Source organism: Cellulomonas sp. PhB143 (assembly GCF_003752595.1).
GTDB lineage: Bacteria > Actinomycetota > Actinomycetes > Actinomycetales > Cellulomonadaceae > Paraoerskovia.
Genome location: NZ_RKIJ01000009.1, coordinates 402,323 through 459,993 on the forward strand (window position 1 = coordinate 402,323; position 57,671 = coordinate 459,993).

General features: G+C 75.0%; 46 protein-coding genes, 1 tRNA gene and 1 pseudogene (2 of these 48 running past the window's edge). 16 read left to right on the top strand and 32 right to left on the bottom strand.

What is annotated here, in order from left to right; all coding sequences use genetic code 11:
- Positions 1 to 461, bottom strand: partial view of a metal-dependent transcriptional regulator gene (locus tag EDF32_RS03230; protein ID WP_123307061.1) — the 5' portion only. 262 nt of this gene lie to the left of the window's left edge; 461 of the gene's 723 nt are visible here — the first part of the coding sequence; it begins with the start codon at positions 459 to 461; its stop codon lies off the left edge, out of view.
- A gap of 112 nt (positions 462 to 573) precedes the next feature.
- Here EDF32_RS03230 and serC point away from each other — a divergent pair, with 112 nt between their 5' ends.
- The gene (serC, locus tag EDF32_RS03235) at positions 574 to 1,689 is read left to right on the top strand and encodes a phosphoserine transaminase (protein ID WP_123307254.1); all 1,116 of its coding nucleotides are present in this window, start codon (positions 574 to 576) and stop codon (positions 1,687 to 1,689) included.
- 7 nt (positions 1,690 to 1,696) lie between these two features.
- Here the strand turns inward: serC and EDF32_RS03240 are convergent, their stop codons facing one another.
- The 6 genes from EDF32_RS03240 to EDF32_RS03265 form a co-directional block, all read right to left on the bottom strand.
- Positions 1,697 to 3,022 carry an MFS transporter gene (locus EDF32_RS03240; RefSeq protein WP_123307062.1) on the bottom strand — a complete coding sequence of 442 codons (1,326 nt, stop codon included), beginning with the start codon at positions 3,020 to 3,022 and terminating at the stop codon, positions 1,697 to 1,699.
- Positions 3,019 to 3,492 (bottom strand): MarR family winged helix-turn-helix transcriptional regulator, encoded by a 474-nt coding sequence (locus EDF32_RS03245; RefSeq protein ID WP_123307063.1) that lies wholly within the window; start codon positions 3,490 to 3,492, stop codon positions 3,019 to 3,021. Before EDF32_RS03245 ends, EDF32_RS03240 begins: the two co-directional genes overlap by 4 nt.
- A gap of 176 nt (positions 3,493 to 3,668) precedes the next feature.
- Complete coding sequence (gene manA, locus EDF32_RS03250) at positions 3,669 to 4,859, bottom strand: mannose-6-phosphate isomerase, class I (RefSeq protein ID WP_123307064.1); 1,191 nt, start codon at positions 4,857 to 4,859, stop codon at positions 3,669 to 3,671.
- A gap of 10 nt (positions 4,860 to 4,869) precedes the next feature.
- Positions 4,870 to 6,342 carry an NCS2 family permease gene (locus tag EDF32_RS03255; RefSeq protein WP_123307065.1) on the bottom strand — a complete coding sequence of 491 codons (1,473 nt, stop codon included), beginning with the start codon at positions 6,340 to 6,342 and terminating at the stop codon, positions 4,870 to 4,872.
- A gap of 63 nt (positions 6,343 to 6,405) precedes the next feature.
- The gene (locus EDF32_RS03260) at positions 6,406 to 7,926 is read right to left on the bottom strand and encodes a sugar transferase (RefSeq protein ID WP_233565659.1); all 1,521 of its coding nucleotides are present in this window, start codon (positions 7,924 to 7,926) and stop codon (positions 6,406 to 6,408) included.
- A 283-nt stretch (positions 7,927 to 8,209) separates the two neighbouring features.
- Positions 8,210 to 9,133, bottom strand: a complete 924-nt coding sequence (locus EDF32_RS03265; protein WP_123307066.1) for a cation diffusion facilitator family transporter — start codon at positions 9,131 to 9,133, stop codon at positions 8,210 to 8,212.
- Between the two features lie 11 nt (positions 9,134 to 9,144).
- Between EDF32_RS03265 and EDF32_RS03270 the strand changes: the two genes are divergently transcribed.
- Entirely contained in the window at positions 9,145 to 9,402 is a 258-nt protein-coding gene (locus EDF32_RS03270; protein WP_123307067.1) for a DUF2530 domain-containing protein, read from the top strand.
- On the opposite strand, the gene EDF32_RS03275 is transcribed toward EDF32_RS03270, so the two are convergent.
- Genes EDF32_RS03275 through EDF32_RS03285 form a run of 3 tightly spaced genes read right to left on the bottom strand, consistent with a single transcriptional unit; the run spans position 9,384 to position 13,838 of the window.
- Positions 9,384 to 12,599, bottom strand: coding sequence for a sacsin N-terminal ATP-binding-like domain-containing protein (locus EDF32_RS03275; RefSeq protein WP_123307068.1), 3,216 nt, complete (start codon positions 12,597 to 12,599; stop codon positions 9,384 to 9,386). The two genes, EDF32_RS03270 and EDF32_RS03275, sit on opposite strands and share 19 nt — an antisense overlap.
- On the bottom strand, positions 12,596 to 13,453 hold the full coding sequence (locus tag EDF32_RS03280; RefSeq protein ID WP_123307069.1) for a DUF3027 domain-containing protein: 858 nt from the start codon (positions 13,451 to 13,453) through the stop codon (positions 12,596 to 12,598). Before EDF32_RS03280 ends, EDF32_RS03275 begins: the two co-directional genes overlap by 4 nt.
- 1 nt (position 13,454) lies before the next feature.
- Positions 13,455 to 13,838, bottom strand: coding sequence for a cold-shock protein (locus EDF32_RS03285; protein WP_123307070.1), 384 nt, complete (start codon positions 13,836 to 13,838; stop codon positions 13,455 to 13,457).
- A gap of 117 nt (positions 13,839 to 13,955) precedes the next feature.
- Between EDF32_RS03285 and EDF32_RS03290 the strand changes: the two genes are divergently transcribed.
- Positions 13,956 to 16,448, top strand: a complete 2,493-nt coding sequence (locus tag EDF32_RS03290) for a helicase-associated domain-containing protein (RefSeq protein ID WP_123307071.1) — start codon at positions 13,956 to 13,958, stop codon at positions 16,446 to 16,448.
- A 72-nt stretch (positions 16,449 to 16,520) separates the two neighbouring features.
- Positions 16,521 to 18,212, top strand: a complete 1,692-nt coding sequence (locus EDF32_RS03295) for a DNA repair helicase XPB (RefSeq protein ID WP_123307072.1) — start codon at positions 16,521 to 16,523, stop codon at positions 18,210 to 18,212.
- 41 nt (positions 18,213 to 18,253) lie between these two features.
- On the opposite strand, the gene EDF32_RS03300 is transcribed toward EDF32_RS03295, so the two are convergent.
- Together EDF32_RS03300 and EDF32_RS03305 are read right to left on the bottom strand one after the other, a co-directional pair.
- A complete protein-coding gene (locus EDF32_RS03300) occupies positions 18,254 to 22,399 on the bottom strand; it encodes a VWA domain-containing protein (protein ID WP_123307073.1) in 4,146 nt (1,381 codons plus the stop codon).
- Between the two features lie 135 nt (positions 22,400 to 22,534).
- Positions 22,535 to 23,281, bottom strand: a complete 747-nt coding sequence (locus EDF32_RS03305; protein ID WP_158614047.1) for a type 1 glutamine amidotransferase — start codon at positions 23,279 to 23,281, stop codon at positions 22,535 to 22,537.
- Between the two features lie 63 nt (positions 23,282 to 23,344).
- Here EDF32_RS03305 and EDF32_RS03310 point away from each other — a divergent pair, with 63 nt between their 5' ends.
- From EDF32_RS03310 to EDF32_RS03330, 5 genes are all read left to right on the top strand, one after another.
- Positions 23,345 to 23,968 carry an NYN domain-containing protein gene (locus EDF32_RS03310; RefSeq protein ID WP_123307075.1) on the top strand — a complete coding sequence of 208 codons (624 nt, stop codon included), beginning with the start codon at positions 23,345 to 23,347 and terminating at the stop codon, positions 23,966 to 23,968.
- A 66-nt stretch (positions 23,969 to 24,034) separates the two neighbouring features.
- Positions 24,035 to 24,772, top strand: a complete 738-nt coding sequence (locus EDF32_RS03315; protein ID WP_123307076.1) for a response regulator transcription factor — start codon at positions 24,035 to 24,037, stop codon at positions 24,770 to 24,772.
- Positions 24,773 to 24,774: 2 nt separating this feature from the next.
- Entirely contained in the window at positions 24,775 to 26,400 is a 1,626-nt protein-coding gene (locus tag EDF32_RS03320; RefSeq protein WP_123307077.1) for a cell wall metabolism sensor histidine kinase WalK, read from the top strand.
- Positions 26,401 to 26,474: 74 nt separating this feature from the next.
- The gene (locus tag EDF32_RS03325) at positions 26,475 to 27,188 is read left to right on the top strand and encodes a hypothetical protein (protein ID WP_123307078.1); all 714 of its coding nucleotides are present in this window, start codon (positions 26,475 to 26,477) and stop codon (positions 27,186 to 27,188) included.
- A gap of 142 nt (positions 27,189 to 27,330) precedes the next feature.
- Positions 27,331 to 27,624, top strand: a complete 294-nt coding sequence (locus EDF32_RS03330; protein ID WP_123307079.1) for a WXG100 family type VII secretion target — start codon at positions 27,331 to 27,333, stop codon at positions 27,622 to 27,624.
- A gap of 31 nt (positions 27,625 to 27,655) precedes the next feature.
- Here EDF32_RS03330 and urtE read toward each other — a convergent pair whose 3' ends face one another.
- The 11 genes from urtE to EDF32_RS03385 all read right to left on the bottom strand — a co-directional run bounded on the left by urtE (position 27,656) and on the right by EDF32_RS03385 (position 37,873).
- Positions 27,656 to 28,348 (bottom strand): urea ABC transporter ATP-binding subunit UrtE, encoded by a 693-nt coding sequence (gene urtE, locus EDF32_RS03335; protein ID WP_123307080.1) that lies wholly within the window; start codon positions 28,346 to 28,348, stop codon positions 27,656 to 27,658.
- Positions 28,348 to 29,208: an urea ABC transporter ATP-binding protein UrtD gene (gene urtD, locus EDF32_RS03340; RefSeq protein WP_123307081.1), complete on the bottom strand. Its 861-nt coding sequence runs from the start codon at positions 29,206 to 29,208 to the stop codon at positions 28,348 to 28,350. The genes urtE and urtD overlap by 1 nt, the downstream gene beginning before the upstream one ends.
- On the bottom strand, positions 29,195 to 30,424 hold the full coding sequence (gene urtC / locus EDF32_RS03345) for an urea ABC transporter permease subunit UrtC (protein ID WP_233565661.1): 1,230 nt from the start codon (positions 30,422 to 30,424) through the stop codon (positions 29,195 to 29,197). Before urtC ends, urtD begins: the two co-directional genes overlap by 14 nt.
- Positions 30,421 to 31,305: an urea ABC transporter permease subunit UrtB gene (gene urtB, locus EDF32_RS03350; protein ID WP_123307082.1), complete on the bottom strand. Its 885-nt coding sequence runs from the start codon at positions 31,303 to 31,305 to the stop codon at positions 30,421 to 30,423. The genes urtC and urtB overlap by 4 nt, the downstream gene beginning before the upstream one ends.
- A gap of 88 nt (positions 31,306 to 31,393) precedes the next feature.
- A complete protein-coding gene (gene urtA, locus EDF32_RS03355) occupies positions 31,394 to 32,653 on the bottom strand; it encodes an urea ABC transporter substrate-binding protein (protein ID WP_123307083.1) in 1,260 nt (419 codons plus the stop codon).
- Between the two features lie 238 nt (positions 32,654 to 32,891).
- Complete coding sequence (locus EDF32_RS03360) at positions 32,892 to 33,677, bottom strand: urease accessory protein UreD (protein WP_123307084.1); 786 nt, start codon at positions 33,675 to 33,677, stop codon at positions 32,892 to 32,894.
- Between the two features lie 3 nt (positions 33,678 to 33,680).
- Positions 33,681 to 34,466: an urease accessory protein UreG gene (gene ureG / locus EDF32_RS03365; protein WP_123307085.1), complete on the bottom strand. Its 786-nt coding sequence runs from the start codon at positions 34,464 to 34,466 to the stop codon at positions 33,681 to 33,683.
- Positions 34,467 to 34,536: 70 nt separating this feature from the next.
- Entirely contained in the window at positions 34,537 to 35,400 is an 864-nt protein-coding gene (locus EDF32_RS03370; protein ID WP_233565663.1) for an urease accessory UreF family protein, read from the bottom strand.
- A gap of 11 nt (positions 35,401 to 35,411) precedes the next feature.
- Entirely contained in the window at positions 35,412 to 37,115 is a 1,704-nt protein-coding gene (locus tag EDF32_RS03375) for an urease subunit alpha (protein ID WP_123307086.1), read from the bottom strand.
- On the bottom strand, positions 37,108 to 37,524 hold the full coding sequence (locus EDF32_RS03380; RefSeq protein ID WP_123307087.1) for an urease subunit beta: 417 nt from the start codon (positions 37,522 to 37,524) through the stop codon (positions 37,108 to 37,110). The genes EDF32_RS03375 and EDF32_RS03380 overlap by 8 nt, the downstream gene beginning before the upstream one ends.
- 46 nt (positions 37,525 to 37,570) lie before the next feature.
- Entirely contained in the window at positions 37,571 to 37,873 is a 303-nt protein-coding gene (locus tag EDF32_RS03385; protein ID WP_123307088.1) for an urease subunit gamma, read from the bottom strand.
- Between the two features lie 295 nt (positions 37,874 to 38,168).
- Here EDF32_RS03385 and EDF32_RS03390 point away from each other — a divergent pair, with 295 nt between their 5' ends.
- Positions 38,169 to 38,444 carry a DUF4031 domain-containing protein gene (locus EDF32_RS03390; protein WP_123307089.1) on the top strand — a complete coding sequence of 92 codons (276 nt, stop codon included), beginning with the start codon at positions 38,169 to 38,171 and terminating at the stop codon, positions 38,442 to 38,444.
- Between the two features lie 142 nt (positions 38,445 to 38,586).
- Here EDF32_RS03390 and groL read toward each other — a convergent pair whose 3' ends face one another.
- Positions 38,587 to 40,215, bottom strand: a complete 1,629-nt coding sequence (gene groL, locus EDF32_RS03395; RefSeq protein WP_123307090.1) for a chaperonin GroEL — start codon at positions 40,213 to 40,215, stop codon at positions 38,587 to 38,589.
- A 189-nt stretch (positions 40,216 to 40,404) separates the two neighbouring features.
- The gene (locus EDF32_RS03400; RefSeq protein WP_123307091.1) at positions 40,405 to 40,860 is read right to left on the bottom strand and encodes an SRPBCC family protein; all 456 of its coding nucleotides are present in this window, start codon (positions 40,858 to 40,860) and stop codon (positions 40,405 to 40,407) included.
- A 45-nt stretch (positions 40,861 to 40,905) separates the two neighbouring features.
- On the opposite strand from EDF32_RS03400, the gene EDF32_RS15075 reads away from it, so the two are divergent.
- Complete coding sequence (locus tag EDF32_RS15075; RefSeq protein ID WP_370449900.1) at positions 40,906 to 42,570, top strand: glycoside hydrolase family 15; 1,665 nt, start codon at positions 40,906 to 40,908, stop codon at positions 42,568 to 42,570.
- Here the strand turns inward: EDF32_RS15075 and EDF32_RS03410 are convergent.
- Both EDF32_RS03410 and EDF32_RS03415 read right to left on the bottom strand, forming a co-directional pair.
- Positions 42,477 to 43,031: pseudogene (locus EDF32_RS03410) on the bottom strand (LytR C-terminal domain-containing protein); the annotation flags it as partial. The gene EDF32_RS15075 and the pseudogene EDF32_RS03410 sit on opposite strands and share 94 nt — an antisense overlap.
- 31 nt (positions 43,032 to 43,062) lie before the next feature.
- The gene (locus EDF32_RS03415) at positions 43,063 to 43,383 is read right to left on the bottom strand and encodes a DUF3263 domain-containing protein (RefSeq protein WP_123307093.1); all 321 of its coding nucleotides are present in this window, start codon (positions 43,381 to 43,383) and stop codon (positions 43,063 to 43,065) included.
- A gap of 78 nt (positions 43,384 to 43,461) precedes the next feature.
- Between EDF32_RS03415 and EDF32_RS03420 the strand changes: the two genes are divergently transcribed.
- Positions 43,462 to 44,154, top strand: coding sequence for a uracil-DNA glycosylase (locus EDF32_RS03420; RefSeq protein WP_123307094.1), 693 nt, complete (start codon positions 43,462 to 43,464; stop codon positions 44,152 to 44,154).
- A gap of 49 nt (positions 44,155 to 44,203) precedes the next feature.
- Positions 44,204 to 45,049 (top strand): SGNH/GDSL hydrolase family protein, encoded by an 846-nt coding sequence (locus EDF32_RS03425; protein ID WP_123307095.1) that lies wholly within the window; start codon positions 44,204 to 44,206, stop codon positions 45,047 to 45,049.
- Between the two features lie 71 nt (positions 45,050 to 45,120).
- On the opposite strand, the gene EDF32_RS03430 is transcribed toward EDF32_RS03425, so the two are convergent.
- The 5 genes from EDF32_RS03430 to EDF32_RS03450 form a co-directional block, all read right to left on the bottom strand.
- The gene (locus EDF32_RS03430) at positions 45,121 to 51,330 is read right to left on the bottom strand and encodes a GH92 family glycosyl hydrolase (RefSeq protein WP_148061557.1); all 6,210 of its coding nucleotides are present in this window, start codon (positions 51,328 to 51,330) and stop codon (positions 45,121 to 45,123) included.
- Positions 51,331 to 51,428: 98 nt separating this feature from the next.
- Positions 51,429 to 51,501: transfer RNA gene (locus EDF32_RS03435), tRNA-Thr, on the bottom strand.
- A gap of 71 nt (positions 51,502 to 51,572) precedes the next feature.
- Positions 51,573 to 52,388: a thioredoxin domain-containing protein gene (locus EDF32_RS03440; protein WP_123307097.1), complete on the bottom strand. Its 816-nt coding sequence runs from the start codon at positions 52,386 to 52,388 to the stop codon at positions 51,573 to 51,575.
- A 47-nt stretch (positions 52,389 to 52,435) separates the two neighbouring features.
- The gene (locus EDF32_RS03445) at positions 52,436 to 52,990 is read right to left on the bottom strand and encodes a hypothetical protein (protein WP_123307098.1); all 555 of its coding nucleotides are present in this window, start codon (positions 52,988 to 52,990) and stop codon (positions 52,436 to 52,438) included.
- Between the two features lie 49 nt (positions 52,991 to 53,039).
- Positions 53,040 to 54,860 (bottom strand): serine/threonine-protein kinase, encoded by a 1,821-nt coding sequence (locus EDF32_RS03450; RefSeq protein ID WP_123307099.1) that lies wholly within the window; start codon positions 54,858 to 54,860, stop codon positions 53,040 to 53,042.
- 108 nt (positions 54,861 to 54,968) lie between these two features.
- On the opposite strand from EDF32_RS03450, the gene otsA reads away from it, so the two are divergent.
- The 3 genes from otsA to EDF32_RS03465 all read left to right on the top strand — a co-directional run.
- The gene (gene otsA / locus EDF32_RS03455; protein WP_123307100.1) at positions 54,969 to 56,402 is read left to right on the top strand and encodes an alpha,alpha-trehalose-phosphate synthase (UDP-forming); all 1,434 of its coding nucleotides are present in this window, start codon (positions 54,969 to 54,971) and stop codon (positions 56,400 to 56,402) included.
- 8 nt (positions 56,403 to 56,410) lie between these two features.
- The gene (gene otsB / locus EDF32_RS03460; protein WP_123307101.1) at positions 56,411 to 57,310 is read left to right on the top strand and encodes a trehalose-phosphatase; all 900 of its coding nucleotides are present in this window, start codon (positions 56,411 to 56,413) and stop codon (positions 57,308 to 57,310) included.
- 138 nt (positions 57,311 to 57,448) lie between these two features.
- Positions 57,449 to 57,671 carry the start of an ABC transporter ATP-binding protein gene (locus EDF32_RS03465; protein WP_123307102.1) on the top strand. 902 nt of this gene lie beyond the right edge of the window, so 223 of the gene's 1,125 nt are visible here — the first part of the coding sequence; its start codon is at positions 57,449 to 57,451; the stop codon falls past the right edge of the window.

The following is a 57,671-nucleotide window of genomic DNA, read 5'->3' on the forward strand; positions in this document are numbered from 1 at the left end:
AGCGACACCACGCCGTCGAGGAACGGGACGTCCTGGAGGTCCTCGCCGAGCTCCGCGAGCCCCGGGATCGGGTTGCCGTACGGGTCGTGCTGCGGGTGGTCCAGGAGCCCGATGAGGCGTCGCTCGACGAGCTCGCTCATCACGTGCTCCCACCGGCAGGCCTCGACGTGGACGTACTCCCAGTCGAGCTTGATGACGTCCGTGAGCAGCCGCTCCGCGAGGCGGTGCTTGCGCATCACGCGGCGCGCCTTGGACCAGCCCGCCTCGGTGAGCTCGAGGTGCCGGTCCCCGGTGACGACGACGAGACCGTCCCGCTCCATGCGCGCGACGGTCTGCGAGACCGTCGGCCCGGAGTGGCCGAGACGCTCCGCGATCCGGGCCCGCAGAGGCGTGATGCCCTCCTCGTCGAGCTCGTAGATCGTCTTGAGGTACATCTCGGTCGTGTCGATCAGGTCGGTCACGCGGGCGCTCCTGTCGCATCGTCGAACTCGTGGCCCTGCCGGGCCGTCGACCAGTCTATTGCCCGCCGCCGACGGCCCGCCGCGCGGCCGCTATCGTGGGCGCGTGCCCGAGATCACCATCCCCCAGGACCTGCTGCCGAGCGACGGACGGTTCGGCTCCGGCCCGTCCAAGGTCCGCACGGCCCAGATGGACGCGCTGCACGCCGCGGGCGCCCGGCTCATGGGCACCTCCCACCGCCAGGAGCCGGTGCGCGCCGTCGTCCGCCGGGTCCGCCGCGGGCTCGCCGAGCTGTTCTCCCTGCCCGACGGGTACGAGGTCGCGCTGGGCAACGGCGGGTCGACGACGTTCTGGGACGTCGCGACGCTGTGCCTCGTGCGAGAGAAGGCCCAGCACGCCGCGTTCGGCGAGTTCGGGGCGAAGTTCGCGGCCGCGACCTCCGCCGCGCCGTTCCTGCGCGACTCGCAGGTGATCGCCGCCCCGCCCGGGACCGTCGCCCGCCCCGAGCCCGCGGACGACGTCGACGTCTACGCGTGGCCGCACAACGAGACCTCCACGGGTGCCGCCGCGCCGGTCGTGCGCGTCCCCGGCTCGCGGGAGGCCGGCGCCCTGACCGTCGTGGACGCGACCTCGGGCGCGGGCGGCCTGCCCGTGGACGTCGCCGAGACGGACGTCTACTACTTCGCCCCGCAGAAGAGCTTCGCCTCGGACGGCGGCCTGTGGCTCGCGCTGCTGTCGCCCGACGCCGTGGCCCGCGCGGCGGAGATCGAGGCGGGCGACCGCTGGGTGCCCGAGTCGCTGTCGCTGACCGCGGCGGTCGCCGCCTCGCGCCAGGACCAGACGCTCAACACCCCCGCGATCGCGACGCTGGTGCTGCTCGCCGAGCAGGTGGAGTGGATGCTCGCCCAGGGCGGGCTCGCGTGGACGACGGCCCGGTGCGCGGAGTCCGCCGCGCACCTGTACGGGTGGGCCGGCTCGCGCGCGTGGGCGACGCCGTTCGTCGCCGACCCGGCGGAGCGGTCGGCCGTCGTCGGCACGATCGACCTGGACGACGCGATCGACGCGGCGCGGGTCGTGACCGCCCTGCGCGAGAACGGCGTCGTCGACGTCTTCCCCTACCGCAAGCTGGGGCGCAACCAGCTGCGCATCGCGATGTTCCCCGCCATCGAGCCCGACGACGTCCGCGCGCTCACCGCCTGCGTCGACCACGTCGTCGACCGGCTCGGCTGACCGCCGGCTACGCCGCGGAGCTCGACTGCGTCGCCTCGTCGGCGTCGAGCCGCGCGGCGACCTCCGCGCGGCGGTCCGCCGGGGAGGCGACCACCAGGTGGGGGCGCACCCGCAGCCGGTAGCGCACGTCCACGTGCCAGTGCTTCTTCGCCCACAGGGACGCGACGACCGCCACGAGCAGCGAGGCGAGGCCGCCGATGCCGACCGCCCAGCGCGGGCCGGCGACGTCGGCCACCCAGCCGATGACCGGTGACCCGATCGGGGTCGCGCCCTGCAGGACCATCATGTACAGCGCCATCACCCGGCCGCGGACGGCGGGATCGGTGGAGACCTGGATGGTCGAGTTCGCGGCGGTGAGCATCGTCAGGGACGAGAAGCCGACGAGCACGCTCAGCAGGGCGTAGACGAGGTACGACGGTGCGACGGCCTGGACCAGCATCAGCACGCCGAACGCGGCGGCGGCGCCGAGCACCAGGCGGACCCGCGGCCGCTCGCGCCGCGCGGCGAGCAGCGCGCCGCCGAGCGAGCCGATCGCGAGGACCGACCCGAGCGCGCCGTACCCGCCGGCGTCCTTGCCGAACACCTCGCTGGCCATCAGCGCGGAGGTCAGCTGGAAGTTCAGGCCGAACGTCGACACGACCCCCATGACGACCATGATCACGAGGATGTCCGTGCGCCCCCGCACGTACGCGACGCCCTCGCGCACCGACCCGCGGCCGCGGGCCGAGCTCGGCATCGGGTAGAGCGCGGCGGCGCTCATCGCGGCGAGCGCGGCGATCGTCGCGCCGAACGAGACCGCGTTGATGACGAACACCCAGCCGGTCCCGACCGCCGCGATCAGCACGCCGGCGAGCGCCGGGCCGATCATCCGGGCCGCGTTGAAGGACGCGGAGTTCAGCCCGACGGCGTTCGGCAGGTTGCCGGCGGGCACCATCTCCGCGACGAACGTCTGCCGCACGGGGGCGTCGATCGCCGTGACGCACCCGAGGGCGAAGGCGAAGAGGTAGACCTGCCAGAGCTGGGCGTTCCCCGCCAGGACGATGATCCCGAGGCCGAGGGCGAGCACGCCCTGGGCGCCCTGGGTGATCATCAGCAGCCGACGGCGCGGCACCCGGTCCGCGAGCGACCCGGCCCAGGCGGAGAACAGCAGCACGGGCAGGAACTGCAGCGCGGTGGTGATGCCGACCGCGGCGCCCGAGCCGTTCGACAGGGTAGTCAGCACGAGCCAGTCCTGCGCCACGCGCTGCATCCAGGTGCCGATGTTGGCCACGAGGGCGGCGCCGAACCAGAGCCGGTAGTTGGGGAACCTCAGCGAGGCGAACGTCCGGCTCACGAGCGCGCCACCCGGGTCATCAGCTCGCTCGCCGCGGCCAGCGTGCGGCGCTCGTCCGCGGTGAGCTCGGCCAGCCGCCGGGTGAGCCAGGCGTCGCGGCGCCGGCGCGTCTCGTGCACCTCGCGGCGGCCGGCGTCCGTCAGCTCGACGACGACCTGGCGGCCGTCCGTGGGGTGCTCGATCTTGCTGACGAAGCCGAGGTCGACGAGCGCGTTGACGCTGCGGGTCATCGACGGCGGCCGGATGCACTCGTGCTCGGCGAGGGCGCCCGGGGTCGACGGGCCCTCGCGGAAGAGCAGGGCGAGGACGGTGAACAGGTGGTCGGGCAGCTCGGCCTCGCCGCGCTGGGCCCGCATCCGCCGGGTCAGGCGTGCGGTCGCGATGCGCAGGTCGCTGCCGAGGGCCTCGCGGGCGCGGCCGGCGTGGGGTCCGGCGTGGGGGGCGTCGGTGACAGGGGTCGACTCGGGCATGATGCTTAGCCTAAGTCATTACCTCACGTAACGACCAGTGAGACCGGTCACGCGGGGCGCCGCGCCGCTCCCGGCCGCGAGGTCGATGCAGCGGCGCGAGGTCGACCCCCGCGGCATCGAACTCGCGCGCCCGCATCGACCTCGGCGCTCTCGGCGCACTCGGCGGCGGCGACCGCTCAGGGCACGCGGGCGAGCACGAGCAGGCCGCCGCCCCGGGCGCCGAGCCGGCCCGCGGCGTGCGGCACGAACACCGGCTCGCCCGGGGCCAGCGTCACCCGGTCGCCGTCGGCGTCGAGCTCGACCTCCCCCTCGACGACCACCGCCACCCGCGGCCCGTCGCCGGGCAGCGCCACCCGCTCCGCGCCGGGCCGGCCCACGACGAGGGCGAACTCGCGCACGGGCGCGCGGAGCTCGACGAGGCCGCCGGTGCGGTGCGTCTCGGGCCGCGCGGCCGGTCCCGGCACGAACGTGGCGCACTCGAGCAGCGAGGCGACGTCGACGTGCTTGGAGGTCAGCCCGGCCCGCAGGACGTTGTCCGAGCTCGCCATGATCTCGACCGCGCAGCCCGACAGGTACGCGTGCACGTGCCCGGCGGGCACGAAGAACGACTCCCCCGGCTCGAGGGTGACGCGGTTGAGCATGAGGGACGCGACGACGCCCGGGTCGCCGGGGTGCTGGGCGTCGAGCTGGGCGACCGCCGCGTCGGCGCGGCGCGAGGGCCCGCCCGCGGCCCGCCGCTCGGCGACCGCCGCGACCGTGACTGCCAGGTCCGCCGCGAGCCCCGGCTCGTCGCGCGCGTGCACGGCGAGCGTGAAGGCGTCCCGGACCCCCGCCGACGTCGGCCGCGCCCGCAGCGCCTCGCGCATCCGGCCCACGAGGTCGCCCGGCAGCCCGTCCAGCAGCTGGAGCGTGCGCCGGGGCCGGCGGAAACCGGACAGCCCCTCGAAGCGCGTGAGGGCGACGACCATCTCCGGCTTGTGCTGGTCGTCGCGGAAGCTGCGCTCCGGCGCGCCCGGCGCGACGCCGTCGCGGTTCTCCCGGTTGAACCCGGCCCGCGCGCGGTGCGGCTGCGGGTGCACCTGCAGGGACAGCGCCCGCTCGGCCGCGAGCAGCTTGAGCAGGTACGGCAGGCGCGGGCCGTAGGTCTCCAGCACCCGGCGCCCGACGGCGTCCTGCGCCCGCTCGCGCAGGAGGGCGTCCAGCGGGGCCCCGCCGGCGACGTGCGACGGGTGCTGCGGGTGCGCGCCCATCCACAGCTCCGCCAGCGGCTCGCCGTCGACCGGCAGCCCGAGCAGCTGCTGGAGCGCCGTCGTCGACCCCCAGTCGTAGCGCTGGAGGACGCGGTCGAGCCGGTAGAACGCCGTCATGGGTGCAGGGTCAGATCCCGAGCGCGTTCTCGATCGGGCCGAGCAGGAAGTACACGACGAACATCGCCGCGGCCAGCCACATCAGCGGCCGGATCTCCCGGATCTTGCCCAGCGCGATCTTGATCACGACGAACGCGATGAACCCGACCCCGATGCCGTCGCTGATCGAGTAGGTGAAGGGCATGACGACGATGGTCAGGAACGCGGGGATGCCGATCTCGACGTCCGTCCACCGGATCCCGGCGACCTGCATCATCATCAGGAACCCGACGAAGACGAGCGCGGGCGCCGCGGCCTCGTAGGGCACGAGCGCGACCAGCGGCGACAGGAACGTCGCGAGCAGGAACGCGATCCCGGTCACGACCGAGGCGAGGCCGGTCCGGGCGCCCTCGCCGACGCCCGTCGTCGACTCCACGTAGCTGGTGTTGGACGAGACGCTCGCGGCGCCTCCCGCGGCGGCGGCGATCGAGTCGACGACGAGGATCGCGCGCGAGCGGGGCGGGTTGCCCTCGGCGTCGAGCAGCTTGGCCTCCGCGCCGACGGCGACCATGGTGCCCATCGTGTCGAAGAAGTCGGCGAGCAGGAGGGAGAAGACGAGCAGCAGGACGGTGACCGCGGAGATCTTGTCGAACGATCCCAGGAGGGAGAAGTGGCCGAGCAGGCCGAAGTCGGGCATCGAGACGACGCCGTCGAACGAGGGGGCGTTGAGGTTCCAGCCGAGCGGGTTCGAGCCGTCCGTTCCCTTGGCACCGACGTGCACGACGTTCTCGATCACCACGGCGAGCGCCGTCGCCGTGAGGATCGCGATGAGCAGCGCGCCGCGCACCTTGCGGACCCACAGGACGATGGTCAGGAGGAGCCCGACGACGAAGACGAGGATCGGCCAGCCCGCGAGCGAGCCGTCCGTGCCCAGCTGCAGCGGCGTGCCGGCGCCCGGCGTGACGAACCCGGCGTTGACGAACCCGACGAGGGCGATGAAGAGCCCGATCCCGACGCTGATCGCGGTCTTCAGCTCGACGGGGACCGCCTTGAACACGGCCTCGCGGAACCCGGTCAGCACGAGCACGAGGATGATCAGGCCCTCGATGACCACCAGGCCCATCGCGTCGGCCCACGTCATGTCGGGCAGCCCGGCGATCGAGTACGCCACGACCGCGTTGAGCCCGAGCCCCGCCGCGAGCGCGAGCGGGAAGTTCGCGAAGACGCCCATCGCGAGCGTGAGCACGCCGGCGACCAGGGCCGTCGTCGCGGAGACCATCGCGATGTTCGGCGCGTCGCCGCCGCCGAGGAACGTGCCCGTCCCGTCGGGGACCGTCCCGATGATCAGGGGGTTGAGCACGATGATGTAGGCCATCGCGAAGAACGTGACGAGCCCGCCCCGCACCTCGCGGCCGACGGTCGAGCCACGCTCGGTGATCTTGAAGAACTGGTCCAGGCGGCTCGCGGGCGGCGTGACCTCGCGCGTGGCGGTGCTCTGCGTCATGGGCGCAATCGTGCCAGACGCCGGGGCCCGCTCACGCCTGCAACCGCACCGCCCGCGCGCGGGTCAGTACGCACCGGACCCCGACACGATCGCCCGGGCCGTCTTGGCGATGAGCATGAGGTCGAGGAAGATCGTCCAGTTCTCGACGTAGTACACGTCCAGGCGCACGCTCTCGTCCCAGCTCAGGTCGGAGCGCCCGCCCACCTGCCACAGACCCGTCAGACCCGGCTTGACGAGCAGCCGGCGGTGCGCCTTGTCCTCGTAGGCCGAGACCTCGGCGGGCAGCGGCGGCCGCGGGCCCACGAGGCTCATCTCGCCGCGCAGCACGTTGAACAGCTGGGGCAGCTCGTCCAGCGAGTAGCGCCGCAGGTGGCGGCCGATGCGGGTCACGCGGGGGTCGTCGCGCATCTTGAACAGCGGCCCGGCGCCCTCGTTCGCGGCGATCAGCGCGGCGAGCTGGGAGTCCGACCCGCGTCGCATGGAGCGGAACTTGAGCATCGGGAAGGTGGCGCCGTTGCGCCCGACGCGCGTCTGGCGGTAGAGCACGGGGCCGCGGCTGGAGAGCGCGACCGTGAGCGCGATGGCGAGCAGCACCGGCGAGAGCACCGTCACGAGCAGCGCCGCGAGGACCCAGTCGATGGTCGACTTCACCAGGTAGCGCGGACCGCTGAACCGCGGGGCGTCGACGTGCACCAGCGAGATGCCCTCGGCCGGGGTCACGGTGATCCGCGGGCCCGCGACGTCCGTCAGCTCGGCCGTGAGCATGAGGTCCACGCCGTTGGGCTCGAGCGTCCAGCCGAGGCGCCGGACGTCGTCGGCCGTCATCAGGTCGGAGCCCACGACGACCACGCACTCGGCGTCGATCGCCGCGACCGTCGCGGCGGCGTCGTCGAGACCCCCGAGCACGGGGACGCCGGCGACGACCTCGCCACGGCCGGTCACGCCCGGCAGGCAGGCCCCCACGACGCGGTAGCCCGACTGGGGGCGCCCGTTGAACTCGTGCACGAGCCGCGCGACCTGCTCGCGGCCGCCGACGGCGACGACGGGCCGGGTGCACTCCCCGGCCTCCCGCCGCCCGTGCAGCCACTGGCGCCAGACGAACCGGCCGGCCAGCAGCGTCCCGAGCCCGAGCACCATGACGGTGACGACGAACCCGCGCGAGCCGTCGAACCCGGTCACGTACGCGGCGAGCGCCACCGTCGCGAACAGCCACCACGAGGCGAGGAAGACCCGCTGGTACTCCGTGGGCCCCTGGCCCAGCACGCGGGTGTCGCGGGTGCGCATGAGGCTCAGGCCGGCGAGCCAGGCCGCGACGACGCCCGCCGCGAGCAGCAGGACCTGCCCCCAGGTGGCGGTGCTGCCGAGGATCCCGGTCTGCTCGACGACGACGGCGGCCCCCGCGCTGAGCGCGATCGCGGCCGCGTCCGTCACGGCGAGGCGGCGGTGGTGCGTGCGGGCCCAGGACCCGTTGGCCACCACCCGGCGCACCCGGCGCACCGCGCCGGTGTCGAGCGTCGGGGCGCCCGGGCGCTCGGAGGGACTGTCCGCGCTGCTCCGCGGAGCGTCGACCACGATCTCGCTCACTGTGCCTCCACCCCGGTACGCGCCGATGCGAGCATAGGTTCGACGGGGGGCCCAGGACGACGATCTCGGGCGGATTTCACCCGGGCGAGAACGGTCGCGGCGGTCTCGGCCGCCCCGCCGCCCCCGGTCCTCGGTCCCGTCGCCGCACCGCTGCGTCCGTGCTGTGCTCGGTCGCCCGTCATCGTCGCCACCTCGTCGGCTCGTCGGCTCGTACGTCCTGTGAGTGGGAGACGCGTGCCCGTGGCGGTCGTGACGCGGTCGAGCGGGTGAACTGTCGGGGTCGCTACCCGTGGCTGCCCGGCTCGTGGGCGGCGTGCCCCGCGGGCTCGAGCTGGAACGTGGAGTGCTCCACGGGCACGGCGAAGCGCTCGGCGACGCACCGCTGCAGGGCGTCGAGGATCTGTGGGGCGTGCCCGTCGCGGAAGCAGCCGTCGGTGACCACGACGTGCGCGGACAGCGTCGGCAGGCCGCTGGCGATCAGCGACGCGTGCATGTCGTGCACCGCCTCGACGTGCTCGACGGCGAGCAGGGCGGCCCGGACCTCGCCGAGGTCCAGCCCGGGCGGCGTCGACTCGAGCAGGACGTTCGTCGTCTCCGCGAGGATCCGCAGGGCGCGCGGCAGGATCAGGACGCCGATGACCAGGCCGGCCACGGCGTCGGCCCGCTGCCAGCCGGTGGTCGCGACGACGACCGCCGCGACGATCACGCCGACCGAGCCGAGGGCGTCGTTGACGACCTCGAGGAACGCCGCCCGCAGGTTGAGGCTGTCCGCGCGCCGCCCGACGAGCACCAGCAGCGACGCGACGTTCCCCACGAGGCCGACGATCCCGAACACGAGCAGCGCCGTGGACGGGACCTGGGGCGGCTCGAGCAGCCGGCGCACGCCCTCGACGAGCACGTAGACGCCGACGACGAGCAGCACGGCGGACTGGGCGAGGGCGGCGAGCACCTCGGCGCGCCGGAATCCCCAGGTCCGGCGCGCGGACGGCGGCCGGAGCGTCAGGGACGCGGCGACGAGCGCCAGCAGGAGGCCGCCGGCGTCGGTGAGCATGTGCGCCGTGTCGACGAGCAGGGCGAGGCTGCCGGTCAGGACCGCGCCGAGGGCCTCCGCCACCAGCACCGCGGTCGTGATCGCGAACGCGACCGCGAGCCGGCGCCGGTGGTCCGGGCCGGTGTGCGCGGCGTGGTCGTGGCTCACGGTAGCCATAGGATCGCAGGGTGCCCTCGTTCGTCCAGCTCCTCGTCCATCCCGAGCGCCGGCGTCCGGCCCCGCCGGCGCTGCGCGTGGACCTGCGCCCGCTGATCCTGCTGGGGATCGCGGCGTTCGCCGTCGGGGGCGTCGTCTGCGCCGTGCTGATGGCGCTCGACGTCGCGGCGCTGCGCCACGTCGGGATCTGCGTCGCGGGCGTGCTGCTCGGCGGCGTCGGCCTGGTCTGGGAGCGCGGTCACCGTCGCTCCTACCGCGGCGAGGACTGAGCGTCCCAGGCGCCGAGCGGCGCCTGCCGCTCGGCCCCCTGCGGGTCGAGGAGCGCCGCGAGCACCGCGTGCCGGTCCTCGAAGCGTCCGGCCGCGGCGGCCAGGGCGTGCGCGAGCCCCTCCGTCGTCGTCGCGTGCACCGTCCCGTCGGCGCCGGGCCACCACGTGACGTCGACCCCGTCGACCCGCAGGTCCTCGTGCTCCACCCAGCTCCCGGGCAGGCCGGCGACCACCCCGCGCACCCGGGGGTCGACGTCGACGCGCCGCCCGCCCGCGACCTCGTCGGGGTCGCGGTCCGCGAGGACCGGGAGGTCGAGCAGGTCGGCGAGCTCCTCCGCGGCGCCGGCCGGCGCCGGGACCACGGCCCGCACCTGCGACCAGCACGCGCCCGGCGCGACCGCCGCGTCGTCCGCGTCCACCATCACGCAGCCCGCGGCGCCCAGCGCCGGGACCCGGTCGGGCAGCTCGGCCAGGCCAGCGGCACCGCGCTCCGCGGCGAGCGCCGCGAGCCCCCGCCACACCGCCAGCGCCACCTGCGGGTCGACGGCGTACCCCACCCCGGGCAGGGCGTCGAGGACGCCGGCCCACGCGTCCGGCCCGAGCTCCGCGAGCGACGCGACGCCGCCCACCGCGCGCAGCACCGGCTCGTCGAGCGCCGGGTAGGGCGACCCCCGCAGGAGCGGCACGTCCGCGCCGGGCAGCGCGAACGCCCCCTCGCGGTCCCGGAACCACCACGCGCCGTAGGACGGGGCGCTGCGGCCCGACGGCGCCCGCACCGGCGCGAGCAGCGCCTGCCGGGTCCCGTCGGTGGCGGCGACCCGCTCCAGGAGCGGACCGGCCGCGGCCCCCGCGTCGAGGTCGGCGACCGCGGCGACGTCACCGAGGTAGACGCCCGCGCCGACGCACCCGGCCACGTGGTCCAGGTAGTCCGACCACCCGTCGAGCCACGGCGCGGGGTCGCCCGGCGCGTCGTCCGACGCCGCCAGGTCGGCGGAGCCGTCCGGCGTCACCACGTCCGGCACCCGGTACACCTCGAGGTCGGTGCGCACGCCCAGCGCGCGCAGCACCGGTGCGCCCCACCGGTCCACGACGTCGTCGGCCACCAGGTCGAGCTCGGTGAGCTCCTCGGCGGCCCAGGACCCGGGCAGGGCCAGCTCGCGCGCGGCGCGCGGCCCGCCCTCGTCCGACGCGAGCTCGATCTCGCCCAGCCAGAACGGGAAGCGGTCCGGCTCCAGCCCCGGACGCTCGTCCAGCGCCGCCGCGACCAGGCGCGCGACGGCGTCCGTGACCTCCTCGTCGCCCGGCTCGTCCACCGCGCCGGTCTCGCCGGCGAGCACCTCGGCGGCGCGCCCGCTCAGGTCGGTGAGCAGCTCGAAGGCGTCGCGGGGCCTCGCCCCGAGGCGCTCCAGCAGCGGGTGCGCCGCGTCCGGGTGCACCGCGCGCACGCCGAGCGCCTCGAGCGCCGGCGCGAGGGCCCCTCCCGACGCCGCCGCCCCGCCCGGCACGACGAGGCCGCGTGCGCCGCGGGCGCGGCGGCCGTCGGCCGTGGGCACGACGACGTCGGCGAGGGACTCCAGCGCACCCGGCTCGCCGGCCCAGGGGGCCAGCAGCCCGTACGTCTCCCGCCAGACCTCGGGCGGCGCGCCGGCGGGCAGCGCCTCCACCGCCTCGTCGAGGTCGACGGGCGAGGCGCCGCACGCCACGGCGCGCGGGGCCAGGTCCTCCGGGACCGGCACGAGTCCCGCGGTACCGGTCGCCAGGCGCTCGATCAGCGCGGTGTCCTGCCCGAGGGGCCCGCGCAGGAAGCGCGCGTCGGCCGGCGCCACGTCCCCCGGGAGCAGGGGCGTGCGGGCGAGCGCCTCGACGGCGCTCTCCCGCACGAGGGCGTCGAGCGCCGAGGCCGGCATCCCGAGCGGGACGAGGTCGAGCGGGCGCAGGCCCGCCTCGGCGGCCCGCAGCGCCAGGCGCGCGTAGGCGTCGCCGGCGCGCGCCGCGACGAACCGCGCCGCCGGCCCCTCGACCACCCGGCGCCGGGTCGGGTCGAGCGGGAACGACGCGACGAGCAGCGCGGGCAGGCTCGAGCGCTCGTCGGTCGCGGTGGGCGCGTGCACGGTGCGCAGCGCCTCGCGCGCGCCGGGCGGCCCGGGGCGCGCGCCCGCCCGGGGCAGCGCCCACGTCACGCTCCACGTCGCGGTGCCGTCCCCGGCGGGGTCCTCCCCGAGCCGCGCGGGCACCGGGCCGGCGTCCCGGACCACGACCCAGCGCTCGGCCACGTCCGCCCAGCGGCGCACGGGGGCGTCCGCGGCCGTGCCGTGCCCAGCCGTGCCGTGCCCAGCCGTGTCGACGACCTCGATCTCGGCCAGGGCGGGCAGCGCCAGCAGGAGCGCGTCGTCGACGGCCGCGAGCTGGCGGCGCACCTCCTCGAGGGCCGCCGCGTCGCGCAGCAGGAGCCGGACGACCGTCTCGCCCGCGGGCACCGGTCCGGTCCCGGCGGCGTCCGCGGCGTCCGCGCCGTCGGCGCCCTCGGCGGGGAAAGGCAGCCGCAGCACGGGCAGCGACGACGCGGGGGCGGCGCGCGCGGCCTCGACGGCGGCCGCACCCGGGCCGTGGTCGGTGCCCCCTCCCGCGACCCCGGTGCCGTGGACGGGCTCCGTGAGACCCCTGAGGAACGCCGCCGTCCGCGCGGCCGAGAAAAGCACGCCGCCGCTCGCGCCGGAGACGATCTCGATCTCGTCGGAGACCGAGCGCACCGCGCGGAAGCCGACCCCGAACCGGCCCACGGTCCCGGCGGGCGCACCGGGTCCGTCCAGTGCCGCGCCGTCCGCCGACTTGGCGGACGCGCGCAGCGCCGCCAGCGCGGCGACGCCGTCGGCGTCCAGGGGCGCGCCGACGTTGCGGGCGACCAGCACGACGGGGGCGCCGGGCGTCCCGGGTGCGCCCGCTCCCCCGGCGGCGCCTGCTGCGTGCTCGCCCGGGACGGCGTCCAGCAGCTCGAGGCGCAGGCGGCCCGGGACCCCCGCGCGCAGCGCCGCGTCGGCGGCGTTCTGCGCGAGCTCGACGACGACGCGGTCCCGGTAGTGCCCGCGCCCGTAGTCCTGCTCGGTGCGCAGGTCCTCGCGGAACCGCGTCGGGGAGTCCAGCCAGGCCCGTCCGACGGCGGCGCGCAGCCGCTGCGTGCCGAACGGGTCGCCCGTCACTCGGGCGTCGACCCGCCCTGCCGCGCGGACCCGGCCGAGGGCTCGACGACGACGTCGACCGTGGTCTCGTCGATGAGCGGGGCCGGCTCGGGCCAGTCGCTCGCGTGCGGCTCGACGTCCGTCTCGGAGTGCGCGCCGCAGCCGTGGTCGAGGCTGACGACCGTGCCGTCGGCGGGCGACCACGCGTTGGCGCAGACGCCGAACACCTGCCCGAGCGCCCCCTGCAGCGGCACCAGGAACGCGCACGTCGCGCAGCCCTCGGCGCTGGCGACGGCGGACGGGGCGCCCGGACCGCGGGCGCCGTCGTACCAGCGCTGCGCGGCCTCGTCGCGGCCCTGCGGCGACAGCACGCGGGCGCGGGCGAGCGCGAGCTCGTCGATCGCGACGGCGTCGACCGCGGGGTCGCCGTCCGAGACGTACCCGGGCTCGAGGCGCGGGTCGTCGGCGCGGAACGGCAGGACGTCGCCGGGGCGGACGTCGCCCGGGCGCAGCCGCTCCGACCACGGCAGCCAGTCCGGGGCGAGCAGCGCCTCGTCGCCGGGCAGCAGCTCGACCTCGCACACCGTGGCCGTGCGCCCGCGCGGCACCCGGGCGAGCGTGACGGTCCAGTGCCACCCGCGGTACCCGCGCAGCGTGCACGCGAAGTGGTGGGAGATCAGCCGGTCCGCCTGCGCCGTCGTGCCCAGGTGCTCACCGACGTCGTCGGGGCGGTCGGCGGCGGCGACCGCCGCCGCGCGGGCCTCGTCCACCGCGCCGTTGAGCACGGCGTCGCGGGCGGCGCGCGCGGAGACGCCCGCGCCGCGACGGGCGGTCACCGAGGTCTCGGCGGTGGGTTCAGCGACGGCTGCGTTCATCTCAGGCCTCGAGGTCGTCGGCGACGGCCCGCAGGAGCGTGCCGTACTGCTTGGCGCGCGCGGGCTCGGGGTAGCGCCCGCGGCGCAGGTCGTTGCCCACCCGGTCGAGGACCTTGATCAGGTCCTCGATGATGACCGCCATGTCGTCCGCGGGCTTGCGGCGGGCCTTCGCGACGGACGCGACCGGGTCGAGCAGCTTGACGGACAGCGCCTGCGGGCCGCGACGGCCGTCCGCGACCCCGAACTCGACCTTGCTGCCCGGCTTCGGGGCCGCGGCGTCCGCGGGCAGGGCGGACGCGTGCAGGAACACCTCGTGACCGTCGTCGCCCGCGATGAAGCCGAACCCTCGTTCGGTGTCGAACCACTTGACCTTGCCGGTGGGCACGTGAACCTCGCTACGTCAGGGGGGAGCACCACGACCGGCTCCCGGGATACGCGACCAGGCTACCGGTCGGTGCGGACACCCGCGGCATCCGCCCGCCCGCGGCGTAACCTGGTGCGGATGCCCACCTCACGCCCGCAGCCCGCCACGTTCGGCGAGACGCTGCGCGCCCGCGGTGCCGGCGACCTGCTCACCCTCCTCGACGCCCGGCCGGACCTCGCGACGCCCGCCCCGTCCACGATCCGCTCCCTCGGTGCGCGCGCCACGAGCCGCACGAGCGTCGAGCGCGCCGTCGCGCACCTCGACCGCTGCACCCTCGACGTGCTCGAGGCGGTGCTCGTGCTGGGCGGCACCCGCCCGGAGGACGCCGGGACGTCGCCCGACGCCGTCGTCGCCGCGGTCCTCGGGACGCGCCCGGCGCCCGACGACGCGGCCGCCGTGCGCTCGGCCGTCGCCGACGCGGGGGCCCGCCTGCTCGTCTGGGAGTCCGCCGCGGACGGCGCCGTGCGCGGCGCCCCGGGCCTGGAGGAGGTGCTCGGGCCGCACCCCGCGGGGCTCGGGCCGACGGGCCCCGCGCCCACCGGGCCCGTGGGCGACCTGCTCGCCGACGCCCCGCCCGGCGCCCGCGAGATCCTCGCCGCGCTGACGTGGGGGCCGCCGGTGGGCGTGACGCCGCGCGCCGACCCGGGCCTGCGCGCGGCGTCCGACTGGCTCGTCGCGCACCGCCTGCTCGTCCCGACGGACGCGCGCTACGTCGTCCTGCCCCGCGGGGTCGGCCTCGCGCTGCGCGAGGGACGCACCCACCGCGACGCCCGGCCGCGGCCGCCGCGGGCGGGCGGCGCCACCGTCTCCTCCGAGACGCGCGACGCCGAGGCCGCGGGCGCCGCCCTGGAGTCCGTCCGCCTCGTCGGGGCGCTGCTCGCGCTCTGGGGCGAGAGCCCGACGCCCGTGCTGCGCTCCGGGGGGCTGGGCGTGCGCGACCTGCGCCGCCTCGCCCGCGAGCTCGGCACGGACGAGGGGGCAGCCGCCTCCGTCGCGGAGCTCGCGCTCGCCGCCGGGCTCGTGGCCGACGACGGCGACGACCCGCCGTCCTTCGCCCCCACGACCGCGGCCGACGACTGGCTCGACCTGGACACGACCGCCCGGTGGGCGGCGCTCGCCGCCTCGTGGGCCACCAGCGCGCGCACGCCGTGGAGCGTGGGCGGGCGCGACGAGCGCGGCACGCTGCGTGCCGCGCTCGACCCCGAGCTCTCCCGACCCTGGGTCCCGCGCCTGCGGGCGGCCGTGCTCGCGGTCCTCGCCGAGCAGCCCGAGACCGCGCCCGACGACGAGGGCGTCCTCGACGTGCTGCGCTGGCGCACGCCGCGCACCCCGCCGCCCACCGCGGCCGTCGCCGGGCTGCTCGCCGAGGCCGCCCTGCTCGGCGTCACCGGCGCGGGCGCCCTCGCCCCGACCGGCCGCGCGCTCCTGGACGACGGCTCCCGCGAGCCCGCGCACGAGGCGGTCCTCGCGCCCGCCGGGCCGGGCCGCGTGCGGGCGCTCGCCGAGGAGCTCGGGCGGATCCTGCCGCCCGCCGTCGACGAGGTGCTGCTCCAGGGCGACCTGACCGGCATCGTCCCCGGGCGCCCGAGCGACGCGCTCGCCACGCTCCTCGACGCGTGCGCCGACGTCGAGTCGCGCGGCTCCGCCCTGACGGTGCGGTTCGGCGCGCCGTCGGTCACCCGCGCGCTCGGCGCCGGGCGGAGCGCGGACGAGCTGCTGGCCGCGCTCGGCGCGCACTCGCCGGTGGGGGTCCCCCAGCCGCTGGAGTACCTCGTGCGCGACGCGGCGCGGCGCCACGGCAGCCTGCGCGTCGGCAGCGCGTCGAGCTACCTGCGCACGGAGGACCCGGCGCTCGTGGCGGGCCTCGCCCAGGACCCGGCCCTGCACCACCTGGGGCTGTTCGCCGTCGCGCCCACCGTGCTCGCGGCGCACGCCCCCGCGGCCGAGCTGCGGGCGGCGCTGCGCGCCCGAGGGCTCGAGCCGACCGTCGAGGGCCCGGGCGGCCAGGTGCTGCACGCCGAGCAGAGCGCCACCCGCCTGGCCGGGCGCCCGCGGCCGGCGTGGCTCGGCGGCGGCCCGGTGCGCCGCACCCGGTCGCTGCGACCGGACCCCCGCGCCGCGTCCGTCACCGCCGGGCCGTCCGAGGACCCCGAGCGCCGGCGCGCGCGGCTCGCGGAGCTCGCGGACCGCCTGGTCGCGGCCGACGCCGGAGCCCCCGCGGAGCCCGCGGAACGTCCGGCCGGCACCCGCGCCCTGGCCCCGGGGAGCACTGGTTCCTCCGCGGCCGGCTCGCCGCCGCGCCGTCCCGCCGCGACGCACGGCGACGGCGCGGGCTGGGACCTGCCCCCCGGGGGAACAACGGAGCCCGCCGACTCGTTGGCCCTGCTGCGCGAGGCGATCGACGGCCAGCGGCACGTCCTGCTCGAGATCGTCGGCGCCCGCGGCACCCCGGAGACCCGCCGCGTGCGCCCGCTGCGGCTCGACGCCGGACGGCTGCGCGCGCTCGACACCGCCCGCGACGCCGAGCTGACCGTGGCCGTCCACCGGATCGCCTCGGTCCGCCCCGCCTGAGCCTCACCTGCCTCACCTGCCCCCACCCGCACTCATCTGCCACCGCCCGACCCGCCCGACGGAAGGATCCCGATGCCCGACGGCCCCCTGATCGTGCAGAGCGACAAGACCCTGCTCCTCGAGGTCGACCACCCGCGCGCCGCCGAGGCCCGCCGGGCGATCGCCCCGTTCGCGGAGCTCGAGCGCGCGCCCGAGCACGTGCATACCTACCGGCTGACGCCGCTGGGTCTGTGGAACGCCCGCGCCGCGGGACACGACGCAGAGCAGGTCGTCGCCGCGCTGATGGACTTCAGCCGCTACCCCGTGCCGCACGCCCTGCTCGTCGACGTCGCCGAGACCATGGCCCGCTACGGCCGCCTGCAGCTCGTCCAGGACCCGGCGCACGGACTCGTGCTGCACGCCCTGGACCGCGCGGTGCTGGCCGAGGTGCTCAAGTCGCGCCGGACGGCGGGACTCGTCGGCGAGCGGATCGGCGGACCGGGCGGGGACTCCGTCGTCGTCCACCCCAGCGAGCGCGGCCACCTCAAGCAGGTGCTCGTCAAGCTCGGCTGGCCGGCCGAGGACCTCGCCGGGTACGTGGACGGCGAGAAGCACGCCATCGCCCTGTCGAGCGAGACGGTCTCGACCACGCCCGACGGCGGCGAGGTCCGCAAGCCCTGGTCGATGCGCCCCTACCAGGAGCAGGCGGTCGAGGGGTTCTGGCACGGGGGCTCGGGCGTCGTGGTGCTGCCCTGCGGCGCCGGCAAGACGATCGTCGGTGCCGGGGCGATGGCGCGCTCCGGGACGACGACGCTGATCCTCGTCACGAACACCGTCAGCGCCCGGCAGTGGCGCGACGAGCTGCTGCGGCGCACGGACCTCTCCGAGGACGAGATCGGCGAGTACTCGGGCTCGCGCAAGGAGATCCGGCCGGTCACGATCGCGACCTACCAGGTGCTCACGACCCGCCGCAAGGGCGTCTACACCCACCTCGAGCTGCTCGACGCGCGCGACTGGGGACTGGTGCTCTACGACGAGGTGCACCTGCTGCCGGCCCCGATCTTCCGCATGACGGCGGACCTGCAGGCGCGCCGCCGCCTCGGCCTGACCGCGACGCTCGTGCGCGAGGACGGCCGCGAGGACGAGGTGTTCTCGCTCATCGGCCCCAAGCGGTTCGACGCGCCCTGGAAGGACATCGAGGCCCAGGGGTACATCGCCCCGGCGGACTGCGTCGAGGTGCGGCTCACGCTCACCGAGGGCGACCGCATGACCTACGCGACCGCGGAGCCCGAGGACAAGTACCGCCTCGCCGCGAGCGCCACCGGCAAGAACCGCGTGGTCGAGCGGCTCGTCGCCCAGCACCCGGACGACCAGGTGCTCGTCATCGGCCAGTACATCGACCAGCTCGAGGAGCTCTCCGCCCACCTCGACGCGCCCCTGATCACGGGCGCGACGACGGTGCGCGAGCGCCAGCGGCTGTTCGACGCGTTCCGGTCCGGCGAGATCAACCACCTCGTGGTCAGCAAGGTCGCCAACTTCTCGATCGACCTGCCGGAGGCCTCGGTCGCGATCCAGGTCTCGGGCTCGTTCGGCTCACGCCAGGAGGAGGCCCAGCGCCTCGGGCGGATCATGCGGCCCAAGGCCGACGGGCGCACGGCGCACTTCTACGCCGTCGTCGCGCGCGACACCGTGGACCAGGACTTCGCGGCGCACCGCCAGCGGTTCCTCGCCGAGCAGGGGTACGCCTACCGCATCGTCGACGCCGAGGACCTCGAGCCGGCCTGAGCGACGGGCGCGCGGGCGACCGTGGCGCTCGGCGCAGCGCGTCAGGCCGCTCCGCCCCTCCGGCGCGCGGCGAGGACGAGCGCCGCGCCGAGCGAGAGCAGGGCGAGGGCCAGGACCGCGGGGGCGGCGCCCGGACCGCCGGTCGTCGCCAGGCCTCCGGGCGTTGCCGGAGGGGCGGGCGGCGCGCCGCTGGGCGACGACGTCGGTGACGCAGGGGACGGAGCGGGCGACGACGTCGGTGACGGCGCGGGCGACGGACCGGGGCCCGGGGTCACGTGCGTCGTCGAGCAGACGTCGTCGGCGACCGCCGCGGGAGCGGCCAGCACCACGGGAGCAGCGAGAGCCGCGGCGGCGAGGTCCGAGGCGGGCGGCGCGCACGTCTCGCTCCCGGGGCTGGTGATCACGTTGGTGAGGGTCACGTCGTCGGCGTCGGACGCCACGACCGCCTGGTAGGTGAGCGTCTGCGTGCCCTGCAGGCCGGGGATCGTCCAGCGCAGCGTCGTGCCGTCGAGCTCCGCGGCGCCGACGCTCGCGCTGATGCTGCCCGGCACCAGCGCCGCGTGGGTCAGCACGCCCGACAGGTCGTCGTCGACCACCACGTCCTGCGGGTCGACGCCGGCGAGCTTGCGCGCGGTGACGGTGTAGGTGATGGTGTCGCCCGGCGCCACGGTGGAGCCGGACGGCGGGTCGCTGGTCTTGGCGACGTCGAACGTGCCCGGCAGGGTGTTGGTGATCGTGCAGGTCACGTCGGCGCCGAGCGCCACGGTCACCGTGGAGCCCTCGATCGGGCCGCCGTCGCACCGCCAGGCCCCCGCCTCGTAGCCCGCCGGGCCGCTCGACTCCGACAGGTCGTAGGACCCGACGGCGACGTCGACGGCGGTGACCGCTGCCGAGCCGGACGCGCCCGAGAGCGGCGTCGGGCCGTCCGCGGCGAGCGTCCACGCCGTGGGCGCCGCGGCGTCGTCGCCGGCGACCTCCTTCACGAGCGTCAGGGTGGGAGAGACCGCCTCGTTGGTGATGGTGCACACGACGTTCCCGCCGCTCGGCACCGTGACGGTGCTGCCGTCGCCGTCGAGCACGCCGCCCTGGCAGACCCAGTCGCTCGCGTCGAACCCGGCGGGCCCGTCCTCGCTCAGCGCGTAGCTCCCGGCGAAGACGCTGACCCCGTCGACGCCGCCCGGCGCGGTGGGGTCGCCCGTCCCGCTCACGGGCTCCTGCCCGGAGATCCCCGACGGGCTCGCGGTGAGGGTCCAGTCCGACGGCGTGGCGTCGGACCCGGTCTCGCCCGTGTCCACCACCTTGACCAGCGTGAGGGTGGCGGGCTGGTCGTCGTTGTCGATCGTGCACGTCGCGGCCTGCCCGACGCCGAGGTCGAGGCTGGACCCGGTCAGCGCGCCGTCGCCCGTGCACGACCAGGCGCCCGCGGTGTACCCGGCGGGGCCGCCGGACTCCGCCAGCGTGTAGGTCCCCGCGTTCACCTCGGCCCCGGTCACGGCGTCGTCCCCGGTGGCGCCGGAGACCGGGGTGGGTCCGGCGGCCGACAGCGTCCAGTCCGTCGGCTCCGCGGTCCCGCCCTCGTCGTTGGTCACCGTCTTGACGAGGGTGAGCTCGGCGGGCGTGTCCACGTTGGTGTAGGCGCAGGTACCGGTGTCGAGGGCGTCGAGCGTGATCGTCGCCGTGCCCGTCCCGCCGGGGACGACGGCGCACCGGATCGAGTCGAGCGCGTATCCCGGCGGCCCGCCGGACTCGGTGAGCGTGTACGTCACGCCGGGCCGCACGGTGAACGAGGCCCCGTCCGTCGAGCCCGGGACGGTCTGCGCCGTGAGCCCCGGCGGGACGTCGCCGGTGGGCGTCGCGGTCAGGCTCCAGTCGCCGGGGACCGCGGTGCCGCCGTGGGTGTTCTCGACCGACTTGGCCAGCACGAGCGTCGCCGTGCGGTTCAGCGCGTCGCAGCGCACGTTCGTGCCGAACGGCACGGTGACGCCGCCGTTGAGCCCGTCCTGGAAGCCCGGGATGACGGTGGTGCCGTCGGCCTCGACCTCCTGGCAGTTCCAGCTGCCGGACGACCCCGGGACCAGCGTCGCGTTCGGGTCGGTGAACTGGAGGTACTCCGGGTGCGGCTGGTCCTCGCTGAGGACGTAGGCCACCGCCGGCGTCACCGGCGCGCTGACCCCGGACGTGCCGCTCGGGCCGGCGTCGGCTCCCGCCGGTGCGGCGGCGGTGAGCGTCCAGTCGTCGGGGTCCGCGTCGCCGCCCTGCACCGTCTTGGTGAGGGCCAGCCGGGTCTCGCACGTCAGGGTGTTGGTGAGGGTGAAGCTGTTGACCCCCGCCGCCAGCGTCTGCTGGTCAGGCAGCGCCTCGTCCGCCGCCGAGCCGTTCGCCTCGGTGAGCCGCGCGCTGTCCTGGGTGCACAGGGGGAGCCCGCTGAGGTCGGTGGTCTCGTCGATCTCGACGGTGTCGCCCTCGAGGAAGCCGGTCTGCCGCTGCTCCCAGGGCGCGAGGACGCCGTCGACGGTGCCGCTCGCGACGAGGATCGGCGGCTGCTCGCCGTCGGCGTACGTGGTGCCGTTGATCACCCACTCCTTGTGCAGCACCACGGACGCCAGCGGGGTCGGGGCGCGGTTGTAGACCACGCAGCTCACCGGATAGGTCGACGACGCCGGGACCGTGAAACCGGTCGTGCCCTCGTTCGTCACCGGCACCGAGGCCCCCGTGTCGACGCGCGAGCACACGGCGTTGCCGCCGTTCACCTGCTGCAGGGTGTAGCCGTCCTGCTGCGTCTCGGTGAGCGTGACCGGTCCGGCGGTGGTGCCGCCGCTGAAGGTCAGGGGGAAGTTGGCGGCGCCGGTGCCGTCCGCCGTGACGCGGGAGGCGGGGGCGTCGACGGCGACGTCGGCCGAGCCTGCGCCCGCGAAGGTCCACCCGCCCTGGGGCACCGCGCCGACCGTGCTCCCGACGGGCGCTCGCGAGGGGACGACCTGCTTGACGACGGTGATGGACCCCGCGCAGCTGCCGAGGGCGAGCTCGCGCAGCTGCTCGCCCGCCTCCGCGTAGTCGCTCGACTGGTAGTAGTCCGAGCCCAGCGTCGGGCCCGAGAGAGAGCGCAGGTTGAGCCCGCTGGCCGCGTTGCTGGCACCGTCCCCGACCCCGAACGCGACGACACGGGTGCCCTGGGCCTTGAGGGCGTTGGACGAGAAGATGCCGTTCTCCGTCTCGCGGAAGCGCGTGCGGTTCCCGGGGCCCTCGCCGTTGCCGTAGAACGTCGGGTTGCCGTCGGTGATGACGACGGCGACGTCGAACGGCGACGTGGAGAGGGCGACCTGGCCGATGCCGCGGTCCCAGTTGGTGCCGCCCGCGTTCCCGCCCGGCTTGGCGTAGCCGGTGATCGCTGCCCGGACCCTCGCCGCGCCTCCCGCCGTCGACACCGAGGTCGGTGCCAGCGTGTCCCCTGCCGTGGCGGGTGCCGAGGTCGCGAAGGTGAAGGTGCCGATCTGCGACGGCGTCCCGGTCAGCGCGTCGACGAAGCCGTTGGCGGCGGCCTTGAGGTCGACGAGCTGGGCGTCCGTGACCGAGTTGCTGAGGTCCAGCACGAGCCCGACCGTCAGGCCGCACTGCGCGGGCAGGACGGGGTTGTCCCGGGAGCTCTGCCAGATGCCGCCGGACGCCGCGTCGTTCGTGCCGCCGGTCCCGACCATGAAGTCGGCCGTGGAGCGGTAGGTCGTCCCGGCCCGCAGCTGGGCCGAGGTCTGGATCGCGTAGCCCCGCGCGGTGACGGGCGAGCCGGTGCCGAGGCTGGGGTTGGCGTAGAACCCCGGCGCCGTGCCGATCTGCCTGACGTAGAGCTGGCGGTCCCGGTTCCCACCACCCTGCTGCGTGCTCGGCACCGTGAACGAGCAGTCGCCGTCGGCGTCGGAGACGCAGGTGCCGAAGCCGGCGACCGGCGTCGTCGCGGCGGCGCTCGTGAAGAGCCCGAGCGTGACGCCCGCGAGGTTCCCGACGGCGGCGGCGCTCGTCCGGTCCCCGCCGACCTTCACCGTGATCACGGCGTCGTTGCCGGTCGCCGGCGGGACCGCGAGCGGCGCCACCGCGGCGGAGGCGCCGCTCGCCGGTACCGGCACGGCGACGGCGACCGGCACCATCGAGAGGGACGCCGCGAGCAGCATCGCCATCGATGCCGACAGCACCACGGAACGAGACCGTCCTCGCACGCGTCCCCCAGGTGTTTCGTGCCCGCCGGACCGCTTCCGGTGCCGCAGCCGCGCCCGGGTGCGCCGCTCCTGGCAGTGTGGGGGTTTCCCCGCGGCACTGCCACCGGTGGGCGATCAGGCCGGGACGCGCTCCCCGCCCGCCGCGCGGGCGCGCCGCACGGCGGCCTGGGCGAGGAACGCCTCCGCGATGCGCCGGCCGTCGCCGAGCACCCGCTCCGCGTGCTCGTCGAACGCGGCGAGCGCCGCGGCCGCCGCCTGCTCCTCGAGGCCCTGGGTCCAGCCCTGCACGAGCTCGCGCGTGGCCTCGGGCTGGAACTGCAGCCCCAGGCCGGAGCCGCTGCGGAACGCCTGGAACGGGTACAGCGCGGAGGACCCGAGCCACACGCCGTCGGCCGGCAGGTCGACGACCGCGTCGCGGTGGTGCGTCGCGACCGGGACGGTACGGTCCTCGACGGCCACGACGTGCGCGAGCACCGGGTCGTCGCAGGCGCCGCGGCGCCAGTAGACCTGGGTGGTGCCGTCCTCCTGCCCCGGCGGCGGGGAGACCTCGACGTGGCCCCCGCGCGCGACGGCGAGGAGCTGGGCGCCGAGCCCGGTGCCCAGCACGGGGACCCCCGCGGCCACGGCGTCGGCCACCAGGGTGCGCAACGGCGAGAGCCAGGGGTGCCCGACGACGTCGTGCACGGACGGTGTCCCGCCGAGCACGACCAGGGCGTCGCCGAGGTCGGCGAGCGAGGGGACCTCGTCGCCGTCGTGCAGGCGGACGACGACGGCGTGGTCGCCGAACGTCTCGGCGAAGGCACCGAGGGGGAAGCGCGGGTCGCTCTGCACGACTGTCACGGTCACGTCGGACTGGTTCACGGCGAGGAGATTACCGCCTGGGCCCGGGCGTGTGAATCCGCGCCCCGACGATAGGGTGACGCCATGTCCGAGACGCGTACGACGCCCGCCACCGGCACGCAGGTCACCGCACCGGACGGGTCACCGGCACCGCCGCGCCGCACCTACCTGCTCGTCGACGGCGAGAACATCGACGCCACGCTCGGCATGAGCGTCCTCAACCGCCGCCCGGCGCCCGAGGAGCGCCCGCGCTGGGACCGCATCGCGGACTTCGCGACCCGCCTCTGGGGCCAGCCCGTCACTCCCCTGTTCTTCCTCAACGCGACGTCGGGCCAGATGCCGATGCCGTTCGTGCAGGCGCTCCTCGCGATGGGCTACCGGCCGATCCCCGTCGCCGCGGAGGGCAACGAGAAGGTCGTCGACGTCGCGATCCAGCGCACCCTGGCCGCGATCGAGCCGCTCGACGGCGACGTCCTGCTCGCCAGCCACGACGGCGACTTCCTCCCCCAGATCGACTCCCTCGTCGGCGGCGACCGGCGCGTGGGCGTCGTGTGCTTCCGCGAGTTCGTCAACTCGCGGTTCGCCGAGCTCGCGAACCGGGGCCTGGAGTTCTTCGACCTGGAGAGCGACATCGGCGCCTTCCAGGTGCCGCTGCCGCGCGTGCGGATCATCCCGATCGGCGAGTTCGACCCGACCCTCTACCTGTAGCCGACGCCCGGCGCGCCGCCAGTCGACGTCCAGGAGGTTCCCAGGCTCGCGTCCCAGACTGGACGCATGTCCAACCCCGAGGCACGGCTCGTCGTCGTCGACGACGAGCCCAACATCCGTGAGCTCCTCTCGACCTCGCTCCGTTTCGCCGGCTTCGAGGTCTTCGCCGCGGCCGACGGCGCCAGCGCGACGTCCCTGATCGAGGACACCTCCCCGGACCTGGTCGTCATGGACGTGATGCTGCCCGACATGGACGGGTTCACCGTCACGCGACGCCTGCGGGAGAAGGGCCGGCACACCCCGGTCCTGTTCCTCACCGCGCGCGACGACACCCAGGACAAGATCGCGGGGCTCACCGTCGGCGGCGACGACTACGTCACCAAGCCGTTCAGCCTCGAAGAGGTCGTCGCCCGCATCCGCGCGGTGCTGCGCCGCACGCACGTCGAGCCCGTCGACGAGGCCGTCCTGCGCGTCGGCGACCTGGAGATGGACGAGGACTCCTACGAGGTGCGCCGCGCCGGCCAGCCCGTCGACCTCTCCCCGACCGAGTTCAAGCTGCTGCGCTACCTGATGCTCAACGCCGGCCGGGTCCTGTCCAAGTCGCAGATCCTCGACCACGTGTGGCAGTACGACTGGGGCGGCGACGCGAACATCGTCGAGTCCTACATCTCCTACCTGCGGCGCAAGATCGACTCGGTCACGGTCACGGCCGACGACGGCTCCGTCACGCCCGTGACCCCGCTCATCCAGACCAAGCGGGGCGTCGGCTACCTGCTGCGCAAGCCGGCGGGCGGCCAGGGCTGAAGATGTCCGTCGTGCTGGGGCGCGCCGTGCCCACGCGCTGGTCGTGGCTCGCCCGCCTGCCCCTGCGCACGCGGCTGGTCGCGATCATCACGCTGCTCCTCGCCGCCGGGCTGGGCGCCGCGGCGCTGCTGACCACCACCGTCGTCAGCGGCTACCTCGTCGACCAGGTGGACCGCCAGCTCGACTCGACGGCGAGCGTCGTCGCGAACGGCGCCGAGGGGGCCGGGACGAGCGCCGACGCCCAGGACGTGCTGCCGAGCGACTACTTCGTGCTGTACCGGCTCACGGACGGCCAGGTCGTCCCGGTCTACCGCGAGGAGACGGTCGCGCGGTACGGCGCGCCGCGCATCCCCTCCTACTCCTACCCGGAGCTCGAGGCGATGCACAACCAGCCGTTCACCGTCCCGGCCGTCGCTCCCCCGGGCACGACGCCGCCCGACCTCACCGAGTGGCGCGTCATGCCGCTGGTCAAGCGCAGCGCCGACGGCCAGTACCTCGGCAGCGCCTACGTCGCGCTCCCGCTGACGGGGATCCACCGGACGGTCAAGATCCTCGGCACCACCCTGGCGCTCAGCGGCCTGGCGATCGCCCTGCTGGGCGGCCTCGTGGCGCACCTGCTGGTCAAGCGCGAGCTGCGCCCGCTGCGCGAGATCGAGGTCACCGCGGCGGGCATCGCCGCCGGCGACCTCGCCCGCCGCGTGCGGCCCGCGCCCCCCAGCACGGAGGTGGGCTCGCTCGCCGAGTCGCTCAACGCGATGCTCACCCACATCGAGCAGGCCTTCGCGGCGTCCGAGGCGTCCGAGGCGCGCATGCGCCGCTTCGTCGCCGACGCCAGCCACGAGCTGCGCACCCCCGTCGCGACGATCCGCGGCTACGGCGAGCTGTACCGGATGGGTGCCCTGACCGAGCGGGACCAGCTCGACGACACCATGGCACGCATCGAGGACTCCGCCACGCGCATGGGCCGGCTCGTCGGCGACCTGCTCTCGCTCGCCCGCCTCGACGAGGGCCGCCCGGTGCGGTCGGAGCCCGTCGACGTGGTGCGCCTCGCGCGGGACGCCGCGCAGGACCTGCACGCCCTCGACCCCACCCGCGCGGTGCGGGTGATCACCCCGGGCGGGGACGCGTCGTCGGGCACGTCGTCGGGCACCTCGTCGGGCACGGAGCCCGTCCTCGTGACGGGCGACGAGGACCGGCTGCGCCAGGTGTTCGCGAACCTCATCGGCAACGTCGCGCGGCACACGCCGGCGGGGACGCCCGCGGAGATCCTCGTCGAGCCCGGGGTCGCGCCGGTCGGGGCGATGCCGGGCCAGGTGCCCGGCGCGGAGGCGGCGGACGCCGCGACCGGGACCGCGGTGCGGGTCTCGGTGCGCGACCACGGCCCCGGCGTCGCGCCCGAGCACGCGGCCCGCATCTTCGAACGGTTCTACCGCGCGGACTCCTCCCGCACCCGCGAGTCGGGCGGGTCGGGGCTCGGCATGGCGATCGTCGCCGCCATCGTCGGGGCCCACCACGGGCACGTCGAGGTCGCCGAGACGCCCGTGCACGGCCTGACCGTGCACGTGACCCTGCCCGCGGCCCGTTACGATTCGGGTTCGTCGCACCAGAGCACCGCGCCGCGGACGTAGGCTCGGGAACGACGGGACGCGCGTCACACCGGCCGCGTCGCCACAGGGAAAGTCACCGCGAAGAAGGCTGATTCATGGGCGTCGACACGTCGGACGCACCGCAGTGGTTCCTCTCGTCCTGGACGCGCAGCGTCCTCGACGCCGGGGCGACCGCGCCGGAGGACGAGATCCGCGACGCCGGGTGCCGGCTCCTGCGCTCGTGGACCGGCCCGGAGCGCCACTTCCACAACGTCAAGCACCTCGGTGACGTGCTGCGCCGCGTGGACGAGCTGTCCCAGGAGACCCACGACCCCGACCTCGTGCGCCTGGCCGCGTGGTACCACGGGGTCGTGTTCGACGCCGCGGACAAGGCCGCGTACGCGAACAAGGGCGGCGAGGACGCGTCGGCGAGCGCCGTGCGGGCCTTCGCCGAGCTGCACGAGCTGGGGGTGCCCGAGGCCTCCGCCCGCCGGGTCGCCGCCCTCGTCAACGCCCTCGTGCGGCACGCCCCCGACCCGGCCGACTTCGACTGCGCCGTGCTCTGCGACGCCGACCTGGCCGTGCTCGCCGCCGAGCCCCAGCGGTACAAGGCCTACCTGCAGGACGTGCGCGACGAGTACGCGCACATCCCGCGCGCCGACTACGTGCAGGCGCGCATCGCGATCCTCAGCAAGCTGCTCGGGCGCCCGAGCCTGTTCAGCAGCCCGCTCGGCGCCGCGTGGGAGGAGCCGGCCCGGCAGAACCTCGGCGCCGAGCTGCAGCGGCTGCGCAAGGAGGAGCGGACGCTGCACGCGCCCGCGGCGCACTGACGGCGCGGGCCGCGGCCGCCCACAGCCGGCCCGGACCGCACCCCGCCCCACAGGTGGCGCACACCGCTGCCCGACGGCGCGGCCGCGCCCCTAGCGTCCTTCCTGCCCCGAGAGCCGGGGCCGTCGCACGGAAGGACACCCCATGAGCACGTACGAGGTCGACAGCGCCCGCATCGCCCAGGCCGGGGGCGCGGTGAGCGGCTCCGTCGCCGCGATCCGCTCCGAGGTCGCCGCCATGATGCGTCACCTGCAGGACCTGCAGACGGTCTGGCGCGGCGGCGCCGCGACCGCGTTCGGCGGGGTGATGGCGCAGTGGCAGGCGACGCAGGTCCAGGTCGAGGCCTCGCTCGACGACATCACCGCCGCGCTCGCGAGCGCCGCCCAGACCTACGAGGACGCCGAGGCGCAGACCGCGCGGATGTTCTCCGCGCGGTAGCGGGCGGCCACCACGTGGCCGGGCGGCCGGGTCAGACGGCCATGGCCGCCCGGACCCCCGCCTCGGCCCTCTCGCCCCCGGCGCCGCTGCTCGCGACGCGTCCCGACTCGAGCACCACGTACCGGTCAGCGGCGCCGAGCGCGAACCCGACGTGCTGCTCGACCAGGAGCACGGAGAGGTCTCCCGCGTCGGTCAGCGCCACGATCGCGTCCTCGATCTCGGTGACCACCGAGGGCTGGATGCCCTCGGTGGGCTCGTCGAGGATCAGCAGCCGCGGGCCGGTGACCAGGGCGCGGGCGATCGCGAGCTGCTGGCGCTGGCCGCCCGAGAGCAGGCCGGCACGGCGCCCGAGCAGCCCGCGCAACGCCGGGAAGAGGTCGAGCGCCTCGTCCGTGCGTGCGGCCCCGTCGCGCCGCGTGTCCGCGACGAGCCGCAGGTTCTCCCGCGCGGTCAGGTCGCCGAACGCCTGCTGCCCCTGCGGGACGTACGCCAGCCCGGCGGCGACCCGGCGGAAGGTCGGCATCCGCGTGATGTCCTCGCCGTCGAGCAGGACCGCGCCACGGCGCGGGCGCAGCAGACCGACGACGGTGCGCAGCAGCGTCGTCTTGCCCGCGCCGTTGTGCCCGAGGACCGCCGCGACGCCGCCGGTCGGCACCGACACGTCCACCCCGTGCAGCACGCTCGACCGGTCGTACCCGGCGTGCACCCCCTGGACCTCGAGCATCACTCCTCCTCCGTCCCGCGCGACGCGCGTCGTCCGGCCCGGCGCGCTCCGCGGGTCGCGCCCGCCGCGCCGAGATACACCTCTTGCACGCGCGGGTCGGCCTGGACCTGCGCGTACGTCCCCTCCGAGAGCACCCTGCCCAGGTGCAGCACCGTCACCGAGCTGGCGAACGCGCGCAGGAACTCCATGTCGTGCTCGACGACCACGACGGTCCGCTGCGCCCCGACGGCCTGCAGGAGCCGGCCCGTCTGCTCGCGCTCCGCCTGGCTCATCCCGGCGACCGGCTCGTCGAGGAGCAGGAGCCTCGAGTCCTGGACGAGGAGCATGCCGATCTCGAGCCACTGCTTCTGACCGTGCGCGAGCACGCCCGCGAGGACGTCCCGCGCGGCGGTGAGGCCGATCGTCTCGAGCGCCTGCTCCACGACCTCCGGCACGGACCGGCGCCGGCGCAGCCGTTCGACGGGTCCGCGCCGGGCGCCGGCCGCGATGTCGAGGTTCTCGAGGACGCTGAGCTCCTCGAACACGCTCGCGGTCTGGAACGTGCGCCCGACGCCCGCGCGGGCGATCCGGTGCTCGCGCCGGCCGAGCAGCTCGGTCCGCCCGAACTGCACGGACCCGCTCGCCCGGGCGAGCCCGGTGATCGCGTCGACGATCGTGGTCTTGCCCGCTCCGTTGGGTCCGATGAGGAAGCGCAGGTCGCCCTGCGTGACCGTCAGGTCCACGCCGTCGACCGCGACGAACCCGTCGAACTCGACCCGCAGGCCGCGGACCTCCAGGTAGTCGTGGCGGAACCGTTCGTCGTCGGTGCCGAGGACCTCCTCGGCGGCGGACAGGTCGATCGTGGCGTCACCGGTCGTCATGGCGCGCTCCTTCCGTGGCGAGGGCGGGCTCGTGGGGCGCAGCGGTCTCGGCCGGTTCGGCAGGGTCGCCGGACGGCGCCCCGGGATCGTCGGACCGGTCGGGAGCGGCCGCGTCACCGGGGGCGTCGTCGGTCGCCGAACGCCGGCGGCGCCGGACGCGCAGCGACGCGAGACCGCCCGGGAGGAAGGCGACGACCACGATGAACAGCGCCCCCTGGAGGTAGATCCACCCGGAGGGGAAGCTCTCCGACAGGCTGGTCTGCGCCCAGCTGACCGCGACGGCCCCGAGCACCGGGCCGAGCAGGGTGGCCCGGCCGCCGATGGCGACGCCGACGAGGAAGCCGATCGACGGGACGACGCCGATGTCCGCCGGGGAGATGATGCCGACGATCGGCACGAACAGCGCCCCGCCGACCGCCGCCATGACGGCCGCCACCACGTACGCGACGACCTTCACGCGCGCCGGGTCGTAGCCGAGGAAGCGCACGCGGTTCTCCTGGTCGCGCACGGCGACCAGGAGCTGCCCGTACCGGGAGACCATGAGCTGGCGCGCGACGAGCACCATGACGAGCAGCGTCGCGGCGGCGACGTAGTAGAGCATCAGCTTGTTCGCGGGGTCGTTCAGGTCGTAGCCGAAGAACCCGCGGAAGCCGTTGAGCCCGTTGGTGCCGCCCGTCGTCTGCTGCTGGCCGACGAGGAGGATCGCGAACGCCGCGGCGAGCGCCTGCGACAGGATCGCGAAGTACGCCCCGCGCACGCGCCGCGTGAACACGGCGAGGCCGAGCACGGCCGAGACGAGGGCCGGGACCGCGACGATCAGCACGACCGTCAGCACGGGCGAGCGCAGCGGCTCCCACCACGCCGGCACCGTGCCGTCGCCGTAGAGCGACATGAAGTCGGGCACGCCGCCCGGCCCGGCGTCGGCGAGCTTGAGGTGCATCGCCATGAGGTAGCCGCCGATGCCGAAGTAGACGCCCTGGCCGAGCGTGAGCATCCCGCCGCGCCCCCATGCGAGCCCGATGCCGACCGCGACCATCGCGAGGCACAGGAACTTGGCGAGCAGGTCGAGCCGGAACACGGACAGGGTGGCGGGGGCGACGAGGAACAGGAGCACCGCCGCGACGGCGACGCCGGCGAGCAGGCGGGCACGCGGCGAGGCCGTGACCCGGCCGACCATCCCCTGGACGCCCGTGGCGCGGGCGGTCCGGGCGCTCATGCGAGGCTCCTCGTGCGGACCGAGACGAGCCCCTGCGGGCGCACCTGCAGGAACGCGACGACCACGACGAAGACCAGCACCTTGGCGATGCTCGCCGTCGTCGAGTACTCGAACGTCGCCTGCAGCAGGCCGAGGGCGAACGCCGCGACGACGGTGCCCTTGATCTGCCCGATGCCGCCGGCGACGACCACGAGGAACGCGTCGACGATGTAGCCGGTCCCGAGCGTCGGGCCGATCGAGCCCAGCAGCGTCAGGGCGACGCCCGCGACCCCGGCGACGCCCGAGCCGATGAAGAACGTGAGCCGGTCGGTGCGGCGCGAGGAGATGCCGCTGGACTCGGCGAGGTCGCGGTTCTGCACGACGGCGCGGATCCGGCGCCCGAGCGGGGTCAGGCGCAGCGTCATGGCCAGCGCCGCCACGCAGGCGAGCGCCAGCACGAGGATGAACACGCGGCTGCGGGGCACGTCGGCCCCCAGGATGCTGACCGCGCCGCCGAGCCAGGACGGCGCCCGGACGTCGACGTTCGGTGCGCCGAAGATGTCGCGCGCCGCCTGCTGCAGGACCAGCGCGACGCCCCAGGTCACCAGCAGCGTGTCGAGGGGCCTGCGGTACATGCGCGAGATCAGGGTCGTCTCGAGGACCAGGCCCATGAGGCCACCCACGAGGAATCCGACGACGAGGGAGACGAGGAGCGAGACACCCACGTTCGAGATGATGCCCTGGACGACGTAGGCGGTGTACGCCCCGGCCATCATGAACTCGCCGTGGGCCATGTTGATGACCCCCATCTGGCCGAACGTGAGCGACAGCCCGAGGGCTGCGAGCAGCAGGACCGAGCCGAGGCTGGCTCCTGCGAAGAGCTGGGAGAAGAGCACGTCCATCGGGTGCGCCTTTCGGGAGACGGGGACCTGCCTGCGGCACCGGGCCGCGCTCCCGCGCCGGGCGTTCGCCCGGCGCGGGAGGATGGGGTCAGGACAGGCCGTCGGCCCAGTCGTAGCCCTTGAGGAACGGGTCCGGGGCGATGGGGCCGTCGGAGCTCCACTCGGTGTGGATGAGGCCGTCGGCGCCGATCTTGCCGACCAGAGCGGTCTTGGCGACGTGGTGGTTCTCCCCGTCGACCGTGACGGTGCCCTCAGGGGCGTCGAACGAGACGCCGTCCGCCGCGGCCTGCACGTCCGGGACGGCGAACGACTTCGCCTTCTCGACCATGTTCTTCCACAGGTACAGCGACGTGTACGCCGCCTCCATCGGGTCGGACGTCACGCGGTCGTCGCCGTACTTCGCCTTGAAGTCCTTGACGAAGGTCGCGTTCTCAGGGCTGTCGATGGTCTGGTAGTAGTTCCAGGCCGTGAGCTGGCCCTCGACGTTGTCGACGCCGATGCCGCCGACCTCCTCCTCGGCGATCGACACCGAGAGCACGGGCATCGCGTCGGCCGTGAGGCCGGCGTTCTTGTACTCCTTGAAGAACGCCACGTTCGAGTCGCCGTTGAGCGTGTTGAAGACGGCGTCGGCGCCGGCGGCCTTGACCTTGTTGACGATGGTCGAGAAGTCCGTGTGGCCCAGCGGGGCGTACTCCTCGCCGACGACGGTCATGCCGTTCGCCTTCGCGTACGCGTTGATCTCCTTGTTCGCGGTGCGCGGGAAGACGTAGTCGGACCCGACGAGGAACAGGGTCTTGGCGCCCTGCTCCTTGAGGTAGTCGAGCGCCGGGACGATCTGCTGGTTGGTCGTCGCGCCGGTGTAGAAGATGTTCGGCGAGGCCTCCAGCCCCTCGTACTGCACGGGGTAGAACAGCAGGGCGTCGTCGCCCTCGAACACCGGGAGCATCGCCTTGCGCGACGCGGACGTCCAGCCGCCGAAGACCGCGGCGACGCAGTCGCTGGTGATGAGCTTCTGCGCCTTCTCCGCGAACACGGTGGGCTCGGAGGCACCGTCCTCGGAGACGATGTCGAGCTGCTTGCCGAGCACGCCGCCGTCGGCGTTGATCTCGTCCGCGGCCATCTGGAGGGAGTCGTGGACGGTCTGCTCGGAGATCGCCATCGTGCCGGAGAGGGAGTTGAGGAAGCCGATCTTCACCGAGTCGCCAGAGGTGTCGACGCAGCTGGTGCCGCCCGACGCCGAGGCGTCCGACGTGCCGGCGGCGTCGGTCTTGGCGCCGCAGGCGCTGAGGGCGAGGGCGAGGACGGCGATCGCCGCGGGCGCGATGCGCCGAGAGGTCTTGGGGTCCACCGAGGGCTCCTTCCGAGGAGCGTCGAGTACGTGTGACGGTGCGCGCGTGCTCTGCCGGAGCGGGTGGGCTCGTCGATGCAGCCGTGCCGCGCGGCCCGGTGGGGCCGCACGTCACGAACGGTAGGAAAGGTGTGTTTCGGCGACGGCGGTCGCCGGTGAACGCGGCGTCACGGTCCGCGCGCCAGCGTGAACGGCGCGTATCGGGCAGGGCACGGCGCGATAACGCCGCTTCGTGGCGTTATGCCCGGGATGTGAGAACGCGGCGCAGCGCCGCCGCCCACGACGCGAACGCCGGCCCGAGGTCCGTCGAGTGCGTGCTGCGGCCCAGCGCGCGCAGCACGGCGCCTTCCCCGGCGAGGTCGAGGCGCGTCGCGGACGGGCCGGCGGGAGGTCCTGCGGGTGCTGCCGGCGGCCGCGCACCGAGGACGAGCACGGAGTCGACGACGCGGGCGTCGGCGAGGACGCCCGGCGCGTCGCGGTGCTCGTCCAGGTCGAGCTCCTCGACCAGCAGCTCGCTCTCGCGGCCGTCGTCGGCCACGGAGACGACGGACGTCGCCGAGCGCAGCAGGCCGCCGCGCTGGCCGCTGCGCCCGAGGACCAGCGTCTCGCGCAGGCACGCCGCTCCCCCGGGCTCCAGCCGCACCCGGGTGCGGCGGGCGACGTCCGCGCCGTCGGACACGACGAACGGGAGCGCGTCCCACACGAGCAGGCCGCCCGCCTCGACGTGCACGTCCACGGTCCACGAGGCCGCCTTCCCGCGCCCGTGGTAGGCGACGGTGCCCGAGGTCTCGACCAGCTCGAGCTCCGTGCCCGCGCCCACGCGCACGTCGAGGTGCACGTGGTCCCCGCCGAGCAGCAGCGCCTGCGTCGCCACCAGCGCGACGCGCGCGCCGCGCTCGTCCAGGTCCAGCACGCGCGGGCTCAGGTGCCCGGGGCGCAGCACGCAGCGCACGCGCCCCGCCCCGCCGTCCCCCGCGCCCGGGGGCGCCGGCGGGCCGCCGGCGTGCACCTCGATCGTCGTCATGCGTCAGCCGCGCGCCGCGGTGCTCGGCGCCGGGTCCTGCGCGGCGTGCCCGTGCGGGGCGTCGCCGTCGCCGTGGGTGTGCAGCACGCCGCCGTCGGGGTGCTCCTCGTCGGCGTGGAAGTGCGGCGCCATCGGCCCGGGGTCCTGCGGGACGTGGGTCCCCGAGCGGTGCGTCGCGAGCATGGCGCGCACCCAGTCGCTGAGCGCGTCGACCGACGCGCGGTCGGTGCGCGACAGCGCGAGCACCGCGCGGCCCTCGCGCGCCGCGGTCGCGTCCGCGACCATCTGCGCGACGTCGACGCCGACGTGCGGCGCGAGGTCGGTCTTGTTGACGATCAGCAGGTCGGCGCGGGCGATGCCCGGGCCCCCCTTGCGCGCGACGTCGCCGCCGCCGGCCACGTCGAGCACGAAGAGCTGGGCGTCGACGAGCGCGGGCGAGAAGGTCGCGGTGAGGTTGTCGCCGCCGGACTCGACGAGCACGACGTCCAGCGGGGCGAAGTCCTGCTCGAGGTCCTCGACGGCGAGCAGGTTGGCGGTCACGTCGTCGCGGATCGCGGTGTGCGGGCACGCGCCCGTCTCGACCGCACGGATGCGCGCGGGGTCCAGGACGCCGGCGGCACGCAGCATGCGGGCGTCCTCGTCGGTGTAGATGTCGTTGGTGATGACGCCGATCTGCAGCTCGGCGGAGAGCTCGCGGCACACGGTGCCGATGAGCGAGCTCTTGCCGGTGCCGACCGGGCCGGCGACGCCGAGGCGCAGCGAGCGGGTCGGGGCGGGGGTGTCGGTCATGGGGTCCTCCGGTCGGTGGTGGGTCCGTGGTGGGTCGGTGGGGGGCTGGTCGGTGGGGGGCGGGCCGGGATCAGGCGCTGAACAGCCGCTCCGTGCGCGTCGCGTGCGCCTGCGCCCACGCCTCGACGAGCGGCGCGCCGCACGCGGGAAGGTCGCGCGCGACACGGATCCCGGCGACGTCGCGGGCGAGGGCGTCGATCGCGGGCTGGGCGTCGACCACCCATCCCGTGGCGACGGCCGGGTCGAGCGGCTCGAGCTTGAGGGTGGCGGAGGCGACCGTCTGGACGTCCTCGTAGGCGACCAGCCGGGCGGTCTGCAGCGCGGAGAGCCCCGCGCACGCGGCGGTCGCCCCGAGCACCACGGGCCGGGGCGGGTGGCCGCCGACGACGGCCGTCGCCGCGTCGAGGGCCGTCACCGCCGGGCTGTCGGCCCACAGGCGGCGCAGGAGGCGCAGGTACCCGCGGCCGAGACGCTGGGCGGTCTCGCGCAGCGCGGCGCTCGGCGTACGAGCGGCCCACGCGGCCCAGACCTCGACGAGCAGCCCCTCGGCGGTCCGCCCGGCCGGCCCGTCCGCCACCCCGTCCGCCGACCCGTCCGCCGAGAAGTCGAATTCGGCCCCGGATCCGCAGGATCCAGGGGCCGAATTCGACTTCTCGGCGGAGACGGGCCCCCCGTGCGCCCCGTGCGCCCCGTGCGCGGTGAGCGCCGAGAGGGCCGCGAGGCGCGCGACCACGGCCGTCGCCGCCTCGACGCGCACCACCGTGCGCAGCCGCGCGTCGATGTACCGGGGCACGTCGGCGGCCGCCGTCCCCGCGCGCAGCGCGGGCTCGAGACCGGCCGACTGCGTGTGCCCGCCCGTCGGGAGCCGCGCGTCCGCGAGCAGCGCGAACATCAGCTCCGCGCGCCCGTCGGCGTCCTCCCGCACCCCGTCCACGACCGGCCCGCTCAGAACATCGTGTAGAGCTGCGCGAGCGGGAGCCGCTGCGCCGGCGCCGGCTCGACGAGCTCGCCGTCGACGTGGATCGCGAAGCTCTCGGGGTCGATGTCGATGCGCGGCATCGCGTCGTTGAGCCGCATGTCGGCCTTGCCGACGCCGCGGGTGTCGGCGACGGCCGCGAGCGTGCGCTCGAGGCCGAGCCGCTCCGACAGCCCGTCGTCGAGCGCGGCCGGCGAGACGAACGTCGTCGACAGCTCCGGGGCGATCGCGTCGCCGAAGGCGGGCCGCATCAGCACCGGCTGCGGCGACGGGATCGACGCGTTCGGGTCGCCCAGGGCGCCCCAGGCGATCGCGCCGCCCTTGATCACCACGCTCGGCCGGATCCCGAAGAACCGCGGGTCCCACAGCACCAGGTCCGCCATCTTCCCGGGCTCGACGGAGCCCACGTGCGCGTCGATCCCGTGCGCGACGGCAGGGTTGATCGTGTACTTGGCGACGTAGCGCCGGGCCCGCAGGTTGTCTGCCGGCATCCCGCCGCCGAGGTCCCCGCGGCGCGCCTTCATCACGTGCGCGACCTGCCAGGTCCGGCAGATCACCTCTCCGATGCGCCCCATCGCCTGGGCGTCCGACGACGTGATCGACATCGCGCCCATGTCGTGCAGCACGTCCTCCGCCGCGATGGTCGTCGCCCGGATGCGCGACTCCGCGAACGCGAGGTCCTCGGGCACGGCGGGGTTGAGGTGGTGGCACACCATGAGCATGTCGAGGTGCTCGGCGACCGTGTTCACGGTGTGCGGGAGCGTCGGGTTCGTCGAGCCGGGAATGACGTTCGGGTGGCTCGCGACGGTGAGGATGTCGGGCGCGTGCCCGCCGCCCGCGCCCTCGGCGTGGAACGCGTGGATGGACCGGCCGCCGATCGCCGCGATCGTCGACTCGACGAACCCCGCCTCGTTCAGGCTGTCCGAGTGCAGCGCGACCTGCAGCCCCCAGTCCTGCGCGGCCCGCAGCGCGGCGTCGATCGCGGCGGGCGTGGAGCCCCAGTCCTCGTGCACCTTGAACCCGGCGGCGCCCGCGAGGGCCTGCTCGGCGAGCGCCTCGGCGCTGACGGTGTTGCCCTTCGCGAGCAGCAGCACGTTCACGGGCAGCCGGTCGAGCGCCCGGTGGATCGTGCCCAGGTGCCAGGCGCCGGGCGTCACGGTGGTCGCCTTGGAGCCCTCGCTGGGGCCCGTGCCGCCGCCGACGATCGTGGTCAGGCCGGTCGCCAGCGCCTCGTGCACCTGCGACGGCGAGATCAGGTGCACGTGCGAGTCGATGCCGCCGGCCGTGAGGATCTTGCCCTCGCCGGAGATCACGTCGGTGCCGGGACCGATCCGCAGGTCCGGGTGGACGCCGTCGGCCACGTCGGGGTTGCCGGCCCGCCCGAGCGCGACGATCCGTCCGTCCCGGATGCCGACGTCGGCCCGCACCACGCCCCACCAGTCGAGGACGACGGCGTTGGTCACCACCGTGTCCAGCGCACCCTCGGCGCGGGTCGTCGTGCCCTGGGCCATCGACTCGCGGATGGACTTGCCACCCCCGAAGACCGCCTCCTCGCCGCCGAAGGTGCGGTCCTCCGTGACCTCGATCCACAGGTCGGTGTCGCCGAGGCGCACCTGGTCGCCCGTCGTCGGGCCGTAGAGGGCGGCGTACCGCTCCCGGGAGATCTCAACCACGGCCGGCCCCCTCGTCGGCCGGCGTGACGGGCGGCACCGGCGCCCCGCCCTGCGGGCCGTCCGCGAGGTCCGCGGACGTCTTGCCGCGCTGGATGCCGGGCACGCGCCGTCGGCCGCGCAGGGCGACCGCGGCGACCTCGGCGGACGCGCCCGGCTCGAACCGGCGCGACGTCCCCGAGGGCACGTCGAGGCGGAACCCGTGCGCGGCCGCGCGGTCGAGCTCGAGCGCGCTGTTCGCGTCGGGCAGGTGCAGGTGCGAGCCGATCTGCACAGGCCGGTCGCCCGTGTTGGTCACCACGAGCGTCAGGCGCTCGTCGTCCGTCCGGTCGGCGTTGAGCTCGAGCATCTCGTGCTCCCGCCCGGGGGCGACCCGGATCGCTCCCGGGCCGCTCGTGGTCGTGCCGCTCATGCTCGTGCTCCTTGCCTCGCGGGTGCGGCGGACGTGCCCACCGTCGTCACGCGATGGGCTCGTGGATCGTGACGAGCTTGCGCCCGTCCGGGAAGGTGGCCTCGACCTGGACGTCCGGGATCATCTCTGCGACGCCCTCCATGACCTCGTCGCGGCGCAGGACGGCGCGGCCCTCGACCATGAGGTCCGCGACGCCGCGTCCCTCGCGTGCCCGCTCGAGCACCCAGGTGGTCAGGAGCGCGACGGCCTCGGGATGGTTGAGCAGGACGCCCCGCTCGCGGCGGTCACGGGCGACCATGCCCGCGACCGCGAGGAGCAGCTTCTCGGTGTCGCCGGGGGTGAGGTGCATGACGCGATCATGGACCGGCCATGTGTCGGGCGTGTTACCTCCGCCGGTGTGTCGTCCGATGCCCGGCCGGTCGGCCCGCGGGCCGGTCGACGGTCCGCTCGCACCTCCGCCGCCGAGCGCGCCATCGGTCGGCCAGGACGACCGATTCGACCCACCGACGACGCGTTCGGCCTCACCCCCCGCCGCCGAGCGCGTCATCGGTCGGCCGCCGCGCCGGTTCCGCCCGACGGATGGCGCGGTCGAGGCGACGACCGGCCGCCGACCCGCGCAGCACGCTCCTCGGTAGCCTGGCGGGGTGACCGTGCTGATCGACGACGCCCGCTGGCCCGGGCACGGGCGGCTGTGGGGGCACCTGGTGAGCGACGCCTCGCTCGTGGAGCTGCACGCGTTCGCGCGTGCGGCCGGGATCGGCGAGCGCGCGTTCGACCACGACCACTACGACTACCCGGGCGAGCACCACGCGCGCCTCGTCGCGCTCGGCGCCGTGCCGGTCGGGCGGCGCGAGCTGGTGCGCCGCCTCGCGGCCTCCGGCCTGCGGGTCCCCGGGCGCGACCGCACCCGACGGCGCTGAGGGCTCGCGACCGGTGGAGCGACGGCCCGAGCACAGGCCTGAGCACGGCCCGGGCACGAGGGAGGCCGCCGACCGGGCGTACCCGGTCGGCGGCCTCTGTGCGTGCGACGGGCGCGAGCCCGTCAGCGGAGGACGGCGTGGATCAGAAGTCCATGCCGCCCATGCCGCCGTCGCCACCGGCGGGAGCGGCACCGGCCGGCTCCGGCTTGTCTGCCACGACGGCCTCGGTCGTCAGGAACAGCGCCGCGATGGACGCCGCGTTCTGCAGCGCGGAGCGCGTGACCTTGACCGGGTCGTTGACGCCCGCGGCGAGCAGGTCCTCGTACACGCCGGTCGCGGCGTTCAGGCCGTGCCCCGGGGTGAGGTTGCGGACCTTCTCCGCCACGACGCCGCCCTCGAGGCCGGCGTTGATGGCGATCTGCTTGAGCGGCGCGTCGATGGCCAGGCGCACGATCTGCGCACCGGTCGCCTCGTCGCCCTCGAGCTCGAGCTTGGCGAAGGCAGCCTCGCCCGCCTGGATGAGCGCGACGCCACCACCGGCGACGATGCCCTCCTCGACAGCGGCCTTGGCGTTGCGCACGGCGTCCTCGATGCGGTGCTTGCGCTCCTTGAGCTCGACCTCCGTGGCCGCGCCCGCCTTGATGACGGCGACGCCGCCGGCGAGCTTCGCGAGGCGCTCCTGGAGCTTCTCGCGGTCGTAGTCGGAGTCCGACTTCTCGATCTCGCTGCGGATCTGGTTCACGCGGCCGCCGATGAGGTCGGCGTCGCCGGCACCCTCGACGATCGTGGTCTCGTCCTTGGTGACGACGACCTTGCGCGCCTGGCCGAGCAGGTCGAGCGTGGCGTTCTCCAGCTTGAGGCCGACGGTCTCGGAGATGACCTGGCCGCCCGTGAGGATCGCGATGTCCTGGAGCATGGCCTTGCGGCGGTCGCCGAAGCCCGGGGCCTTGACGGCGACGGACTTGAACGTGCCACGGATCTTGTTCAGCACGAGGGTGGCCAGGGCCTCGCCCTCGACGTCCTCGGCGATGATGAGCAGCGAGCGACCGGCCTTCATGACCTGGTCGAGCAGCGGCAGCAGGTCCTTGACGTTCGAGATCTTCGACTCGACGATCAGGACGTACGGGTCCTCGAGGACGGCCTCCTGGCGCTCCGGGTCCGTCTCGAAGTAGCGGGCGAGGAAGCCCTTGTCGAAGCGCATGCCCTCGGTGAGCTCGAGCTCGAGGCCGAAGGTGTTCGACTCCTCGACGGTGATGACGCCTTCCTTGCCCACCTTGTCGAGGGCCTCGGCGATGAGCTCGCCGATCGCGGGGTCGCCGGCGGAGATGGCGGCCGTGGCGGCGATCTCCTCCTTCGTCTCGATGTCCTTCGCCGCGATGAGCAGCTGCTCCGTGACGGCCTCGACGGCCTTCTCGATGCCGCGCTTGAGGGCGATGGGGTTCGAGCCGGCCGCGACGTTGCGCAGCCCCTCGCGCACGAGCGCCTGGGCGAGCACCGTGGCGGTCGTCGTGCCGTCACCGGCGACGTCGTCCGTCTTCTTGGCGACCTCCTTGACGAGCTCGGCGCCGATGCGCTCGTACGGGTCCTCGAGCTCGATCTCCTTGGCGATGCTCACACCGTCGTTCGTGATGGTGGGCGCACCCCACTTCTTGTCGAGGACGACGTTGCGGCCCTTGGGGCCGAGGGTGACCTTGACGGTGTCGGCGAGCTGGTTCAGCCCGCGCTCCATGCTCCGACGAGCGTGCTCGTCGAAGGCGATGATCTTTGCCATGGGGGTTCTGATCCTCCGCTGGTGGCCGGGGTCGGTCGGTAGGTGCCCGCGACGGACGACCCCGTCGGACGACGTTCACGTCACGTCGCCGCCCGGGGCCTCACCTGTCGACCGTGGTCGAACTGTCACTCTCACCTCGAGAGTGCTAACGCCATTATTGGCACTCGGCCCTGGCGAGTGCAAGCGCGTTCACCCCTGGCGTGGAGCGGCCTCGACGAGCCACCGGTTGCGCGTGCGCAGCAGCCTCGTCAGGTAGCCGGTGAGCACCGCCCGGTCGACCGCCCGCCCGAGCGCGCCGGCGGGCGAGGCGTAGCGCACGACGTCGGTCATGAGCGTCCCGCCGGCCGCGACCTCGAACCGGTGCTCGTGCCACCATCGGCGGAACGGCCCGGAGACCTGCTCGTCCACGAACCGCGCCGGGGCGTCGTGCTCGGTGATGCGCGACGTCATGGTGAACGGGACGCCGAAGTGGCGCGCGCGCCAGGTGACCGTGTCCCCGGGCCCCATCTCCCCCGAGGCCACGCCGGCGACGACCCGTTCGCCGGAGGCGCTCATCGACGCCGTGTGCGCGTCCACGGACAGGCTCAGCGCGAAGCACGCCTCGACGGGCGCGGGGACGCGGGTGGTCAGCACGATCGTGGGCACCTCGCGAGCCTAGGCGCCCGCGCCGCGGTCCCCTAGGATGCGCGGGTGACCCGGGCCACACCCCGGCCCGCCGCGGACGGCACGCGCGCGCGGCCGCCTGCCGTGCGAGACGTCCGCCCCGCCGCGAGTGCCGCCGTGGGCGCCGCGACGGCGCTGGCGCTCGCGCTCGGGGCGCTCGCCCCGCCACCGCCCGACGCCGCCGACGCCGCAGCCCGGACGTGGGCGAGCATCCCCCTGTACCAGGAGGGCGTCGCCGCCGGGCCCGGGGGGACGTTCGCCGTCGTGCCGGCGGGGTCGTCGCCCGCCTACCTCCCCGGGTCCCGGGTCCTCGCGGTCCCGTCGCCGGCCGTCGTCACCGGCCCGGGCGGCGCGGGGACGGCCCACGGCGCGGCCCCGGCATCCGTCGCGCGCACGGCCCCGGCGGGGGGCTCGGCCGCGCTGGCGGCGCGCTCGCGCGGGTGGGTCGCGGCGGGCGACCCGCCGGGCTCGGGGACCCGGTTCGCGGACCTCGGCCTGGACGCCCTGCTCGACCTGCGCACCCTCGCCGCGGACGACGGCGCGGTCGTCGCCGGCCCGTCCCCCTTCTGGCGGTACGTGTGGCCGCGTGACGCGGCCTTCGCCGCGGTCGCGCTCGCGCGCACGGGCCACCCGGACGACGCGGTGCGCGTCCTGTCCTTCCTGCAGTCCGTCCAGGGCGCCGACGGCACCTTCGAGGCGCGCTACCTCCCCGACGGCTCGGGCGTGCCCGACGACCGCCCCGGGCAGTCCGACGGCCCGGGATGGGCGATGTGGGCCGTCGGCGCGCTCCTCGCCCACCTGCACGACGACGCCCGCGACGCCGCCCTGGCGCGCCTGTCCGGGCTCGTGACCCGCTCCACGGACCGGCTGCTCGCGGAGGTCGACACCCCCGACGGGCTGCCGCGAGCGTCCAGCGACTACTGGGAGCTGCCGGCCGGGGAGCTGACGCTCGGCACGGCGGCGCCGATCCTCGCCGGGCTCGAGGCCTCGGCGCGGGTCGCGCACGTGCGCGCCGACCCGCGCGAGGCCGACGCCGCGACCGGCGCCGCACGCCTGCGCACCGCGGTCGAGGAGACGTTCGGTCCCGCCGGGTACCCGCGCACGGTCGGCGGCAGCGCCACAGGCACGCCCTCCGGCAGACCCTCCGGCACGGTCGCCCGCGACGCCGCGACGGCGTTCCTGCTGCCCCCGTTCCAGCCGGCGGCGCTGACGGGGGCCGAGCGGGCGTGGCGCTCCTCGGTCCCGGCGATGCTGCGCCCGGCCGGCGGCCTCGCGCCGGGCGGGTCGTGGCGCGCCGACGGCGTCTCCTGGACGCCGCAGACCGCGCTCTACGCGCTCGCCGCCGCGAGCACGGGCGACCAGGTCCAGGCGGAGCACTGGCTCGACTGGCTCGACGCCCACCGCACGGCCACCGGGGCGCTTCCCGAGAAGGTGCTCGCGGACGGCTCGCCCGCGGCGGTGGCGCCGCTCGCGTGGACGAGCGCGCTCGTGGTCCTCGCGCTGGCCGAGCTCGACGCCCGGCGCCCCGGTCAGGAGATGTCGTCCATGAGGATCACCGACACGGCGGCCCGGAGCGAGGGCACCTCGAGCGTCTCGTCGATCCCGAGCACCCGCGCGGCCTCCTCGGCCGCCGCCTTGTCGTCGTCCGTGCGGTACCAGACCGCCGACGCGTCCAGCGACCCGCCCTCGTAGTTCGCCGGGGTGACGTCGGTGAAACCGTCGTCCGTGAGCTTGTCCGCCGCCTCGTTCGCCAGGCCGCTGACCCCCGCGCCGTTGAGGACGCGCACCTCGACCGAGAGGTCGGCGTCCGTCGTCGGCGTCTCGCTGGGGGTCTCGGACGGCGTCGGGGACTCCTCGTCGTCTCCGGTCGGGCCGTCGGAGCCCTCGGTGGCGTCGCCCGAGGCGCTCGGCGCCGTGCTGGCCGTCGCCGCCGGGGCGGGCGCGCCGCCGTCGGACGACGGCGAGCTCCCGTCCAGCTTCGAGACCACCAGGACGGCCGCGACGGCGAGCACTGCGCAGATCGCCGCGACGAGCAGGAACGGCCACACCTTGGTCCAGGTCGAGCGGGGAGAGCGGTGGACCCCGACCGGAGAGCCCGCCGGTGCCGGCGCGTCGAACTCGTCGGACGGGTACGGGTAGCGGCTGGAGGTCACGGCGGAAGACTAGCGGTTGACGCCTGGCGGGCTAAACGTCCGAGCCGAGCCGACGCGCCGAGCGGGCCCGGTGGCGGGTCGAGCGCAGGCGCCGCAGCCGCTTGACCAGCATCGGCTCGTACGCGAGCGCAGCCTCGGTGTCGATGAGGGCGTTGAGCGTCTGGTAGTAGCGGGTGGCGCTCATGTCGAAGAGGTCGCGCACGGCCTCCTCCTTGGCCCCCGCGTACTTCCACCACTGGCGCTCGAAGTCGAGGATCTGCCGGCCGCGCTCGTCGAGGCCGACCGCCGCGGAGGCGTCACGCGTCCCGGTCGTCGCGCCCGCGGCTGCGCCGCTCGTGCCTGCCCCGCCCATGGTCCAACCTCCCCGTCGCCGCCAGGATACGTCGCGAATCACAGGCGTGTCATTCGCGCCGCCCCTAGGCTGACGGGCGTGGACCCGCACCCCCTCGACGAGCTCGTCGCCCCCGACTGGGCCGCCGCCCTCGCCCCCGCGGCGGGCGACCTGGCCCGCGCGGGCGCCGCCCTGCGCGCAGAGGTGGCGGCCGGGCGGCGCTACCTCCCGGCGCCCGACGACGTCCTGCGCGCCTTCTCCCGCCCCATGGACCGGGTGCGCGTCCTCGTCGTCGGCCAGGACCCCTACCCCACGCCCGGGCACCCCATGGGGCTCGCGTTCTCCGTCCAGCCGCACGTGCGCCCGGTGCCCCGGTCGCTGCGCAACGTCTTCGCGGAGCTGCACGACGACCTCGGCCACCCCGTCCCGGACCACGGCGACCTCACGGCGTGGGAGGACCAGGGCGTCCTGCTGCTCAACCGGGTGCTCACCGTGCGCGCGGGCGAGCCGGGCTCGCACCGCGGGATCGGCTGGGAGGCGTTCACCCAGGCGGCCATCGAGGCGCTCGTCGCCCGCGGCGGCCCGCTGGTCGCCGTGCTGTGGGGCCGCGACGCCGGGACGCTGCGCCCGATGCTCGGCGACACCCGCATCGTCGCGAGCGCCCACCCGAGCCCGCTCTCCGCCCGCCGGGGGTTCTTCGGCTCGCGCCCGTTCTCGCACGTGGACGCCCTCCTCGCCGAGCAGGGATCCGCGCCCGTCGACTGGCGGCTGCCCGCGCACGCGCTCCTGTGAGACGTGTCCCCGCGGGCCCGCCCGTGCGACGCCCGGCGGTGAGCGCACAATGGTTGCCGTGAGCACGAACGACGACGCACCCCGCTGGTCCTCCTACGTCGCCCTGGGCGACTCGTTCACGGAGGGGCTGTGGGACCCGTACCCCTCGGACCCGGACCACCAGCGCGGCTGGGCCGACCGCCTCGCGCGCACGCTCTCCGACCGGCGCGAGGCCGCGGGGCTCGAGCCCCTGCGGTACGCGAACACCGCGATCCGTGGCCGGACGCTGCGCCCGATCATCGTCGACCAGGTCCCGCGGGCGATCGAGATGCGTCCGGACCTGGTCAGCCTGATCGGTGGCGGCAACGACATCCTGCGGCCGCGGGCCGACATCGACCGGCTCGCGCGCAACCTCGAGCACGGCGTCGTCCGGCTGCGCGAGGCCGGGATCGACGTCCTGCTCGGCACCGGCTTCGACGCCAAGGGCGGCATGGTCGCGATGACCCGACCCCGCGCGGGCGTCTTCAACGCGCTGATCTGGTCGATGGCCCGGCGGCACGGCGCCTACGTCGTGGACCTGTGGGGCATGCGCGCCCTGGGCGACTGGCGCATGTGGTCCGACGACCGGATCCACCTCGTGCCGGAGGGCCACCGGCGGGTGCGCGACGCGGCGCTCGTGGGCCTCGGCCTCGCGCCGGAGGACCCGAACTGGGACGTGCCGCTCGACGCGCTGCCGCCCACGCCCGCGGTCGAGCGCGTCAAGGCCAACGCCGAGTGGGCACGCGTGCACCTCGCCCCCTGGGTCCGGCGCCGGGTCACCCACCGGTCCTCGGGCGACGCCCGCACGGAGAAGCAGGCCGCCCTGGGTCCCGTCCCGGCCGAGACGGACGAGGTCACCCCCGCCGACGTCGGCTGAGGCCCGGGCCCGCCGGCTCCGGGCGCGCGAGAGCCCGCGGTCCCCCAGCGACCGCGGGCTCTCGCGTCCCCTCAGCAGGTCGTGGCGGGGTACGCCACCTCCTGGCTGGTGCGGGCGCCGCCGGCGGACGGGGTCGCCGTCACCGTGACCGTGCCCGCGCCGACAGCCGTCGTGCGGGCCGAGAACGTCTGGGACGCGCTCTTGCCGGCCGCCACGGCGGAGTACGACTGCTTGCCGAACGGCGTGGAGATCGCCACGTCGAGCGGGTCGTCGCCGTCGTTCGTCGCGCGGACCGCCAGCCGGACCGTCCCGGCGACGCAGCGCGGCTGCGCGTCGACACGCACCTGGGGCGCCTGCTCCGTGGCCGCCACCAGCGCGCTCAGCGCGCTCGCCTGCGTCCGCCAGTCGAAGACGTTCGGGTGCTTGGCGGAGTCGCCCCCGGCCCAGCGCGTCCCGAGCCGGTCCCCGGAGGTGCGGTCCTTCGCCCAGACGGTGGCGGCCTGCGTGTCCACGAACGCCCGGTACCGCGTGGTCCCCGTCGTGTCGGCGAGGTCCCCGAAGTACCGCATGAACACGCCCTTGAACTGCTTGCCGTTGTCGTCGCACGACTGGTCGAGGGCGTCGCAGCTCTCGGTGAGCACGCCGTCCTTGACGAGAGCCGTCGAGCCCATGGCCGCGTCCGCGAGGCGCTCCGCGGTGCGCAGCGGCGCGGCGTCCCCGGTCGCCCGGTGCAGCTCCAGCCCGGCACCGATGGCCAGGCCCTGGTTGTAGCTCCACACCGTGCCGCCGTTGTTCGTGCAGTCCGCCGTGAGGCCGTCGTTGACCAGGCCCTGGTCGTTGATCAGGCCGCTCGCCGTGAGCCAGTCCCACCCGGTCTGGGACCGCTCGAGCCAGGTCGTGTCACCGCCGATGCGGTTGTGCAGCTCGGCCGTGAGCCGGACGTACAGGCCGTTGGTCACGGCGTTCTTGTACGTGCGCTCCGCGTCCCACCACACACCGCCGCCGCAGGTGCTGTCGTCCCAGTAGCCCTGCACGTAGTCGGCGATCGTGACCGCCATGTCCAGGTACTTCTTGTCGTGCGTGAGGTCGTACGCCGCGATCCACGTCAGGCCCCACCACTCCGAGTCGTCGATCGCGCGGCTGGTGAAGTTCCCCAGCAGCTCGTCGCCGGACAGCACGCCCGCGGGGAACGCGCCCTTGTCCTTCTCGAACGTGCTGTCCACCTGCGCGAGGTAGCTCCGGTCGCCCGTGCGCGCCATGTAGTCGATCACGGTGTTCGTCGCGACGGCGGAGTTCCACCAGCTCGAGGGCCACCACGCCTTGTCGGGGTCGTAGTCGCTCATGAGCGTGCGGGCGGCGCTCCCGGCGCGCTGCGCCGCCGGCGGGTCGGCGATCAGCGCGTCGACCAGCGGGGTGAGCACCTCGCGGGCGTGGTCGGAGACCTGGGCGGACGACGCCTTCGCGATCGTGCTCCGCACCAGCGCGAGGCTCTTCGCCGCCGCGGCCGCGTGCGCCCCGTCGACCTGCTCCTGCGCGGTGTCCACGAGGCCCTCGAGGACCTTGGCCGTCGCGAGCCCGACGTCGCCGCTGCGCTGCAGGGCGCCGACCTGCGACCGGATCTCGTCGAGCCCGGTGCTCGGCGGCAGCCACTGCGAGACGAGCAGCGTGAGCTCGTCGCGGGTGGCGTCGTCGAGCAGCGCCGCGACCATCGTGTCGGTCTGCGCCCGCAGCAGGCGGACCTGCTCGAGCACGCCCGCGGCGTCGTTCGCGTCCTCGGCCTTCTGGGCCTCGTCGACGATCGCGCCGAGCCGCTTCGCGGTGCTCGCTGGGATGCGGTGCGCGTCGAGCGCCGCCGCGATCGCGTCGGCGAGCTCGCTCACCCGGGGGGTGTGGGCGAGGAGCTCGACCTCCGCCAGCGTCGTCGTGCCTCCGGTCGAGGCGGTGACGTGCAGGCGGTACTGCCGGTAGACCCCGGGCTCCGCGACCGAGAAGGCCCGGGTCTCCTGGCGCGAGGCGAACGTCTCGCCGGTGCGCTCGTCGAGCGTCGTCCAGGTCTTCCCGTCGGCCGAGCCCTCCAGCGTCCACGCCGTCGGGTCCGCGCCGGACTTCTTCGCGGACGTGAGCGTGTACATCTGCGCCCGCGCCGAGGTGTCGGTGAGCTGGTAGGTCACCGACGGCGTGGCACCCGCGAACGCGACCTCGGTGTCCGACGTGTCGTCGAACAGACCGGCCCCGTCGGCGCCCTTCTCGTCGGTCGTGACCTTCCCGGACCGCGCCGCGTCGGCGAGCGGGTCGGGGGCCGCGTCGCCCTGGGTGATCGACGGCGGGGCGTCCTTCGCCCCGGTGCCCCACGCCGACGGCGTCGCGCCCATGTCGAACTCGATCGTCCCGCCGTCCGCGAGCTGGTCCTGCGTGAGGTAGGTGGCCGACTGCGCGACCCCGTTCACGCGCACGCCCTGCACGTAGATGTTCTTCGCGCTGTTCTTCGGCGCGTCGATCACCAGGTCCTTGCCGTTCTCCAGGTGGATCGTCGCGTGGGTGAAGAGCGGCGAGCCGATCGCGTAGGTCGGGCTGCCGACCTGCAGCGGGTAGAAGCCGAGCGAGCTGAACAGCCACCAGGCCGACATCTCACCGTTGTCCTCGTCGCCGGGGTACCCCTGGCCGATGTCGTTGCCCGTGAACGAGCGCGCCATCGCGGAGCGGACGATCTCCGCCGTCCGGGCCGGCTGCCCCACCGTGTCGTACATGTACGGGATGTGGTGCGATACCTGGTTGCTCAGGCCCCACTGGCCCTGCCGCACGGCCTTGGCCTCGCGCATCTCGTGGATCGGTCCGCCGTAGGAGCCCGGCTTGGACGCGGTCTCCGGCGTGGCGAAGAACTCGTCGAGCCTGGCGCCCAGCGCGTCCCTGCCGCCGGAGAGGTTCGCCAGGCCCTGCGGGTCCTGCACGGCGTGGAACGCGAAGTTCCAGCCGTCGGTCTCCGTGAACTCGTTGCCCCACACCTCGGGGTCGAAGTCGGCCGCGGACTGCGCCCACGAGCCGTCGTCCGTGCGACCGCGCAGGAAGCCGGTCTTGGGGTCGAACAGCGTCGTGTAGTTCTGGGCGCGGTTGAGGTAGTACGTGTAGTTGTCCGCGTACTCCTGGTGGCGCGGGTCGTCCGCGCCCGTCGTGTCGAGCAGCTTCTTCGACATCGTCGCGATGCCGTAGTCGTTGAGGTAGTCCTCCAGGGACCACGAGGCGCTCTCGTGCGTGGACGTCGGTGTGTAGCCGAGGAACGTCGCGCTCTGCAGACCCTTGCGGCCGACGCTCGCGCTGGGCGGCGCCGACGACGCGTTCTTCAGCGCGGCGTCGTACGCCGCCTGCACGTCGATCCCGGGGACGCCCTTGACATAGGCGTCGGCGAACGCGACGTCCGAGCTGGTGCCCGTCATGGAGTCCGCGTAGCCGGGCGAGGACCAGCGCGAGACCCAGCCGCCGTCCTTGCTCTGCTGGACGAACCCGTTCACCATCTCGCCCGCCTCGCTCGGGTAGAGCAGCGAGTACGCCGGCCAGGCCGTGCGGTAGGTGTCCCAGAAGCCGTTGTTGACGAAGACCTTGCCGTCCTCGACCGCGGCCCCCGTCGTCGTCGCCGTGGTGCCCTTCGGTGCCGGGTCCGCCGACGCCGAGGACTGCACCGCGTGCCGGTACACCGGGTCCTTCGCCGTGCCCGTGTTCTCGTAGCCGGAGTTCGGGTACAGGTTCAGGCGGTACAGGTTGGAGTACAGCGAGGTCAGGGTGTCGCGGCTCGCGCCGTCGACGTCGATCACGCCCAGCGCGTCGTCCCACTGCTGCTGCGCGCGCGCCTCGACCGTGCCGAACGTGTCGTCCGCCGAGATCTCGAGCCCGAGGTTGTGCTTCGCCTGGTCGACGCCGAGGAGCGACGTCGCCAGACGCAGGGTCACGACCTTGTCCTTCGACGTGTCGACCTTCAGGTAGCCGGTGACGTCGTCGCCCCCGCCGCCCGTGAGACGCCCGCCGCCCGTGACGGGCTGGTCGACCGTGCCGTAGACGAACATCCGCGTCATCCCCGCCGAGCTGCCCGGCGTCTGGACGTCGGTGTAGCCCGAGACCACGCCGTGCTCGGCGTCGAGGGTGAGGCCGCCGTCGTCGTTCATGTTGTCGAAGACGAGGTTCGACTCGTCTCCCGTGAACGTGAAGCGGAACATCGCCGCGTGGTCCGTCGGCGCGATCTCGGTCTTCATGCCGTTGTCGAACGTGACGCCGTAGTAGTGCGCGCGGGCGACCTCGTTGTCGTGGCTGAACGTCAGCGCGCGCGCCTCGCGACCGGCGTCGGGCGTGCCCGTCGCCGCCGAGGGCATGACCTGGAACGTCTGGCGGTCACCCATCCACGGGCTCGGCTCGTGGCTGATCGCGAACGCCTGGATGCTCGGGCGGTTCTGGTCGTCGTTGCCCTTCTGGTACTCGTACACCCACCGGTTGGTGCCGGCGTTCGTCACGGGCGTCCAGAAGTTGAAGCCGTGCGGCACCGCCGTCGCGGGGATCGTGTTGCCGCGCGAGAAGTCGCCGCTCGCGTTGGTGCCGCGCGTCGTGACCACGTAGTCCGAGGGGTGCTCGGCCGCGGGCTGCACGGGCTCGCCGGTGACGTCGACGTCGTCGACCCACCCGCTGAAGTCGGCGGGGCCGTCCGGGTCGTCGTAGCCCACGAGGATCCGGTCGATCGTCTTTCCCGCCGCGACGTCGCCGATCGTGGACCGCACCGAGTTCCACTGGTTCGTGTAGAGCGCCTTGCCCTCGCCCTGGCCCTGCGGGCTCAGGCCGGCGCCGTGCTCGTCCACGGCGGCCAGGTCGCTCAGGTACGTGCCGTCGGTGAATGCCAGGTCGATCGCGGCGTAGGTGCTCGCGTAGCCGAGGTCGCTCTCCGACGCCTCGGGGAAGATCTTGTACGACAGCTCGCTGTCCTTGCCGACGGGGACGTCGACGTCGAGCACCTTGTCGTAGGCGTAGCCGCGCCCGTCGCTCGTCTGGCTGCCGGCGTAGTGCAGCGCCGACGTCCCGGTCCACCCGGCGTCCGGCAGCGCGTCGTACGCGGTGCTCGGCCCGGAGCCGACCTCCGCGGTCATGTCGGAGGCGGCGAGGGGCTCGGTCGCGAGCCGCAGGTCCGCGAGCTGGGTGCCGTCGCTGCCGGCGTTGGAGGTGATGTCGAGGCGGTAGAAGCGGTACCCGCCCGGCTTCGCGACGGTGTACCCGCGCGTCTGCCCGCGGTCGGAGAAGGACTGGTTGTCCCGCGTGTCCAGCGTCGTCCAGCTCGTGCCGTCCGCGGAGCCCTGGAGCTTCCAGCCGCGCGGGTCGCGCTCCGGGGCGTCGCCCGCGGAGGTCAGCGCGTACGCCTTCACCGCGGTCTGACCGTCGAGCTCGTAGGTCAGCTGCGCGGTGCGCGCGCCGGCGAGCCACTTGGTGCCGGCGTCCCCGTCGACGAGCTTGTCCGCGGTCTCGTCCGGCGGGTTCTCCTTGCTGGCCGTGGCCTTCGCGACGTGGTTCGTGACGTCGCCGGGCAGGTCGACGGTGCCCGGCACCGCCCGGCGCACCGACGTCGCGGAGACGAGCGCGTCGATCGCGCCCGCGTCGTGCGTCCGGACCTGGAGCTGGGGCGTGCCCCCGCCGCTCGCCGGCCGGGAGAAGTCCACGGTGAGCGTCTGCGGCTTGGCGGAGAGCGTGACGTACCTGCCGCCGATGTCGGACGACCCGCTGTAGACGTTGAGGAAGACCTTCCCCTTGCCGGTGAGCGTGACCTCGGCGCGCAGCGGGACGCCGCGGGTCAGGTCCGGCATCGGGACCTGGATCCAGGTCTCGCCCGCGGCGCGCATCGTCCAGTGCTCGGCGGGGGCGCCGTCGGCCGTCGTGGCGTCCTCGACGGTGCCGGGCACGGAGCCCACACCGTTCTGGAACGGGCCCTCCCACGCCAGCTTGTCCGTCGCCGCTCCGAGCAGGTCGTCGCCCGTGGTCGTGCTCTCGCCGCGTTCGAGCACCGCGGTGCCGACGACGCCGTCGACCCGGGGTCCGCCCGGCCCCGCCTCGGGCGTGCTGGTCCACGCCGGCTGCGGGTCACCCGGCTCGAAGGACGTCGAGAAGTCCCCCGGGTCCGGTGCGGGTGCCGCGGTGGCGGGGAGGGTCCCGGCGGCCACGGCGGTGCCGCTGAGCAGCATCGTCAGGGCGACCGTGGCGGCGACGCCCCGCCCGCCGGGTCGCCGGCTGCGGGGTGGGGTGGATCGGTGAAGTGACATCGATGGCCTTCGAAGGATCGGGCAAGCACCTGTGCTCGCGTTCTTGACAGCGCTGTCAAGAGTGCAATATTCACTACGCTGGAGAAACAGTCAAACGGAGCCGCCTGTCGGGTTCGAACCGACGACCTTTCGCTTACAAGGCGAGTGCTCTACCAGCTGAGCTAAGGCGGCGCGGCGGGCGGTGCCCGCCGTCCCGTGGGTGCGGGACGGCGGACAGCCTACCGGGTGACGTGCGGGCCGGATCAGCCCTGGGCGGCCTTCACGGCGTCCTCGAGGGCGCCGTCCTTGCTCCAGTCGCCGTCCCACCGCTTGCCGTCGATCGTGATCGTCGGGGTGCCGAAGCCGCCCTGCGGGTTCTGCAGCTCGCTGTCGCCGCCGGCCAGGTCCGTCGCCGCGGAGACCCACGAGCCGAACGCGTCCACCGCGGAGCCGTCGCCGATCTTCTTCGCGACGTCCGCGGGGACCTTCGCGCTCTCGGCGATCTGCTGGATCTGCTCGTCGGTCAGCCCGGCCGTGCCCTCCTTCGGCTGGCTGGCGAACATCGCGTCGTTGAAGTCCGCCATCGCGTCGGGCGCCTGGTCGGCGACCAGCGCGGCCGCGGACGCCGCGCGCGTCGAGTACTTCGAGCCCTGCGACTGGGAGTCCAGGATCGAGATGGGGTGCAGGATCTCGGTGACGTCACCCGACTCGCGCAGGTCGTCGAGCGTCTGACCGTTCGCCTTCTCGAACTCCCCGCAGATGGGGCACATGTAGTCGAGGTAGACGGCGACGTCGACAGCGCCGTCGTTCGTCGTGCCGGCCGCGCCGCTCGTGCCGAGCGGGATCCCGCCGTCGTCGGACGCCGTGGCGGGCGCGTCCGCCCGGTCGATGGCCGGCTTGTCGCCCTCACGAAGGATGAACAGGACGATCGCGACGATGGCGACGAGAGCGACGACGAGCGCCGAGATCGTGATGATCCGCACGCGCTTGTCGCGCGCGGCCTGGACGTCGCGCAGCCGCTTCGCCTCCGCGATGGCGGCCTCGCGGCGCTGTGCCTTGCTCTGGTTCTGCTGGTTCATGGGTGGCTCTTCTCCGGTGCGTGGTGCGGGGTCGGTGGTCGGGCGCGTCAGGCGGCGACGACCGACGGCGGGCCCCTCCACGAGACGACCGTGGCGAACCCGGCGCGCGCGTGGCGGACGCCGGCCTCGCGCCCCCGGACGGGACGCGGCGCGATCCGCCCGCCGGCACGCTGCACGACGGGGCGCTGCGGCGGCGCGAGCAGCCCCAGCCGTCGCAGCACCGCCGACAGGGGCGCGCGGGCCAGGTCGCGCGAGCGTCGCGCGGACCGCCCCGCGGCCGCGCCGGCCGCGGCGAGCGCGAGCGCGGCGACGGCGTGCAGCAGCAGCACGGGCAGCGCGAGGGCGACGACCACGCGGGAGGCCGCGCCGACGCCCGCGCCGAGCGCGAGCGTGCCCTCCGGGCAGGCGGCCGACCCGTGGACCAGCGCAAGGTGCAGGCCGAGCCACGCCGGGACGCCGTCGACGGCCACGCACTGGTGGACGACGACGAACCCGCGCTCCGCGGCGACCGCGCACGTCGTGGCCGCGACCGAGAGCAGGGCGAGCACCCAGAGCACGACGAGGTGCGGCCGGGGCCGCGCGTCGGTCGGGGTGGCGATCACCGGGCCAGCGTAGCGGTGCGGCGCCCCCCGCCGGGTCCGGTGCCGGGCGTCAGAAGCTGGGCGGCCCGGCGAACGGCCACCAGTCGATCTCCGTCCCGGTGCCGACCAGGACCGCCGCGGCGAGCGCCGCCGCGAACGCGACCACGATCGCCACGGTGCGCCCGCCCCACCCCGGGGCGACCGTGTCGAGCGCGAGCCGTGCCCCGTACCGCGTGGTCCAGGACATCGGCCCGAACCACCCGAAGAGGACGGTCAGCCCGACCGCCACGCACATCACGACGGTGAAGACCCACTCCTCGTTGGCGCCCCCGACCGCGCGCGCCTCGACCGCAGGGTCCGGGGCGAGCACGAGCCGCCCGGGGGCGAGCAGCCACCAGCCGCCGACGACGACCAGCAGGCCGGCGCACGCCCCGACGAGCAGCCCGGGCAGCGCACCGAGGACCGCCCGCACGAGCAGCACCGGCGACAGGGCCCCCACGCGCCACCCGTCCCACCGCGAGACCCCGCGGGACTCGCGGCGCCCGTGCAGCGACTCCGCCATGACCCCGAACCAGCGCGAGAGGAGCACCAGGGCGGCGAGCACGGCGACCGCGACCGCGGGCTCCGCGCCGCCGTACAGCGTGATCGCGAGGCCGAGTCCGAGCAGCGGCCACGGCCGCCGCGGCGGCCAGCGGCGCTGGTAGGTCTCCGGCCCGCCCTCGGCTCCGGCCTCCGTGCCGGGCGGGGCGGGCGGCCCCTCGCCCGGCACCGGGGGCGCAGCCGCGGCCGGGTCCTCGGGGAACCCGCCCACCGGGACCGCCACGGTCGAGCCGTCGGAGGCCACGACCTGCGTCAGCGCCGCCCCCGCGGCGACCGCGGCCGTCGCCGCGCCGACCGTGCCCGGCGAGACGGCGTCGTCCTCGACCCGCGGGTCACCCTCCTCGGCGGCCGTGCGCAGGGCGCGCACCACCTGCTCGGGGCCGAGCCGGCGCCGCGGGTCCGGGTTGAGCGCCGCGGACAGCGCCCCGTAGGTGCGGGCTCCGAGGCCCGCGAGGTCGGCGTCCCCCGAGCGCGCGCGCGCCAGGACGGCGTCCACCGGGCGGATCCCGAACGGCGGGCGGCCCGTGGCGGAGTACGCGAGCATCGCGGCCCAGCCCCACCAGTCGGACCCGGGCCCGGGCGCCGCACCCGAGAGCAGCTCGGGGGCGAGGTAGCCGGGCGTCCCCATGACGAGGCCCGACGACGTCATGCGCGCGTCCTCGAGGCCGTGGGCGATCCCGAAGTCGATGAGGACGGGGCCGTCGTCGGTGACCAGCACGTTGCTGGGCTTCATGTCGCGGTGCACGACGCCCGCCGAGTGCACGGCGTGCAGCGCCTCGGCGAGCTGCTCGGCCAGGGCGAGCAGGTCGTCGGGGTCGAGCGGGCCGCCCTCGGCGATCTCGTCCTCCAGGCTCACGCCGTCGACCAGGTCGGTGACGATGAACGCGTCCGCACCCTCGAGCTCGACGTCGAGGATCGCCGCCACCGCGGGGTGGTCGAGGCGCTGCAGCGCGACGGCCTCGCGCCGCAGGCGCTCGCGCCCGAGCGCCGTCGTGTCCGAGTCGACGTGCGCGTGCAGCAGCTTGAGCGCGCACGCGTGCCCCCCGCCGTCGCGGGCCGCGTAGACCGTGCCCATCGCACCGGAGCCGAGCCGCGAGACGATCGTGTACCCGCCGACGTCCGTGCCCGGGGGCAGGCCCGTGCCGACGCGCGCGCCCGGCGGCCCGCCGGCCGCGGCGGGCGACCCGCCGGAGCCGTCGTCCCGGGCGCCGCCGGGGGCCGCGACCTGCGCCGTCGGGTCCGCCGGGGCGTCGGACGAGGTCCCGTGCGACCCGCTGCTGGCGCTTCCCATGGCGACACGGTAGCGACGCGGGGGCCGGGGTGCACCACTGCCGGGGCGGGCGTGGCGCGGTACATTGGGGCCGGCCGGCCGACCGTCGGTCCAGCAGGAGGAGGACCCTTGCCGAAGGACGGATACGACCTGGTCGTGGTGGCCAACCGGCTTCCCGTCGACATCTCGAAGGACGACGACGGCGAGATCAGCTGGAAGCGGTCGCCAGGCGGCCTCGTGACCGCGCTCGAGCCGGTCATGCAGAAGGCCGACGGCGCCTGGGTGGGCTGGTCCGGAGGGCCGGGCCTCGAGGTCGACCCGTTCGACGCGGACGAGATGCGCCTGGTGCCCGTCACGCTCTCGGCCGAGGAGATCGAGAAGTACTACGAGGGCTTCTCCAACGACACGCTCTGGCCGCTGTACCACGACGTCATCGCCCCTCCCGCGTACCACCGGCAGTGGTGGGACGCGTACCGGCGGGTGAACCAGCGGTTCGCGGACGCCGCGGCGGCGCAGGCCGCCGAGGGCGCCATCGTGTGGGTCCACGACTACCAGCTCCAGCTCGTCCCGAAGATGCTGCGAGACCAGCGCCCCGACCTGCGGATCGGGTTCTTCGACCACATCCCGTTCCCGCCGCTCGAGCTCTTCCAGCAGCTGCCCTGGCGCCGGTCCGTCATCGACGGGCTCCTCGGCGCGGACCTGGTCGGCTTCCAGCGGGCCGGCGACGCCTCGAACTTCATCCGTGCGGTGCGGCGGCTGACCGACCACACCACCCGCGGTCCGATCATCACCATGCCGGACCCGAACGGGAAGCCCGGGCGCCACGTGCGCGCCGCGGCGTTCCCGATCTCCATCGACTCGGCGCACTTCGACGAGCTCGCCCGCACCCCCGACGTGCAGGCCCGCTCCCAGCAGATCCGCGACGACCTCGGCAACCCCGAGGTCATCATGCTGGGCGTCGACCGCCTCGACTACACCAAGGGCATCCGCCACCGGATCAAGGCGTACGGCGAGATCCTCGCGGACGGCCGCCTCGACGTCGAGCACGCGACCCTCATCCAGGTCGCGAGCCCGAGCCGGGAGAACGTGGGCGCCTACCAGGAGCTGCGCGAGCACGTCGAGGGCCTGGCGGGGCGCATCAACGGCGAGTACGGCGAGATCGGCCACTCCGCGATCCACTACATGCACCACTCCTACCCGCCGGAGGAGATGGCCGCGCTGTACCTCGCGGCCGACGTCATGCTCGTGACCTCCCTGCGCGACGGCATGAACCTCGTCGCCAAGGAGTACGTCGCCGCCCGCTCCGACGACCGCGGCGTCCTGGTGCTCTCGGAGTTCACGGGCGCTGCCGACGAGCTCTCGAGCGGAGCGCTCCTGGTGAACCCGCACGACATCGACGGGATGAAGGACGCGATCGTCGCCGCGGCGCAGATGGACCGGCGTGAGCAGCGCCGGCGCATGCGCAAGCTCCGGCGGCGGGTGCTCAACGACGACGTCTCCAAGTGGTCCGACTCGTTCCTGGGCGTGCTCACCGCGATGCCGTCCCGCACCGACCACGTCTGAGGAGGGCCATGCACGAGGCAGCACCCGAGCCCGCCGGGCAGGCAGCACCCGAGCCCGCCGGGCAGGCAGCACCCGACCCCGCCCTGCAGGACGCCCTCGTCGCCCTGCAGGACGCCCTCGTCGCCCTCGCGGCACGTCGGCCGGTGCTCGTCGCGCTGGACTTCGACGGCACGCTCGCCCCGCTGGTCGACGACCCGACGACGTCCCGGATGCTGCCCGGCTCCCGGGCCGCGCTCGACCGCCTCGCGCAGGCGTTCCCGGGCGTCCGGACCGCGCTGGTCTCGGGGCGCGACCTCACGCAGCTCGCCGAGCTGGCCGATCCCCCGCCCGGCACGCTCCTGGTCGGCAGCCACGGCGCCGAGACCGGCGAGGTCGCGCCCGACGGCGTCCGGGCCGTGCCCGTCGAGCTCGACGACGAGCGCCGCCGTCGGCACACGGACCTCGTCTCCGGGTTCCAGGCCGCGGCGCAGGGACGGCACGGGGTGTGGGTCGAGACCAAGCCGACGGCCGCCGTCCTGCACACCCGCCTGGCGGGCGAGGAGGACACCCACGCGGCCCAGGGGGCCGCACAGGACGTCGTCGAGCGCCTCGGCCTGCGCGCGATGCACGGCAAGGACGTCATCGAGGTCGCCGTCGTCGAGACGTCCAAGGGTGCCGCGCTCGAGCGGCTCCGGGAGCGCCTGGCGCAGGACGACGACGTCGCACCGGACCGCGTGGCCGTCCTCTACGCGGGCGACGACACCACCGACGAGCGCGCGTTCGAGGTGCTCGGCGAGGCGGACGTCACCGTGAAGGTCGGCCAGGGCGCGACGGCGGCCCGGTACCGGGTCGCGACACCGTGGGCGTTCGAGGTCCTGCTCGGTCGCCTGGCGGACGCGGTGGACGCCGCCGCGGCGGCGCAGGAGTAGGATCAGCGCCACGAGGCGGGTCGATGGTCCGCCCCGGTGTCATCGCGGACACGCAAGCACACGCTGATGTGGATGCACAGGCACACCACCACAACGGATCGTCCGGCACGTACCTGCCGGTGGAGGGATGTACCAGTCATGGCTACCGTCACCTACGACCACGCGACGCGGCTCTACCCCGGGACCGAGCGTCCTGCAGTGGACCAGCTCGACCTGCACATCGAGGACGGCGAGTTCCTCGTCCTCGTCGGCCCCTCGGGCTGCGGCAAGTCCACCTCGCTCCGCATGCTCGCGGGCCTCGAGGACGTCAACGCCGGCAGCATCTACATCGGTGACCGCGACGTCACCGACGTGCAGCCGA

Excerpts from the sequence above, each read along its gene's own strand:
- EDF32_RS03430 (WP_148061557.1), bottom strand. The coding sequence starts at position 51,330 with ATGTCACTTCACCGATCCACCCCACCCCGCAGCCGGCGACCCGGCGGG.
- EDF32_RS03315 (WP_123307076.1), top strand. The coding sequence starts at position 24,035 with ATGTCCAACCCCGAGGCACGGCTCGTCGTCGTCGACGACGAGCCCAAC.
- EDF32_RS03385 (WP_123307088.1), bottom strand. The coding sequence starts at position 37,873 with ATGCACCTCACCCCCGGCGACACCGAGAAGCTGCTCCTCGCGGTCGCG.
- EDF32_RS03440 (WP_123307097.1), bottom strand. The coding sequence starts at position 52,388 with ATGAACCAGCAGAACCAGAGCAAGGCACAGCGCCGCGAGGCCGCCATC.
- EDF32_RS03450 (WP_123307099.1), bottom strand. The coding sequence starts at position 54,860 with ATGGGAAGCGCCAGCAGCGGGTCGCACGGGACCTCGTCCGACGCCCCG.
- EDF32_RS03255 (WP_123307065.1), bottom strand. The coding sequence starts at position 6,342 with ATGACGCAGAGCACCGCCACGCGCGAGGTCACGCCGCCCGCGAGCCGC.
- EDF32_RS03425 (WP_123307095.1), top strand. The coding sequence starts at position 44,204 with ATGGTTGCCGTGAGCACGAACGACGACGCACCCCGCTGGTCCTCCTAC.
- manA (WP_123307064.1), bottom strand. The coding sequence starts at position 4,859 with ATGACGGCGTTCTACCGGCTCGACCGCGTCCTCCAGCGCTACGACTGG.
- urtB (WP_123307082.1), bottom strand. The coding sequence starts at position 31,305 with ATGGACGTGCTCTTCTCCCAGCTCTTCGCAGGAGCCAGCCTCGGCTCG.
- EDF32_RS03290 (WP_123307071.1), top strand. The coding sequence starts at position 13,956 with ATGCCCACCTCACGCCCGCAGCCCGCCACGTTCGGCGAGACGCTGCGC.
- EDF32_RS03320 (WP_123307077.1), top strand. The coding sequence starts at position 24,775 with ATGTCCGTCGTGCTGGGGCGCGCCGTGCCCACGCGCTGGTCGTGGCTC.
- EDF32_RS03310 (WP_123307075.1), top strand. The coding sequence starts at position 23,345 with ATGTCCGAGACGCGTACGACGCCCGCCACCGGCACGCAGGTCACCGCA.
- urtE (WP_123307080.1), bottom strand. The coding sequence starts at position 28,348 with ATGCTCGAGGTCCAGGGGGTGCACGCCGGGTACGACCGGTCGAGCGTG.
- EDF32_RS03280 (WP_123307069.1), bottom strand. The coding sequence starts at position 13,453 with ATGAACGCAGCCGTCGCTGAACCCACCGCCGAGACCTCGGTGACCGCC.
- urtC (WP_233565661.1), bottom strand. The coding sequence starts at position 30,424 with ATGAGCGCCCGGACCGCCCGCGCCACGGGCGTCCAGGGGATGGTCGGC.
- EDF32_RS03295 (WP_123307072.1), top strand. The coding sequence starts at position 16,521 with ATGCCCGACGGCCCCCTGATCGTGCAGAGCGACAAGACCCTGCTCCTC.
- ureG (WP_123307085.1), bottom strand. The coding sequence starts at position 34,466 with ATGACCGACACCCCCGCCCCGACCCGCTCGCTGCGCCTCGGCGTCGCC.
- EDF32_RS03360 (WP_123307084.1), bottom strand. The coding sequence starts at position 33,677 with ATGACGACGATCGAGGTGCACGCCGGCGGCCCGCCGGCGCCCCCGGGC.
- EDF32_RS03265 (WP_123307066.1), bottom strand. The coding sequence starts at position 9,133 with ATGGCTACCGTGAGCCACGACCACGCCGCGCACACCGGCCCGGACCAC.
- EDF32_RS03380 (WP_123307087.1), bottom strand. The coding sequence starts at position 37,524 with ATGAGCGGCACGACCACGAGCGGCCCGGGAGCGATCCGGGTCGCCCCC.
- EDF32_RS03325 (WP_123307078.1), top strand. The coding sequence starts at position 26,475 with ATGGGCGTCGACACGTCGGACGCACCGCAGTGGTTCCTCTCGTCCTGG.
- otsB (WP_123307101.1), top strand. The coding sequence starts at position 56,411 with ATGCACGAGGCAGCACCCGAGCCCGCCGGGCAGGCAGCACCCGAGCCC.
- urtD (WP_123307081.1), bottom strand. The coding sequence starts at position 29,208 with ATGACGACCGGTGACGCCACGATCGACCTGTCCGCCGCCGAGGAGGTC.
- groL (WP_123307090.1), bottom strand. The coding sequence starts at position 40,215 with ATGGCAAAGATCATCGCCTTCGACGAGCACGCTCGTCGGAGCATGGAG.
- EDF32_RS03330 (WP_123307079.1), top strand. The coding sequence starts at position 27,331 with ATGAGCACGTACGAGGTCGACAGCGCCCGCATCGCCCAGGCCGGGGGC.
- EDF32_RS03415 (WP_123307093.1), bottom strand. The coding sequence starts at position 43,383 with ATGGGCGGGGCAGGCACGAGCGGCGCAGCCGCGGGCGCGACGACCGGG.
- EDF32_RS03245 (WP_123307063.1), bottom strand. The coding sequence starts at position 3,492 with ATGCCCGAGTCGACCCCTGTCACCGACGCCCCCCACGCCGGACCCCAC.